This window comes from Rhodanobacter aciditrophus (assembly GCF_050026795.1).
Classification (GTDB): Bacteria; Pseudomonadota; Gammaproteobacteria; order Xanthomonadales; family Rhodanobacteraceae; genus Rhodanobacter_A.
On the sequence record NZ_JALBWP010000012.1, the window covers coordinates 55,742 to 113,412 of the forward strand.

A 57,671-nucleotide genomic window follows, 5' to 3' on the forward strand; every position below is an offset into this window, starting at 1 on the left:
CTTGGTGACGGCGAAACGCCCCTTGTCGCCGGGCGGGAGCACGTCCGCACCCGGGCGCTCGACGACACCGAACGGCGCATACGTGCCGCCACCCACGTTGATGCCGTTGTGGCAAGCGGCACATCCCTTGCCGATGAACAACGCGAGGCCGGCCTTCTGGTCGGCGTCGAGCGCGCGCTCGTCCCCCTTCAGGTAGCGGTCGAAGGGGGCATCCGGCGTGATCAACGTTGCCTCGAACACCGCGATGGCCTTGCGCACGTTGTCGAAGGTGACGGCGTCGCGCGTACCGGGAAATGCCTTGGCAAAATAGGAAGCGTAACCGGGGATGCCCTTGAGCTGCTCCACCACGTGTGTTTCGGTGGTGTCCATCTCGATCGGGTTGACCAGCGGCCCGCCCGCCTGTTGCTCCAGATCCTTGGCGCGCCCGTCCCAGAACTGGGCGACGTCGAACACCGCGTTGTAGACCGTGGGCGCGTTGCGGCCTCCGTGTTGCCAGCGGTGGCCGAGGGAGGTCTCCTGCAGATCGACACCGCCCATGCCGACGATGTGGCAGGAGTTGCAGCTGATCGCGTGGCTCTCGGACAGCCGCGGATCGAAATAGAGCATCTTGCCGAGTTCGACCTTGGCCGGCGTGGCCGGGTTGCCGGGCAACGAGGGAGGTGTGTCGGGCAGCGGCTTGAACAGCCCTTGCGCCTGCTTCATCAGGGCCGACTGCGACCAGGCCGGGAAACAGGCCAGATACACCAGCGCCGCGGGCAACAGCGTTTTCGCTCGACGAAACATGGGAAGACCTCCGTAATCTCTCCGCAGCAATGTCCCGCCGTATCCGTGCGGGCCGGCCGCATTCGGGCCATCGGGCGTCGCCCATGGTTTGCCGTCCAGAGGAGGCGTTGTTGATCTGCGTCAACAACCATCCAGTCATCGGACACGATGGGTTCCCGCGCCAGGGATGCAGCGGCGATCAGGATGCTTGATGGAGATCAAGATGGGCGCTTTTCGCTCGCCGACCATCGGGCAGTGGTCCATTGACACCAAACACACGCAGGAGGAAGTCGCCATGCGCACGCAACACGTATTCGCTCTGGGTCTTGGATTGGCGGTGATCGGCGCCATGCCGGCGTTGGCCTACCAGGGACGCGGCACCGGCGGGCAAGGGCAGCGCAGCCAGTCCATGCAGGGCGTCACCCAGCAGGATCGCCTGCGCGACCGCGACCAGGTCTACGGTTGGCAGCTGATGACGCCCGCGGAAAGGTCCGAGTACAGGATGAAGATGCGCAGCCTGAAGACGACCCAGGAGCGCGAGACCTTGCGCAGGCAGCACCACGAGGAGATGCAGAAGCGCGCCCAGCAGCGCGGCGTGACCTTGCCCGACATGCCGCGCCAAGGCCGTGGCGGTGCCGGCGTGCAGCAGCGCATGCAGCAGCGCACCGAGCAGCAGGAGCGCAACCAGAACCAGGAGCAGCAGATCCAACAGCAGCAGCGCACCCGGCAGCAGGAACAGCAGTCGCAAGGGCAGTAGCGTTCCCGCGCGCCGGCCTCCGGCAAGGCGGCCGGCGCAGGCGCGTCAACGCCCCGCACGGAATGGACATTCCGGCCGGCGGCACCCGGGTCGGCAGTACCCGGTGTCCACGTTGGGCAATCAGCGCAAACGGACGGTTTCAGCGCTGCGGCGCCGTGGTTTGTTCCAGCGGTTGCACGCGCAGTCCGTCGCGCATGCGGTCGTCGGGAAAGGCCACGACGCGGTCGCCCTCGGCGAGTCCACGGGTGATCTCGACGTCGGTGCCGCCGTGCATGCCGGGCACGACCTGCACCAGGCGCAGGCGCTCGCCTTGCACCCGGTAGACCGCCCAGCGCGCGCCATCGCGGAACAGCGCGCTGGCGGGCGCCTTCAGCACATCGGCCTTGCGCGCCACATCGAAGGCCACCTCCACCCGGTAGCCGTCGCCGAGGCGCGCCCACTGGGCGTGCGGCGCCACGATGTCCAGCCAGACCTGGGTGCGCTGTTCCTCCACGCCGAGCGCGGAGATCTTGGTGTAGCCGCCCGGCTCGATGCGCACCACGCGCGCGGGCAGCGCGCCCTCGCCGCCCCAGCGCAGCACCTGCGCGGGCGTGCCCGGATGCAGCAGGGTGGCCTGCTGTGACAAGGCCTGCACCATCACCTGCAGTTGGCCGAGGTCGCCCAGCTCCAGCAGCGGCTGGCCGGCCTGCACCGGCGTGGCGCTCTGCTGGTAGCGGTGCAGCACCACGCCGTCGATGGGCGACAGCACCGGCACCACCTGGCCACCGGCCAGGCCCTGGCCGGCGAGCAGCGCGGCCAAGGCGGCACGCTGCTGGTCGGCGGCGCGGTAGTCGGCCGCCGCCGCGGCTGTCGTGGCCTGCGCGCGCGACACCTGTGCCTCGGCGCTGTCCAGCGCCTGCACGCTGACCGCGCCGGTGGCGCCGAGCTTGCGCATGCGCACCACTTCGCGCGCCGCGAGGCCGGCGTCGGCCTGCGCTGCCGCCTGGCGCTGGCGCGCGGCCTGCATGGAGGCGCGCGCGGCCTGCTCCTCGGCCAGCAGGCGCGCGCGGTTGGCCGGGTCCAGCAACTGCGCGCGCGCCGGCTCGATCTGCGCCAGCGGCTGGCCCGCTTTCACCGTGTCGCCCTGCAGCAGGTCGATGCGGCGCAGGGTGCCCGCGATGGGTGCGGCCACCACCCAGCGGCGGGCCAGCTCGGTGCGCCCCTCTTCCTCGAAGCTCTGCACCAGCTCGCCGCGCTGCACGCGCACCACGTCCAGCGGGCGCAGCGCGGGCCGCAGCGCCCACCACGCCACCGCGGCGGCGGCGACGGCAATGGCGGCATAGGCGAGGCGGCGGCGCAGCTTCATGTCCGGATCACTCCCGCGTCTTCAGCACGGCGACAAGGTCCAGCCGCGCGATGCGCCGGTAGACCAGCAGCGCCGACACCGCGCTGGCGCCCAGCACGGTGAGGGCCGCGAAGGCGTAGGTGGCCGTGGTCAGCTGCACCGGCACGCGGAACAGCTCGGACTGGAAACCCAGCGCCATCAGCCAGCACAGCAGCCAACCGGCGGCCAGGCCGAACGGCAGCGACACCGCCACCAGCAGGCCGAGCTGGCCGAGCAGCAGCGCGCCCACCTCACCGCGCGTCATGCCCAGCACGCGCAGGCTGGCCAGTTCGCGCCCGCGCTCGGACAGGCTGATGCGCGCGGCGTTGTACACCACGCCGAAGTTGATCACCGCGCCCAGCAGCGCCGCCACCAGGGTGAACACCAGCAGGCTCTCGCCCATGGTGGCGTAGAAGCTGCGCACCGACGCCAGCCGCGAGGCGACGCCGGCCACCCAGGGCCGGCGGTCCAGGCGCGCGTAGACGTCCGGCGCGGCGCCCGGCTGCACGCCGAGCAGCGCACCGGAAACCACGTCGCCGTCGCCGAGCAGCCGGTCCAGCGCGTCCAGATCCATGTAGCCGCGCGCGCCGATGTATTCGTGCACGAAGCCGGCCACGGGCACCTCGCGCTGGCGGCGGTGACCTTCCAGCGCCTGCACTTCCACGCGGTCGCCGGGCTTCAGGTCCAGCATCTTCTGCAGGTAGTCGGTGAGCAGCACGCCATCGCCTTGCGGCTGCACCGGGCGCAGGCGCGCGTCGATCGGCCGGCGCAGGCGCGCCCCGGCCGGTACGCCCTCGATGCTGGTGCGGTAGGAGCGCAGGCCGTGCACCAGGCGCACCGGCACCGAGCGCAGCGGCTCGGCCTCGCGCACGCCGGGCAAGGCCGCCAGCTCGAACACCGCGCGCCGCGGCGCCGGCTCGACGAAGCTCACCTCGATGTCGTGGGTCTGCGCGATGCTCAACTGCACGTCCACCATGCGCTCCACCGAATCGCCCTGGAAGCGGCCCACCATCATCACCGCGCAGGCCATCGCCAGGCCTACCACGGTGAACAGCGCGCGGCCGGGGCGGCGCTCCAGGTCGCGCAGCGCGATGCGCGCGGCGGGAGACAGCCAGCGCTGGAAACCCAGTCGCTCCAGCAGGGTCGGTCCGAAGCGGGTCGGTGCGGGCGCGCGCATGGCTTCGGCCGGCGGCAGCGCGGCGGCGGCGCGCAGCGCCATCAGCGCGCCGCCGCTGGCGGCCGCCAGGCTCACTGCCAGTCCCAGCCCGACCGCGTGCGTGCTCAGCCGGTAGGCGAGGAACGGGAAGCGGTAGATCCCCTGGTACACGTGGGCCAGCCAGCGACCCAGTTCCGCGCCCAGCGCGATGCCCAGCAGCGCGCCGCCCAGCGCGATCCACGCGGCCATGCCGAGGTAGTGGCCCGCCAGCGTGCGGTTGCCGTAGCCGAAGGCCTTCAGCACGCCGACCTGCTCGCGCTGCGTGCCCAGCAGGCGCATCAACACCACGTGCATGAGGAAGGCGGCCACGCCCAGGAAGATCGCCGGGAACAGCGTGGCCATGGTGCGCAGCTGGCGCATTTCCTCCTCGAGGTAGCGCGCCGAGGTCTGCTCGTGGCGGCCGTAGGCACCCACGCCGCCGTAGCGCGCCAGCAGCGCGTCGACGTCGGCGGCGACCGCGGCCTGGCGCGCACCGGGCAGCAGGCGGAAGGCCAGGTTGTCGAAGGCGCCATCCATGTTCAGCGCCTTCTCCATCGCGTGGCGGTTCATCCACAGCACGGCATAGCGGCGGAAATCGGGGAACACCGCGCCGGGCGGGCTCTGGTAGACGTATTCGGGCGAGGTGCCGATGCCGACGATGCGCACCGTGCGCGCGTGCCCGCGCAGGATCATGTGCAGGCTGTCGCCGGGGCGCAGCCCATGGGCCTGGGCGAAGGCCTCGCCCAGCACGATCTCGCCCTCGGCATCCGGGTCGGGCAGGCGCCCGCTCGTCAGGTGCACGCGGTTGAGCAGCGGCTGGCCGCCGCGGATCGGCAGCGACACCACCTCGCTGCGCGCCGGCTCGCCGAAGCCCGGCACGTCCAGCGTGGCCGCCGCCAGCAGGCGCGGTTGCACCGCCTGCACGCCGGGGATCGCCTCCAGCTGCGGGAGCAGGGTGTCGGGCGCGCGCTTGAGCGGAGCCCACAGGTCGGCCAGCGCGCCTTCCTGGTAGAACAGCGCGCGGGTGGAATCCAGCGATTCCAGCGTGGACTGCGACATCACCAGGGTGGCCACGCCGCCGGCGATCACCCAGGCGATGGCCAGCGCCTGCGCCCGCATGTGCCACAGGTCGCGCAGCCCCTTGCGGGTGAGCGCGCTCACCAGCTCAGCTCCTTCGCGGGCACGCGCCGGGGCGGCCGCTCCTCGCGCACGATGCGGCCGTCGCCCAGGTACAGCACGCGGTGGGCCATCGCGGCGATGCCGGCGTTGTGGGTGATCACCACGGTGGTGGTGCCCAGCTGCGTGTTCACCTGCTCCAGCGCCTCCAGCACACGCACGCCGGTGACCGAGTCCAGCGCGCCGGTGGGTTCGTCGCACAGCAGCACCGCAGGGCGCTTGGCGATGGCGCGGGCGATCGCCACGCGCTGCTGCTCGCCGCCGGACATCTGCGCGGGGAAGTGGTCCATGCGGTCGTCCAGGCCGACCCGCGCCAGCGCTTCCTCCGGCGGCATCGGGTGCTCGGCCAGTTCGGTGACGATCGCCACGTTCTCGCGCGCGGTGAGGCTGGGGATCAGGTTGTAGAACTGGAACACGAAGCCCACGTGCTCGCGGCGGAAGCGGGTGAGCGCGCGGTCGTCGGCGCCGGTGAGGCGGTGGTCGACGTACCAGACGTCGCCGCCGCTGGGCGCATCCAGCCCGCCGAGGATGTTGAGCAGGGTGGACTTGCCGCTGCCGGAAGGGCCGAGCAGCACCACGAACTCGCCGGGGAACAGCTCCAGGTCCACCCCGCGCAACGCGTGCACTTCCACCTCGCCCATGCGATAGACCTTGGTCAGGCCCTGCGCCCGGAACACCGGTGCGGGCGAGGATGGCGATGGCGGCATGCGGGCGGCCTCGGTTCGGCCCGGGTGCCGTGGAAGCTCGTCCGCCTCCGGCCGTCCGGTTGACGCGGTGACCGTCACAGCATCCTTTTCAACGTGTTGTCCCGTCGCACGATGTGATGCCACAGGGCCGCGGCCACGTGCAGCGCGATGAGTCCATAGAGGACATTGCCCAGCACTTCGTGCAACTCCTCGGTGAGCTCCTTTGCCTGGGGATCCGGCTGGACCAGCGCGGGGAGTTGCCAGCCAAGCCAGGGGAGCATCAACGGCTCTCCGCCATAACTCAGCTGCAGCCAGCCCAGCAGCGGCACCGCAAGCAGGAACGCGTACAACGCCAGATGGACGAGTCGTGCGGTCAGCGCGGTGAACCTGTCGGGCGTCGGGATGATCGGCGGCACCTGCGCGCGGATTCTCAGCACGATGCGCGGTATCAGAAGCAGCAGCACGACCAGGCCAGCCACGTAATGCCACGGCATCGCCGAAACGCTCGACACGGCATTGCCCTCGTCTCCCTCGTGTTCTTCCGTGTCGGCCAGGATGGCGGCCGCCACCACGGCGACGACGGTGAGCCAATGAATGGCCCTGAGGCTCAGGGGGTAGCGCGTGCTGGGCATGGACATGGTGTACCTCCCGGGCGAACGAAGGTGCCGTCGGATGCGAAGCGCCACGTCGACCTCGATCCGACGGATCGTCTGGCGCGCGGGCCTTTCCGTCGGGCAAGGGCGGTGACGCCGTCAATGGTCGGGCTCCGGCGATCGGGGACGTTGATCCACATCAACAGCGCCCGGGGCTGCGCCCCGTGGGGCTTTGAGCCAGATCAAGCGCAGCCGGGCAGTGGGCACTAGCCTGATCCCCAGCCGGTGGAACGGCCCCGTCGGACAGGCACGAAGCGCTGGCCGCGAGCCGATGCCTGGTGTTCGCCGGACGACGGCGATGCGTGCGGACGGGAAACACCGATGAGCAAAACGCCCACCATGCAGGCCGCAACGCTGAATCGCCTCGGCCTCGGCCTGCTGGTGATGGCGGGCTGCTGGTTTGTCGTGCGTCCTTTCCTGCCAGCCATCCTGTATTCGGCGGCCATCGCGATGTCCACCTGGCCGCTCCACAGCTCGCTGACGAGGCGGCTGCACGACCGCCGCAGCGTCGCCAGCGCGATCAGCTGCCTGTTCGTTGCCCTGCTCGTCATTGTCCCGACAACCGCCTTGGTGGTGTCGCTCCGCGACGCCTCGATGTGGCTGCTGCAGTCCATCGAGGGTTGGCGGTCGTCGTCGGCGCAAGCGTCCGCCCCCGCGATGGACCGCGTCCCGGCGACCCTCGGATTGCTCAGGAATTGGCTGGTCGAGATGGTTTCCGCGCGCGGCGACCACCCGGGTGCGCCCAACCTGGTGTCGCTGGCCGACCCGGCAAGGCGACTCGCCGTGGCGGCTGCGCGATCGCTGGGCAACGGCGTGCTGCAGACGCTGCTCGCCGGGCTGCTGCTGTTCTTCTTCTATCGCGATGGCGAGCGCCTGGCGTTCGACGCGCGCCAGTTGGTGCGGCGCCTTGGCGGGGCCAGGGCGATGGATCTCCTGGATGCGGCGCACAAGGCGATGGTGGGCGTGATGATCGGCGTGATCGGCGCGGCGCTTGCCCAGTCCGCGGTTGCCGTCATCGGGTTCATGATCGTCGGCGCGCCACAGCCGCTGCTCCTTGGCTCCATCACCTTCGTCCTCTCGGTGATTCCGATCGGTCCGCCGCTGGTCTGGGGCGGGGTGGCGGTGTGGCTGCTGCAGCATGGCAACCCGGGATGGTCTGCATTCATGGTCGTCTATGGGCTGTTCGGCATCAGCATGGTCGACAACGTGATCAAGCCGCTCCTGATAAGCCGCTCCAGCCGTCTGCCGTTCGCCATGACCTTCATCGGTGTCGTTGGCGGCGTGCTTGCCTTTGGCGTCGAGGGGGTCTTCATCGGGCCGGTCTCGATGGCGGCGGCGGTGCGCCTGGCCGGGCAATATCGCCAGGCCGGGCATGCGGACGATCCACCCCGCAGGCAGGTCGCCGGGCCATGATCCATGGCCATCGAAGACCGGCAGGCGCGGACAGGCCGCGCGATCCGGCGGGCAGGCGTCCGCGGCGGCGCGCCCGGAAGCGTTGCCCGCCTCAGCGCACGACCAGCACCGGCACGCTCGAACCGGACAGCACCTTCAGCACCACCGAGCCGAGGAACAGGCTCTTCAGCGCGCCGCGGCCGTGCGAACCCATCACCACCAGGTCGTACCGGCCACGGTGCGCGAGCTGCACGATCTCCGCGCCCGGATCGCCGACCAGCATGCGCTCGTCGAACACATGGCCTGCCTTCGCCAGCACGCGTCGGGCCGGCTTGAGCGCGGCGGTGCCGTTGTCGAGGTGGAAGCGCGCGACGCTGTCGGCGTCCAGCCTCCCGGCGATCGACTCGCGCAGGGGAAGGTCCACGTTGAGCAGCGTCACGGCGGCGTCGGCGGGCCAGTGCCTGGTCAGGTAGCGGGCGGCACGCATGCTGCAGGTGCTCCCGTCCACGGGCAGCAGGATCTTCATGGGGGCCTCCTCCTCGCGGTCCGGCGCCATGGCGCCATCACAGCGGAGCGGCCGCGGCGCCGTGTTGACCTGCATCAACGCGGCGGTCAGCTCTCGGCAAGCGAAGGCCAGCGGCGGCACAGGACACGGCGCACGCTTTCCAGCCACGCGGCACAGGCCAGCACCAGCGGCAGCAGGAGTGCCAGCGCTTCGCCGCCCGGCTGGCTCAGGCCGATCGCCTCGCGCAGCGGCGCGATACCGGCCAATGCCGCTAGCAGGAGTATTCCTGCGCCAAGCATGCGAAGGAGCCAGGGGTTCTCCCGCCATGCGATGCGCCACAGGGGAAGCCCCGGCTGATGGTTGGCCAGCGTGAGCAGCAACACCGCCGCCACCAGGCCGAGAAAGGTGGCGCCGCGCGCCAGCTCGGCGGAATCGCCCACGATGAGCACCACGCCGTAGCACGCTGCCAGGATCGCGGCGAGGCCGGTTCCCTGCGCGATGCCATAGCCGAGGTTGACCATGCGGAACGGCGATTCGCCGATCGGGCGCGGCGGCCGGCGCATGACGCGGGGCGAGGCGGGCGCTGCCTCGAACACGATCGAGCAGGCCGGGTCGATCAGCAGTTCCAGCAGCACGATCTGCACCGGCATCAGCAGGATCGGCCAGTGCAGCAGGCTCGGCAGCAGTGCCAGCACCACCACCGGCACGTGCACGGCCACCACGAAGCGGGTGGCCTTGACGATGTTGTCGTAGATGCGCCGCCCCTGGCGGATCGCCGCCACCAGGCTGGCGAAGTCGTCGTCCAGCAGCACCAGCGCCGCCGCCTCGCGGGCCACGTCGGTACCGCGGCCGCCCATCGCCACGCCGGCGTCGGCGGCCTTCAGCGCCGGCGCATCGTTCACGCCGTCGCCGGTCATGCCGACCACCTCGCCGCGCTGCTGCAGGGCATGCACCAGACGCAGTTTCTGCGTGGGTTGCACGCGCGCACAGACGTCCACGTCGGCCAGGCGGGCGGCGAGCTGCTCGTCGCCGAGCGCGTCCACCTCGGCGCCCGAGATCACGCGCGGCGCGGCGCTCAGGCCGACCTGTTCGGCGATCGCCCGCGCGGTGACCTCGTGATCGCCCGTCATCATCAGCACCCGGATCCCGGCCGCATGGCATTCGGCGACGGCGGCCCGTGCGCCGTCGCGCGGCGGATCGATCAGGCCCAGCAGCCCCGCGAAACGGAAACGGAAGCCGCGTTGCGTGGCCGGCCACGACGGCCCGTGCCAGTCTGCCGTCGCCACCGCCAGCACGCGCAGGCCGCGCGCGGCCATGGCATGCACGCGGCGATCCCAGAGCCACTGCTCGGCCGGGTCGAGTCCGCACAGCTCCGTCACCGCCTCCGGAGCTCCCTTGGCGCCGATCACGAAGTATCCGTCCGGCAGCGGCGCCGCGCGGCTCATCGCCAGCAACCCTGGCGTCAGCGCGTACTCCCTGACCGCGCTGTCGGACAAGGCGAGGTCGCGTTCGCCGAGATGTTCCGCGCCGAACGCGCGGATGGCATGTTCCATCGGATCGGCCGAGCCGGCTGGCGTCGCCAGCAGTGCGAGCCTGGCCAGTTCGTGGAAGGCGGGCGGCAGCGACGCCCCCCCTGGCAAGAACACTTCGTTGCCCACGCACAGCTCCGCCACGGCCATGCGGTTCTGCGTCAGCGTGCCGGTCTTGTCCGCTGCCAGCACGGTGATGGCGCCCAGCGTCTCCACCGCGGCGATGCGGCGGGTCAGCACCTTGTGCCGCGCGATGCGCCACGCTCCCAGCGCAAGGAAGACGGTGAGGATCACCGGGAATTCCTCGGGCAGGATGGCGATCGCCAACGCAACGCCCGCCAGCAGACTGTCGAGCAGGCCGTGGCTGTCCCACAGCCAGTTGAGCAGGACGAGGCCGACGGCGCAGAGCAGCGCCGCGAGGCCGAAGCGGCGGATCAGTGTGCGCGAGGCCCGCTGCAGGGTGGAGGTCGTCTCCACTGTGGATGCCAGCGCCTGGCCGATCCGCCCGACCGCGGTGTCGGTGGCGATGCCGACCACGCGCGCAGTACCCCGGCCGCGGGTCACCAGCGTGCCGGCGAAGACTTCGGCACCGTTGCCGGACGGGCGCTTGGCCACCGGCACCGATTCGCCGGTGAGCAGCGACTCGTCCGCCTCCAGCAACCCATCCAGCATCACCGCGTCCGCGGCGATGCGGTCGCCCTCGCGCAGCACCAGCACGTCGTCCCTCACCACCTCGGTCGAGGGCACGCGTTGCTCGCGGCCGTCGCGGATCACGCGGGCCAGCGGCGCGGAGAGGTCGCGCAGCGCTTCCAGCGCGCGTTGCGTCTTGCGCTCCTGCACCAGCGTGATGCCGATGATCACCAGCACGGACGCCATCAGGAACACGGCGTCCGTGCGTTCGCCCAGGGCGAGGTAGACCGCGCCGGCGAACAACAGCATCAGGAACATCGGTTCCACCAGCACGCCGCGGGCGATCGCCCACAGCGACCGCGGCCGGTTGGCGGGCAGCGCGTTGGGTCCGGCCCGTTGCAGCCGTTCGCGCGCTTCGGCCTCGCTGAGCCCGCTGGCCGAAGGCGGCGCGGATGCCGCCCCGTTCACGCCTCCACCACCAGCAGTGGCATCTCGCTGTGCTGGAGCAGATGGCGCGTGACACCCCCGAGCAGCCACTCGTTCATGCGCGAGTGACCCCATGCCCCCATCACCAGCAGGTCGGCGTCGTGGCCGCGTGCTCGCTCGTGGATGGACTGGCCGTTGTCATCCTCTTCGTCGAGGACCTCCCAGCGCGCCTGCAGCGCGTGGCGCTCCAGCCAGCGGTCGAGCGCCAGCGGAATCCGCCGCGTGTTCGCGCGGATGCGCGATGCGCCATCCAGCACCACGATCTCGTCGGCACGCAGCAGCAGCGGGGCTGCCGCGCGCACCGCGCGCGCCGCCTCGGTGGAGCCGTTCCAGGCGATCGCCACCTTGCGCACGCCGCCCTTGCCCGCCCAGCGATCGGGCACGAGCAGCATCGGCGCCGCGTCGGTGGACAGTACGCGTCCAAGCGGATTCAGGCTGGATGCCAGGCGTGCGGCCTCGCGCGACAGGCGCCCAAGCACGAGATCGGCAAGACTGGCGCGCCGGGACAGCACCGCCTCATGGAAACCCCGGTACGCCTCCCAGCTGCCCTCGACGCCGTGGCCGCGGCACAGTTCGCGCCACCAGTCGCGGCGGCCTTGCGCCGCCTTTTCCTGTTCCTCCAGCACGAGCATGGCGTCCGGCATCACCATGGCCTCGGCGGGACTGAGCATCACCACCTGCAGGCCGGCGAGGCGCGCGCCGTGCTGGCGGGCCAGGGCGAAGGCGAAATGCAGCAGCGCGGCGTTGTCGCGTTCCGGATCGATGTCGACGATGAACTCGAGCATGAGGACTCCACGCGCGTCCGACGCAAACCACTCCAGTCGTGCGCCTTTCCGGGCCAGGATGCAACGATGCGCCGCTTCCGCTGCACGGAGATCTGTCTGCCGCGGCTAATGTTCGCAGTGCCAGTCTGTACGCCCGCATTACAGATCGGCCAATCGGAAAGTGGATTGACGTGGATCAACCGGGCCACGAGGCATGCAGCAGTCAGGCAAAGACTTGCTGCTCGCTAACCGCCAGGCGGACCGGTACAGGGAGTTCCGATGGAGGCCTGCGGATCGTGATCCGCGGCGGCGCGGAATCGCGCCTGCGCAACGGTCCGATAGGATCGTCGCGGGCGTAGCGCGGCTGCGCTTGCGGTACCGATTCCGTCAGGCGCTGTCGACAGCCCCGTCGCCGGTGATCTGGCGCTGCATGTGATCGAGGTAGCTGTCCAGCTCCTGCGCATTGGCGAAGACTTCGTGCAACGGCACCGCTTTCACGATGTCGAACACCTTGCGCACCTGCGGCTGGAGATTGAGCAGCAGGGTGTGGCCGCCGCGGGCGCGCATGCTCCGGCGGATCATCGCGATGCTGCGCAGGCCCGCACTGCTTATGTACTCCAGCGCGGACAGGTCCAGCACCACCGTGCCGCCCGCGGCGACGCGTGGCAGCACGTCCAGCATGGCGGAATCGAAGTCGTTGAAGGTCTGGGCATCGAGCCGGCCATGCAGGTGCAGAGTTGTCCGGTCGGGCGACTCGCTTTCAGTGTTCAGGTTGAACGTCATGGTCGTGCTCCGTACGTGTCGGGTGAAGGAAGCGCAGCAGCAGGTGATTGCCCTGGTCGTCGTGGCTGTAGCTGAGCTCGCTGGCCATGGCGCGCACCAGGTGGATCCCCAGGCCGCCGACCTCGTCGGCATCGGCGATGTCGCCCGTGAGCGTCGGCTCGGGCACCTGCAGCGGATCGAAGGGGTGGCCGTCGTGGTGCAGTTCGATCAGCACGGCATCGCCGCCGAGCCGCATGTGCAGGTCGATCGTGCGGTCCGCGTTGCCGGCGTGTCCGTGCTGCACCATGTTGACCATGAGTTCTTCCAGCACCAGGCGGATGTCTTCCCGCACGGCGGGCGACACGCCCTGGTCGCGCAGCGAGGTGTCGCAGCGCTCCAGCGTATCGAAGACGTCGTCCATCGATGCCTTGATGCTCAGGTCCAGCATGGGTGCGTTCCTGTCGACGAGCGCATGATGCCAGTTCAGCGCGAGGACGGTGATGTCGTCGGCCTGTCCCGCGCCGTCGGCGAAGCGGTCCACCTCGGCCAGCAATCCATCCGCAAGCTCGGCGGCGGCGCGCGAAGGGGAGCGCTCGAGGCAGGCGAGCAGGCGCTCGGTGCCGAACAGCTGCAGGGAGGCATCGGCGGCTTCGGTGATGCCGTCGGTGTAGAGCATCAGGGTCTGGCCGGGTTGCAGCCGCAGCGTGCGGACCGGGTAGCTGGCTTCCTCGTCCAGCCCGAGCGCGGCGCCGGTGTCCAGTTCGATCAGCTGCACGCCGTCCGCGTCGCAAAGCACGGGCGGTTCGTGCCCGGCGCTGGCCAACACCAGTTCACCGGTGGACGTGTCGAGCACGCCGCACAGCAGGCTCACGAACATGCAGCTGTCGTTGTTGCGGCACAGTTCGAGGTTGAGCATCGACAGCAGGTGCTGGGGCGAGCGCGCCTTGGGCGCCAGCGCCTTCGCGAGCGTGATGGTGCGTGCCATGAACAGGGCGGCGGGAATGCCCTTGTCGGACACGTCGCCGACCATCACGCAGAAGCGCCGCTCGTCGAGCATGAAGTAGCTGTAGAGATCGCCGCCCACCGCGCGCGCGGGTCGCAGCAGCGCGTGCAGCTCGAAGCTCTCGCAGTGCGCATCGAGGTAGTGCTCGCCGGGCAGCAGCGCCGTCTGGATCTGGTGCGCGATGTCCAGCTCGCTGGCCAGGCGTTGCTGCTCCTTCGCGTTGCGGGTCAGCTCCGCGATGTGCAGCGCCAGTTCCGTGCGCATGCGGTCGAAGGCGTGCGTCAGCTGGCCGACCTCGTCGGGAAACCGGGCAGGAGGCAGCTCGAAATCGAGTGCGCCGCGCGCCACCTGTTCGGCGCCCGAGGCAAGCGCGCCCAGCGGGGACAGGATGCGCCGCGTCACGGCCAGCGTGACCACGGCCAGCGCCAGCAGGGCGAGCAGCCCCGGCGCCAGCACGCGCGCGAATGCCTGCCGCACGCCGGCATAGATCATCGCCTCCGGCATGACGAGGCCGAAGCGCCAGCGCGTTCCTTCGATGGGGACGAAGTAGATCCACACCGGCTTGCCGTGGGCCTGCGGGTTCTGCGCCACGGCCAACCGGACGCGGGTGGCCTGGTACCGGGCCAGCGCCTGCAGCAGGTCGGGCTTGCCGCGCTGGCCGACCATGGCGGGGTTGTCGTGCGCGAGATAGACGCCGCTGTCATCCAGCACGAAGGCGTAGGAGCCCGCAGGCTTGCCCAGCTGCTTCAGGATGCGGCCGAGCCAGTCGAGGGAGACGTCGGCATTGATCAGGCCGACTGGATGGCCGTTCCTGCGGATCGCGACCGAGTAGTTGATCAGTTCGCGCTTGCGCGATTGCGAATAGAAGTGCCTTTGCCAGCAACCTTGCGAACAGCCCAGTCCTGCGAGGAACCAGGTTTTGTCCCAGTAGGGGTTGCTGTCCTTGCGCAGGTCGCGCGAGCGCAGCGAGCCGTCGTCCTCGCGGTTGACGAAAGGCGACTCGGGCGGGTTGCCCGCCGCGGGCAGGTAGGCCGCGGCGAGTCCGGAAAGATCGGCGTTCCGCGCGAGGGCGTCGCGCAGCATGAGCTCGGCGCCCTCGGGATGCGTCTGCATCACGGTGGCCAGGGTCTGCGTCGTGTCGGACACGCGCGCCAGCCGCTGCTCGATCCGGTTGCCGGCTTCATTGGCCAGTGCGGTGGCTTCGCCGTGCGCCTGTTCGAGGATCTGCGCGCTGACCCGATAGAACAGCACGCCAGCGGCCATGGCCAGGACCGCCACGGAGCCGGCAAGGACCCACAGCGACAGCCGCGAAGCGATGCTTCGGAACAGCATGACGGGTCCCCCTTGGCAGGCGCGACCATTCAGCCATGCATGTCCCGCTTCGGCAAGCGAGCCGGGCCGCTGTTTGTGCGCTGCGTCGCGGTTGTCGCGCCCGCGAGCGGCCGCCTCTCGCCGGGGGTGTCTGCGCCGTGCCGGCTATCCCGCGCCCGCTCCCCGTGGAGCAGTCGCCGCCGGCGTGCTTCGCGCGATGTCGGCGGCAAGCCAGATGCCGAGCTCGCGGCCAAGATAGGCTTGCCGGTACAGCGGCGTGGCCCGGTACCGGTAGTTCGCGTCGCCGCTGATGACCCACCCCGCGGGATGGGCGCGCGCCCATGCGGCAATGGCGGCATCGCCGGTGGCCTGGGGGATCGGTTGCCGCAGTCTGCCGGCGAAGGTGAACAGGCCGTACTGCGTGCCGGCGTACAGCAGGGGAATGCCGGCGTGCCGGGCCGAGGCGATGCGTGCGGCCGCCGCACGCATGTCGTATCGGGGTGCCAGGCTGACGGCGAACGCCAGCTTGCACAAGGTGAGCGATGCAAGGACGCCCATCGCGGCGAGGCTGGCCGGCAGCGCCGTGTCGTGACGCCACATGTACAGCAAGCCCAATGAGGCGATCAGCGCGCCGAGCAGGCCCGTCTCCAGGCGACTGCCCGGCGCCAGCCATCCCATGCCGATCGCCGTGGCCGCACCGATCGCCACCAGCACCATGCCCAGTCGCCAACCCGCCACGCGCCATTGCCCGGTGCCCAGGCGATCTCCCGAATACAGCGCCAGCGGCGGGAGTATGGGCAGCAGGTAGTGCGGCTGCTTGCCGCTGATCAGGCTGAAGACGACGAAGCTGGGGAGCGACGCCACCGCCGCGAAGCGGGCGACCGTCGCGCGATGTTCGACCACCCTGGTGCCGCGCGCGATGGCCAGCGGCCAGGGCAACAGCATGGCCGGCAGTACCGGCAGATACCACCACCAGGGGCGGGCGTGGGCGAAGCTGTGCACTACGCGCCCCATCGTCTGGCGCAGGAAGATGGCGTCCGCATAGGCAGGGCCACCGGCGCGGGCCGCCGGTACCGCCCAGGCGAGCGCGATCGCGACGGCCAGCACCAGCGCGCCAAGCAGCTGCAGGTAGAACATCGGCATCCGCGTGCGTGCCGGGGTCATCCATAGCGGTGCGAGCAAGGCCGGCATGCCGCCTACCAGCAGGGCGACCGGCCCCTTGACGAGGATGCCAGCCCCCAGCGCCGTCGCCAGCAGCAAGGCGCCGGCCAGCGGATGCCGGCCACCAAGCGCCAGGGTGGAGCGCCATGCCGCCAGCGTGCACAGCGTCAGCAGCATGTCGAACATGACGGCACCGGCGTACAGGGCCACCGCGGCGCAGCCCAGCCAAAGCCATGCGGCCGCCCGCACGCCCTCCTGGTCGACGCCGAGCCGTTGTCCCAGCGACGCGAGCAGTGGCAGGGTGCCCACGGCAATGAGCAGCTCCAGCAGGCGTGCCGCCCAGGCGTGCACCCCGGTGAGCGACCACGCCAGGTTGATCAGCCAGAACAGCAGCGGCGCCTTTTCCGAATAGGGCAGTCCGTCGAGGCGGGGCACCAGCCATTGCCCGGTGACGTGCATGTTCCATGCAGCCGCGAGGTAGCGGGTTTCGTCGACCGCGAGCGGATGCAGGAAGAACACCGGCGGCAGGAGCAGCAACAGGCCGACCAGCCATGACGCGCGCCAGGAAGCGATCGGTCGGGGGAGCGCGGCGAGCCGGGGAATCATGCCTGTCGACCGGTCTCGCCGTCGTGGTGAGGTGTCGTGGCCGTCCGCTTGAGCCAGTCGTCCGCGGCGGCGACGACCTCCGCCATGCTCTTGTCACGGGTGTCGATCGCCGCGTTGCCCCCTCCGTAGGGACCGTACTTCGCCGGACTGGAGGTCGAGAACAGTCCCAGGGTCGGCGTGCCGGTGGCCGCCGCCAGATGCATCACGCCGCAGTCGGCACTGATGAAAGCGTCCATGCAGGCGATCACCGCCGCGAGGCGGCGCGGGTCGCGCGTGTAATAGGAGGCGTGGCGTTCGTCGAGCTGGCACTCACCGTGTTCGGCGAGCAGGTTGACGATGCGCACGTGCGGCTGGCGCGCTTCCAGATCGCCGATGAATTGCCTCCACCAGTCGGAGCTGTAGCGCTTGGCGCCCGTGGCATTGGCGAATACGCCGACCACCATATGTGGGCACGTGGCCTGCTCATCGCCGCCGAGGATCGCCCTGAGCACTTCCCGCCCGTTGTGCTTCTCGGTCTCCTGCAGGTGCAGGTTGAGGGGAGGGCACGGCCTCGACACCTGTTGCGCATAGGCGGTGCGCAGCAGGAACACGCTGCGCTTCGCCAGGTGCTCCGGACGAGGCACGTCGCTCCATGCGGAAGCCATGGGGCCGCGTTCGTCCGGATAGCCCAGCTTGAAGCGCGCCTTCACGATCGCCAGCAGCAGCCGGCCCGACTGGGAGTCGATGCTGGCATCGATGGCGAGGTCGTAGGTGTCCCGCCGCAGTTGCCGCAGCAACTTCACCGTCGCCCACAGGTGGCGAGCCACTTTCCGCGGCAGGCTGTAGACCCGACGGACGTGGAAGCGCTCGACGAAGAGCTGTTCGCCGACATTGCCGCCGCTTACCACGTCGATCTCCGCGCCCGGGTAGAGCGTCTCGATCTCGGCCAGCAACGGAGTGATCAGTACCGTGTTGCCGAGGCGATGGTTGGGGCGGCACACCAGCACGCGATGGATGCCGCGAACCGGCAGGTGACCGGGCCTGCACAACTGCCGGTCGGTGACGTCGAGCAGCCGGCGGAAGCAGGCTGCCACGAGGCGACGGCGCAGCCGGTCCCATCGCCGTGACGGATTTGCGGTGGGCGCTTGCTGGTGTTGTGGAGCGGCTAGATGCATGGAGGCGATACCGGATCTGTAATCGAGAGTACGGGGGGCTGGCATCCTGCCGGGCTGCTTGCATCGACATTCCGCGTGCCGCGGTCCGCTTCCATCCCGGATTCCTGCCGCGCCATCGCGGCCGTGGCGACGGACCGTTGCGGCGCCGCCTGCGGCTTCCTGTCGCCTGTGATGCCGGCGCGCCACTCCAGCCATTCGCTGAGCACAAGCAGGATCCAGAGCGTGCGGGCGTGATCGGCCTTGCGCGCCCCGTGCTCCTCCAGCAGCTCCAGGGTGGCGCGGTTGCTCAGGCCGACTTCGGCCAGCGCGGAGCACGAGAGGCGCGACTGCGCCCAATCGCGCAAGGGGCCGTGCAGCCACGCGGACAGCGGTACCGAAAGCCCGCGCTTGCGCCGGTGCGTCACCGCGCGCGGCAGGTAGCGTCGTGCGTAGTCCTTGAGGAAGACCTTGGTGGTCAGCCCGCGCACGCGCGCCTGGCCGGGCAGGGTGGCCGCGAATTCGATCACCGGGGGATCCAGGTAGGGGGCGCGGATCTCGACGCCATGCAACATGCCGCCGCGGTCGGCCTTGGCCAGCAGCGCTTCGGGAAGGGCGTGGGCGAAATCATGATGCTGCACGGCATCGAGCAATGGCCGTGCGGCACCGTCTTCCTCCGCCCAGGTCGGCGGTTCGACACCCAGGCGACGCAGCCATTCCGGCGCGGTGTGCGCGCTCCACAGCCGGTGCCGCGCCAGTCCGTCCAGTCCCTGGCCCATGACGAAGCGCTTGAGCAGGAAGGACAGCGTCACCTTGCGGTCGCTGGGCGGCAGGCGTTCGATCACGCGCTGCAGGACGCCGCGCAGGCCTGCGGGCAGACGAGCGTAGCGCCCGGCCCATTGCACGCCGAGGTAGGCGGGGTAGCCGCCGAACAGCTCATCGGCACCTTCGCCGGCAAGCAGCACGCGCACGTCCCGGGCGGCCCGCTGCGCCACGTGCGCCAGCGGCAGCCAGGCCGGATCGGCCAGCGCTTCGCCGGTCGAGCGCACCAGTTGGCGCAACGTCGCAGGGATGTCGTCCGCCGCGACCGTCACCGGCACGAAGGGGCAGCCCAGGCGCCTGGCGATGCGTTCCGCGTCGCGCCCTTCGTCGAACGACGCCTCGGCGAAGCGGATGCAGTACGCCGGCAGCGTTACGCCGGGACGCAGGCTGCGCGCCACGGCGGCGATCAGCGCGGAGTCCAGCCCGCCGCTGAGCAGCACGCCGAAGGGCACGTCGACCTCGCTCTGCCGGTGCACTGCCTCGCGCAGCACATGGTCGAAGGAGCGCGGCGGCGGCGTGATCGCCGTGGCGGGGCGTTGCGGGAACTGCCAGTAGCGCCGGTGGCGGATTCCGCCCGGCTCGAACACGGCCATCTCGCCCGGGCACAGCTTGCGGTGGCCGGCGAGCAGGCTTTGCGGCGCAGGACAGTAGCCGGACTGCAGGAAATGCGCGAGCGCGGTGCGATCGAGCGGTGCGGCGCCTCCCGTGGCCTCCGTCAGCGCGGCGAGTTCCGAGGCGAACAGCACGGTGCGGCTGGTGGCGCGGTAGTACAGGTGCCGCTCGCCGGCGCGGTCGCGCGCGAGGACCAGTCGCTGCCTCGGTGCATCCCACAACGCGAGCGCGAACGCACCTTGCAGGTGTTCCACGAACGCCAGACCCTTCTCGAGGTACAGCGGCGCGATGACGGCGACATCGGTGCTGAACGGTACCTCGTGGCCGCACTGGGCGAGGAAGCGGCGCAGCTCGCGATGGTTGTCGATCTCGCCGTTGCAGGCGATCACGATGCCATTCGGGTGTTCGATCAACGGCGGCTGCGCCTCGTCCACGCCACGTATCGCCAGCCGGTTCGCCGCCATCGCCATGCCGGTGCACAGTGCGAGCGTGCTGCCGTCCGGACCGCGATGGGCCATGTGCCGCAGCATGCGGCGCGCCGTGCGCTCCAGCACGGGCGGCTCCGGCCTGGCGTCCCGGGTCACGATGCCGCAGATTCCGCACATGACTAAGCTCGCTTCCGGAGGGCGACGACGCGGTTCAAGCGCGCACCAGGATCAGCGCACCGCGACGCCACGTACCCAGTCGCGCGGCACTGCGGCGCCCGCATCCGGCGAGTGCGGATTCGACCGCTGCGGGCGGAATCGCCGGATCCAGCGCCAGCAGCACGGGTGTGTCCGCGGGCACCACGTTGCACAGCGCGGCAGTGGCGCCGGCCTGGCGCCAGGCGACGCCATAGACGGGCTTGCCCAGGTAGAGGCGCACGCCCCACGGCGTCTGCTCCTGGATGTCGTAGTCGCGGGCGGTGTTCTTGACGAAGACGATCGCGCCGTAGTCGTTGCCCGCGCTCTCCGCGGCGAGTTGTTGCGCGAAAAGGCGGTTGTCCGCGGCGGGATAGGTCATCCAGCCCGCACCGGCCTTGACCGCCAGCAGCGCGACGAGCCACAGGCCCAGCGCCAGCCATGCGGCGGTGCTGCCGGGAACGATGCTCCGGCGCAAGGCCAACGCCAGCAGCAGGGACAGCGGCAGGAACAGCGGCAGCACGTACAGGGGTAGCCGCGACTGCACCAGACAGAACACCAGCAGCGGCAACAACAGCCACAGCAGCAGGAATCGCCCGGGGCTGTGGCGGTGGCTCCTCGCCTCGCGCCAGCCCGCGGCGACTTCCGCGCGGGCATGGCGACCGAGCAGCAGCGGCCACCACGGCAGCGCGCCCACTACCAGCGTCGGCACATAGGCCACGATCCAGCCGAAGGGGCCCGGATGCCGCCGCAGCGCGGCGGTGAACATGCGGTCGTAGACCTCGCGGTGCATGAAGTAGTGCAGCAGCCAGGGATAGCGCAGCATCGCCAGCACGTACCAGCTGCCCCCGACCAGCAGGAACACGATCACGCCGGCCGGCGCGAACAGGCGGCCCAGCCCGCGCCAGCCGTCGCGGTGCAGCACGAACGGCAGGATCGCCAGCAACGGGATCAGGCCGGGCGGTCCCTTGGTCAGGAAGGCGAGACCGAAGCCCAGCCACATGAGCAGGATCCAGCGGCGCGCGAGCGTCGCGCCGGTGCCGAAGGCGGCGCGCAGAAAGCCGAACATCGCCAGCGCCTCGAACAGGCACAGGAACACGTCGGTGCTGATGATGTTCGCGGTGAGCAGCGTAAAGGGTGCGCACGCATAGACCAGCGCGGGCAGCCATGGCCGCTCCGGCACCAGTTCGCGGCCCATGCCGTACAACAGCAGCAGGGTCAACGTGAAGGCCAGCGCATAGGGCGCGCGCGCCGCCCAGGTGTTGCGGCCGAAGATCTTGAGCGAAGCGGCGATCACCCAATAGGTCAGCGGCGGCTTGGAGAAATTCAGCCGGTCCGGTCCGTAGGCCGGGGCCAGCAGATCGCCCGAGTCGAGCATCTGCACCGCGCCGTCGACATAACGGCCCTCGTCCGGACTCCACAGCCCGCGCGTGCCCTGGAAAGCGAACCCCAGCAGCAGTCCGAGCAGCAGGAGCACGAGCAGCGGCCGATGCGCCGCGATGGCGATGCCGCTGCGACCGTCCGCTGCGGGGTGTGGGTCATTGCCGGGCATGGTGGTCTCCTTGGCCATTCGTGGTTTCAGCGACGGCTGCCGCGGCGGGGCAGCAGCTGCAGGTTGCGCAGGAAGATCAGCAAGGTGGTCGCTTCGCCGGCGACGAAGACCGGCTCGCTTCGATGGATGGCGTAGCCGAGCAGGATCGCGCCGCCGATGGCGCTCAGGTACCAGAACACCGCCGGCACCAGGCTTCGTCCGCGCGCTTCGCTGTAGAGCCACTGCACCAGGAAGCGGGCGCCGAACAGCGCCTGGGCGAGGAAGCCCGCCCCGGTCCAGCACGCCTGGCTTTCGGCCGGGCTCAGCACGGGCCTTCTCCGGCGTCGCGCGTCTCGCGCCGGCGCAGTTGCAGGTTGCGCAGGTAGATCAGCATGCCGCCGGCCTGGCCGGCGACGAACACCTGGTCGCGCAGATGGATCGCGTAGCCGAGCAGCAGGGCGGCGCCGGCGAGGCTGGCGTACCAGAACGCCAGCGGGATCGCGCTGTATCCGCGTCGCTCGCTGTGCACCCACTGCAGCACGAAGCGTGAGGTGAACACGGCCTGGCCGGCCACGCCGACCGCCAGCCAGCCGTGGGAACGCAGCGCGAGCATGGCATCGGCGAGCCCCGTGTTCATGCCGAGCCGCAGCCGGTGCGGGCGGGCATCGGCCGCGTCCTGCACGGTGTATGGTCGGCCGCGCACGGACGCGCCGCACCGATCCGCACGAACGGGGCTGCGGGAAGAGCGGGGCAGGCTCCCGCATCGTCCCGCCAGGGCGCCGCCGGTACCGGGGTTTCCATGCGCAGCCCGGCCAGCACCGGCTGCTTGCCTGCGAGGGCACCGGCATCGGCAGGGCGGAGGACAGGCTGCATGGCATTTGCCCGGCTGGGAACTGCATCTGGCAGAGCGATATCCATGCCAAGCGGGCGGGCCAATGATTTACAAGGAAAAGCCATGCCGCAGGCAGGGAGGCAGCGGCCTGCGATCCTTGCAGTGCGCAAGAATCGTCTGCAGAAATGGTATGAACGCGGCCGTTTGCCGGATGGCGCCTCAGCGCCCGGGCGACTCGGGGCAGGCGTCGGCCGTCGCACCGCTGCCGGCCGGCAACGGCAGCCACAAGGCGACATGCACGCCGGGGGAGAGGAAACAGGGGGCGACGTAGCCTATCGCCCCGGGGGTGGAAGCCACGAAGCGCACCACCGCCTGCTGCGAGCCCAGCACGTAGGGCGGGCTGACACCCTGGAAGTACTGGCGGTTCCAGTAGTCCTGCAGGCGGCTCTCCGGCATGCGGATCAGCGTGCGCGTGAATGCCTCGCGCAGCGGCGATTCGGGCGGCAGGTTGACCGGGACCAGCCGGCGGCCGTCCTGGTCGACGAAGATCTTCTTGAGGTAGATGTCGCGCAGGGTGTCGCGGTTCATCGCGAGCCGGGGAGCGGGCGCGCCCACGATCACGGCGATGCGCGGCGGCGATGCGGCGGACGCACGACCGGCGGCGAGCGTGCCGAAAAGCCCGGTCAGCGCGAGCAGCAGGTAGCGGCGCAGCCGCGTCATGTCAGAACAGCACCGCGACCGAAGCCAGCCAGCCGGTGGGGGCCAGTTCCAGGTTGTGGTTGCCGTCACGGCGTTCCAGCTTGAGCACCACGCCGGGAACGGGCCGGTAGTTGAAGCCCACCGTGCGCACCGTGGCGGCCTGCGCCGTGCCGGAACTGCGGTAGCGCTCGAAGCGGCCGACCAGGTACAGGCGCCGCCGCACGGGCACCTCGACCTCCAGGAAGCCGCCATGCTCGGCCGGCTGGCCGGCGGGCCCGCCGCTGCGGCGGATGGCCTCGCCGGTCATCTCGAGGTGACGGCCGGACCAGCTGAAGTCGACGCCCGCGAGGTGGTATTGCTGCCGCGGCCGCTGCAGCTCGTAATCCAGCAGCGACAGGCCGATGGCCAGGCGGTCGTCGAGGAGGTGGTAGAGCGCCCTGCCGCCGACGGCATGGCGGAAGTTGTTGCGCAGGCTGCTGTCCGCGCCGAACGAATCGTAGGCGTGGTCCTGATCCTGGCCGATGTGCAAATGCGAACTGTCGTCGACGTAAAGCCAGTAGTCGAGGTCGTTGCCGGCCACCGGTGTAGTGCCGAACATCATCGCACCGGTGGCATGGCGGGCGAACGCCGCCGAGGTCGTCAACGGCCGCGATACGGTCCATGTCAGCGGATCGGCGTGCACCAGGTTCCATTCGCCGACCGGCGTGAGGAACTTGCCGTAGCGGAAATTGACCGCCTGGTCGACGTGGTAATCCAGGTACAGGCGTTCGACGCTGAGTTCGGAATCGTGCGAACTGGCATGCCTCCCCGACACGTCCAGCGCGTCGCCGAGATCCAGTTCGACGAATGCCTGCCAGCGCGGGCCAAGATCCTTCGTCACGAACAGGCTGACGTCCCGGAAGCTGTACGTGGGGTGATGCTCCTTGATGTCGTAGAAATGCAGATCGGCGTAGCCGCCCACGCGCAGCCCCTGCTGCGGAAAGTACAGGCCTTGCCCCAGCGTATACGGCGCCGGTTGCCAGCCGTCGTCCTGCGCGGCGCGGGCACGTGGCGTCATGCCCAGGCAGAGCAGTGCCGCCGCCAGCACGGTGCGCACGAAGCCGTGCGGTGGGCGACGACGGAGGGGCCTTCTCATCAGGAGTGCCTTGGACCGGGTGGGGGAGAGGGATGGCTGCAGTGACCGCCGCGGAGCCATGTCGGACGCGGGTCCGGTGACGGATCGCCGCGACAACGCGGCGGATTCTGCGCCAGGACGCCGCCGCAGCGCAAAGCGGCCGGCCCTTGCGCTTGCCGCGCCCATGCCGGCTCGGCCACACTCGTGCGGCAGACGGGCGCTGCGACCGCTGGCCGCCCCCGGGTCTTCCATGATCGAAATCCTCTCCATCGCCGGCAACGGGCTTGCGAAGTGACCATTCGTTCCGCCCTGTCGCGTCTGCTGTTCTGCATCCTGCTCGGCACCACGGTCGTGGTCGGCGCACTGTCGTTCTACGAGTTTCGCCGCGCGCTGCAATCGGAGATCGCGGCCAATCTGCAGTTCGGTGCCAGCGCAGTGATGCAGCGCATCGACACCTTCATGTTCTCGCACGTGGAAAACCTGCGCGTCTGGCGCGGGCTGGAGGTGATGCAGGACATCCGTGTCAACGACGTCGACAAGCGCCTCTCGCATTTCTTGTCCGATCTGCGCGCCGGGCAGGGAACGGTCTACCGGGCCCTGCTGTGTACCGGCGAAAGCGGGCGCATCGTGGCCGCGAGCGATCCCGCACTGATCGGGCGCATGGCGCCGGCGGCTTCGGCGTGGCGATCGATCCCCGGCGCCAATCTCGGCAATGTGGCGATCGCTCCGGTGTATGGACGGCGGGACGGCGTCGCCGTCCTGCGGACCCCGATCCCCAACGCGTTCGGCAAGGGCGACATCGGTTACCTCTACGCGCTGCTCGACTGGAACGCCATGCAGGCCCTGCTCGACGAGGCGGTCGGCAGCGGACCGCGCGGTCTGCTGTTGCTGAATCGCGACGGCCATGCGATCGCGGCTTCGCGCGCCCTGCGCGGCCGGCTCGACCTGCCGCGCCTGCGGCTGGAGAGCTGGGATCTGCCGCGCACCGGATCGACGTCGTACATCCACGACGGCCGCGCCCTGGGTTATCGCATGCTGCTGGTCGGCGCTGCCGTCTCCAGCGGCTACCAGCAGTTCCACGGCCTCGACTGGCGGATCGTGATGATCGAACCGACCTCGGTGTCGTTCGGCCCGATCTGGCGGCTGCTGTGGTCGATGCTGGCGGTGCTCGTGCTGACCCTGGGCGCCGGGATCTGGATCTCTTCGCGCCTGGCGGGCCGGATTGCCCAGCCGATCGTCGCGCTGACGGATTTCGCACGCCGGTTTCTCCAGGGCGACAGCACACTGCCGGACGTTCCGCCAAGCTCGATTTCGGAGGTGGAGGAGTTGCACCACGCCTACGTGGAGATGATCGAGGCGCTGGAACGTTCGCGCGAGCAGATCGTGCGGGCGGGCAAACTGGCGGTAGTGGGCGAGATGGCGGCGATCATGGCGCACGAGGTGCGCACGCCGATGGGCATCCTGCGCAGCTCGGCGCAGCTCCTGCAGCGCCAGCCGCACCTGGGCGGGAAGGAGCGCGAGCTGATCGGTTTCATCCTCAGCGAAACCGAGCGCCTGAACCGGCTGGTGACCATGCTGCTGGAGTGCGCGCGGCCGACTCCGCCGGATTTCCGGCCGCACGACCTGCACGCGATCATCGACGGCGTGATCGGCCTGCTCGGCTCGCGCGCGGAAAAGACCGACGTCGCGCTGACCAGGGAATTCCAGGACGAGGAGCTGGTTGTCGACTGCGACCGCGAGCAGATGATGCAGGTGCTGCTGAACCTGGTGCTCAACGCGCTGTCCTTCGTGCCGGCCGGCGGGCGTGTGGTGGTGAAGGCTGCGCGTGTGGCCGCGGGGCCGCGGATCGTCGTGGCCGACAGCGGCCCCGGCGTGCCGCTCGAGCTGCGCCAGCGCATCTTCGACCCGTTCTTCAGCCGGCGCGAGGGCGGCATCGGCCTGGGGCTGACCATCGTGCAGCAGATCGTCCACGTGCACGGCGGCGAGATCGAGGTGGACGAAAGCGAATGGGGCGGCGCGGCTTTCGTGCTGCGCTTCGGTGCGCGATAGGCAGCGGCGATGAACGCGAAACGTATCCTGGTGGTCGACAACGAAGCGAAGATGCGGCGCATCCTCGAGCTCGCCTTGCGCAACATGGGGCACGAGGTGGCCCAGGCCGGCGACGGCGAGGAAGCGCTGGCCCTGCTTGAGCGCGAATCCTGCGACCTGGTGCTGACCGACCTGCGCATGCCGCGGATGGACGGCATCGAGTTGCTCAATGCGTTGCGCGCGCGCGGCGACGAGGTGCCGGTGATCGTGCTGACTGCCTACGGCACGATCGAGACGGCGGTGGACGCGATGAAGCTCGGCGCCGCCGACTACATCATTCGCCCGTTCGAGATGGAGACCGTGGAGCTGGCGGTGACGCGGGCGCTGGCGATGCAGGCCGTGCAGCGCGAGAACCGTTTCCTGCGCGACGAACTCGCCAGGGGCTGGGGCGAATTCATCGGCGTCAGCGACTGCATGCAGGCGCTGTACCGCTTGCTCGAGCAGGTGGCTCCGACGCGCAGCAGCGTGTTCATCGTCGGCGAAACCGGCACCGGCAAGGAGCTGGTGGCGCGTGCGTTGCACCAGTCCTCCGGACGCAGCGGCCTGTTCGTGCCGATCAACTGCGCCGCGATACCGACCGACCTGCTGGAGAGCGAACTGTTCGGACATGCCAAGGGTGCCTTTACCGGCGCCCTGAGCGATCGCGTAGGCAAGTGCGAACTGTCCAGCGGGGGCACGCTGTTCCTGGACGAGATCACCGAGATGCCGCCGGCGCTGCAGGCCAAGCTGCTGCGCGTGCTGCAGGAGGGCAGCATCGAGCGGCTGGGCGCCAACACGCCCACCGCGGTCGACCTGCGCGTGGTCGCCGCCACCAACCGCGATCCGCTGCAGGCGGTGGAAGAGGGGAGATTGCGCCGCGACCTGTACTTTCGCCTCAACGTGGTGCGTGTCGACGTGCCGCTGTTGCGGGATCGCCATGGCGACATCCCGCTGCTCGCAGGGCATTTCCTGCGCCAATATGCGCGCGAACTCGGCCGTCCCGAGCCGCGGCTGTCGGCGACGGCCCTGCGGCGGCTGCAGAGCTACGCCTGGCCCGGCAACGTGCGCGAGCTGGAGAACCTGATCGAGCGGGCCATGGTGCTGTGCCACGGCGACGTGATCGGCCCGGAACATTTTCCCGCCGAGGTCGCGCACGCTTCTTCCACGACGGCGCCAGCCACGCCCGAGGCGATGCTCGAATCCCGGCCGATGGCCTCGCTGTCGATGAGGCCCCAGGTCGAGGCACTTGAGCGTCAGCTGATCGCCGCCGCGCTGGCACGCAGCGACGGCAACAAGGCTGCCGCCGCGAGGTTGCTGGAAATCAGCGAGCGTGCGCTCTGGTACAAGCTCAAGCGCTACGGGCTGTAGATCAGGGCGCGCCATCCGTCCGATGCCGTCGGCCTTCCGATCCCGGCTCGGCCGCGATCGCCAGCCTGGCCAAGCCAGCCTGGATGGAGTACAAATGTACCCATGCCCGAACTCAGCCCCCGCCGTACCGCCATCCTCACCTTCATCCGCGAGCGGGTGACGGGGCAGGGCCAGCCGCCGTCCCTGGCCGAGATCGCCGGGGCCTGCGGCCTGGCCTCGCGCGGGGCGGCGCGCAAGCACGTGCTGGCGCTGGCGGAGGCGGGGCTGGTCGAGGTGGCGTCCGGGCAGGCGCGCGGCATTCGTCCGGCCGGTTCGCGCACCGCGTTGCTGCAGGTGCCTGTACTGGGGCGGGTGGCGGCGGGGCCGCCGATCGGCGCCGATACCGGGCTGGTCGATACCCTGGCGCTGGACGCGCGGCTGTTCTCCCCTCGGCCGGACTACCTCCTGCGCGTGCAGGGCGACTCGATGATCGGGGACGGCATCCTCGACGGCGATCTGGTCGGCGTGCACCGCACGCCGGAAGCCCGCGATGGGCAGGTGGTGGTAGCCCGGCTCGAAGGCGAACTGACGATCAAGCGCCTGGCCCGCGGCCGGGGCGGGGTGCGGCTGCTGCCGCGCAACCCGGCCTATGCGCCGATCGAGGTGCGGCGCGGCCAGGACTTTGCCATCGAGGGCGTGTTCTGCGGCCTGGTCCGCCGGGGGTGACATGGGCGCGGTGGTGGCGATCGATGCACTGCTGCAGCCGCAGCGGGTCTGGCGCGGCCGGCCGGCGGTGCCGCCGGCGGGGATGCAGCCCACCGGTCATGCCGGCCTGGACGCGGTGCTGCCCAGCGGCGGTTGGCCCGAGGCGGCGCTGAGCGAGCTGCTGATCCCCGCCGACGGCGTGGGCGAACTGCAATTGCTGTGGCCGGCCCTGGCACGCCTGTCGCAGGCCGGCGAGCGCGTCGTGCTGGTCGCGCCGCCGTACCTGCCGTTCGCACCGGCGTGGCGGCAGGCCGGGGTGGACCTCGGCCGCTTGCAGGTCGTGCGGGCCGGCACTCCGCGCGATGCGTTGTGGGCGACCGAGCAATGCCTGCGCTCGGGCAGCTGCGGCGCCGTGCTGTGCTGGCCGCTGGATGCCGACGATCGCGCGCTGCGCCGCCTGCAGGTCGCGGCCGCGTCGGGGCGCACGCTGGCGTTCGCCACGCGGCCGCTGGCCGCGGCCGTCCATCCGTCGCCGGCGGCGCTGCGCATCGCCATCGACGCCGCGCCGGCGCAGTGGCGCGTGCTCAAGTGCCGCGGCGGAGCGGCACCGGCGCAGCCGATCCCGCGAACGGGGTGAGCCATGCGCTGGGCCTGCATCCTGCTGCCGCACCTCGCGCTTGACGGCGTGCTGCGCCGCTGCGCGGATCCGCACGCGCCCCGCGTGCTGGTCGGCGGCCCGGCGCAGCGGCGCATCCTGCATGCGGCCAATCCTGCGGCGCGCGCGCTGGGCCTGCGCCGGGGCATGGCGCTGACCGCGGCGCAGGCGCTGGCGCAGGGCTTCGCGACGGACACCTATCTCCCCGAGGACGAGGCGCGCTGGCAGCGCTTCCTCGCCGGCTGGGCCTATCGCTACAGCTCGCAGGTCAGCCTGCAGTTCCCGCACGCGCTGGTGCTGGAGATCCAGGGCAGCCTGGGCCTGTTCGGACCTTGGCCGCGCTTCGAGGCGCGCCTGCGCGAAGAGCTGGCGGCGCTCGGTTTCCGGCACCGCATCGTCGCCGCACCGAACCCGGTGGCTGCGCGCGTGCTGGCCAACGCGCACGACGGGCTGGCCATCGAGGGCGACGCGCCGATGCACCGCGCACTGGGACAGCTGCCGATCCAGCGCGCGGGCTTCGCACCGGAGGCGGCCACCGCCTTCGCACGCATGGGCCTGCGCGCGCTGCGCCAGGTCTGGGCACTGCCGCGCGATGGCCTGGCGCGGCGCTTCCCGCCCGAAGTGCTGCTTCACCTCGACGCGATGCTGGGCGAGCGCGAGCTGGCGCTGGCAAGCTACCGCCCGCCCGATCGCTTCGACCTGCGGATCGAGCTTGGCCATGAAGCCGAATCGTCCCAGGCGCTGCTGTTTCCGCTGAAGCGGCTGACCGCGGACCTCGCCGCCTTCCTCGCCGGGCGCGACGGCGGCGTGCAACGCTTCGACCTGCAGCTGGAGCACGAACGCGGCACCCGCACCCGGGTGCCGGTGGGCCTGCTTACGCCCGAGCGTGACGCGACGCTGCTGTTCGAACTCGCGCGCGGCCGGCTGGAGCAGGTGCAGCTGCCGGCGCCGGTCCGCGCGATTGCGCTCGGCGCCGACGAGCTGCCGCCCTTCGTGCCGGTGCATCGCGAACTGTTCGACCCGCGACCGCAGCAGGCGACGCCGTGGGAGCAGCTGCGCGAACGGCTGCGTGCACGCCTGGGCGAAGACGCCGTGCACGGCGTGCAGGCGCATGCCGACCATCGTCCCGAGTGCGCCACGTTCAGCCCGCTGGACGTGCCGGCACGGCGCGAGGCCTCGTCGACTGGCGTCGCACATGGCCCACGCCCAGGCTGGCTGCTGGCGAAACCGATCCCGCTGCGCGGATCGGCGCCGCATCTCCTCGCTGGCCCCGAGCGCATCGAGAGCGGCTGGTGGGACGGCAGCGACGTGCGCCGCGACTACTACGTGGTGCAATTGGCGAGCGGGCAGGGCGCCTGGGTGTTCCGGCCGGTCGGCGGCGACGGCTTCATGTTGCACGGCTGGTTCGCATGAGCTACGCCGAGCTGCATTGCCTGTCGAACTTCAGCTTCCAGCGCGGGGCCTCGAGCGCGCACGAATTGTTCGAGCGCGCGCAGCGGCATGGCTACGAAGCGCTGGCGATCACCGACGAATGCACGCTGGCCGGCATCGTGCGCGCGTGGCAAGCGGCGAAGGCGGTGGAGCTGCCGCTGGTCGTGGGCAGCGAGCTGCAAATCGACGGCGGCCCGAAGCTGGTGCTGCTGGTGGAAGCCATCGAGGGCTACCGCGTGCTGTGCCGGCTCATCACCGCCGCACGCCGACGTGCGCCGAAGGGCAGCTATCGCCTGTTGCGCGAGGACTTCCCGGACACCACCGACGGCCTGCTCGCGCTGTGGCTGCCGGACGATCCGCACGACGCGCGGGAAGGGGAGTGGCTGTGCGCGCGCTTCCCGCAGCGGCTGTGGATCGCGGCGGAACTGCACCGCGGCCCGGACGACGCGGCGCGGCTGGCGCAGCTGCAGGCGCTGGGCCGCTCGCTGCAGCTGCCGCTGGTCGCCGCCGGCGACGTGCACATGCATGCCCGCGGACGGCGCGCGCTGCAGGACGTGATGACCGCGATCCGTCACCACACCACCGTGGCCGAGGCCGGCGCGCGGCTGTTCCCCAACGGCGAGCGCCACCTGCGGCCGCTGTCCGCACTGGCCGAGCTGTATCCGCCGGAGCTGCTGGACGAGTCCGTGCGTATCGCCCGACGCTGCACGTTCGACCTCGGCCAGCTGCGCTACAAGTACCCGCACGAGCTGGTGCCCGCCGGCCACACGCCGGCTTCGTGGCTGCGCGAGCTGACCGGGCAGGGCCTGCGCTGGCGCTGGCCGGATGGCGTCCCGGCAAAGGCGCGCACCCTGGTCGAGAAGGAGCTGGCGCTGATCGGCGAGCTCGGCTACGAGAGCTACTTCCTCACCGTGCACGACATCGTGCGCCATGCCCGCAGCCGGGGCATCCTCTGCCAGGGGCGCGGCTCGGCGGCGAACTCGGTGGTCTGCTACGCGCTGGGCATCACCGAGATCGATCCCGACCGCATCGGCATGCTGTTCGAGCGCTTCGTCTCGAAGGAGCGCAACGAGCCGCCCGACATCGACGTCGACTTCGAGCACGAGCGGCGAGAGGAAGTGATCCAGTACGTGTTCGCGCGCTACGGCCGCCACCGTGCGGCGATCACCGCGGTGGCCAGCACCTACCACGGCGCCGGCGCGGTGCGCGACGTGGCCCGCGTGCTGGGGCTGCCGCCCGACCAGGTCGATGCGCTGGCGCGTTGCTTCGGCCACTGGAACGACGCGTTGCCGCCCGCCGCGCAGCTGCGCGAGCAGGGCTTCGACCCGGACAGCCCGCTGCTGCGCCGGGTGCTGGTGCTCACCGCCCAGCTGATCGGCTTCCCGCGCCATCTGTCGCAGCACCCCGGCGGCTTCGTGATCTCCGAGCAGCCGCTGCACGAGCTGGTGCCGGTGGAGAACGCCAGCATGGAAGGCCGCACCGTGGTGCAGTGGGACAAGGACGACCTCGACGCGGTGGGCCTGCTCAAGGTCGACATCCTGGCGCTGGGCATGCTGAGCGCCCTGCGCCGCTGCCTGGCCCTGGTCGAGTGCCATCACGCACGGGCGTTGACGCTGGCGACGATCCCGCCGGAGGACCCCGACACCTACGCGATGATCGGCAGGGCCGACACCATCGGCGTGTTCCAGATCGAGTCGCGAGCGCAGATAGCGATGCTGCCGCGGCTCAAGCCGCGCAATTTCTACGACCTGGTGATCGAGGTGGCGATCGTGCGGCCGGGGCCGATCCAGGGCGACATGGTGCATCCCTACCTGCGCCGGCGCACCGGCGAGGAGCCGGTGAGCTATCCCTCCGAGGCGCTGCGCAAGGTGTTCGAGCGCACGCTCGGCGTGCCGCTGTTCCAGGAGCAGGTGATGGAGCTGGCGGTGGTGGCGGCCGGCTACACACCGGGCGAATCGGACGACCTGCGCCGCTCGATGGCCGCATGGAAACGCCACGGCGGGCTGGAGCACCATCGCGACAAGCTGACCCGTGGCATGCTGGAGCGCGGCTACACGGCCGAGTTCGCCGCGCGCATCTTCGAGCAGATCAAGGGCTTCGGCAGCTACGGTTTCCCCGAGTCGCACGCGGCCAGCTTCGCGCTGCTCACCTACGCCAGCTGCTGGCTGAAGCGCCACTACCCGGCGGCCTTCGCCTGCGCGCTGATCAACAGCCAGCCGATGGGTTTCTACAGCCCCGACCAGCTGCTGCAGGACGTGCGTCGCCATGGCGTGGCGGTGCTGCCGGCGGATGTGCGCCACAGCGACTGGGACTGCACGCTGGAACTCGACCTTCACGGCGGCCATGCCTTGCGCATGGGGCTGCGCATGGTGCGCGGATTGGCCGAGGGCGACGCGCGGCGCATCGAGCGGGCGAGGGCGCTGCGGCCGTTCGCCGATGTCGCCGACCTGTGCGAGCGGGCCGCGCTCGAGCCGCGTGCGCGCGAGCGGCTGGCCGATGCCGGCACGCTGCGCGGGCTGGCCGGCCATCGGCACCGGGCGCGCTGGGCGGTGGCCGGCGTGGAGGAGCGGCGTCCCCTGCTCGGTGCCGCCACGCAGCCCCGGGAAGCGCAGGTGAGCCTGCCGCTGCCCGGCGTCGGCGAGGATCTGCAGGCGGACTACGCCACGCTCGGCACCACGCTGGGCCGGCATCCGCTGGCCCTGCTGCGCGCGCAACTGCGCGCACGGCGCTGCCGCAGCTCGAAGGAGCTGGCGGACATCCCACCCGGCCGCGCGATCCTCGCGGCCGGCCTGGTGGTCGGCCGCCAACGACCGCAGACCGCCAGCGGCGTCACCTTCGTCACGCTGGAGGACGAGCACGGCATGATCAACGTGGTGGTGTGGCGCCAGCTCGCCGAGCGGCAGCGCCGCCCCTTCCTGGAATCGCGCCTGCTGATGGTGGAAGGCAAGCTGGAAGCCGAGAGCGGCGTGCGCCACCTGATCGCCCGGCGCCTGCACGACCTGACGCCGCTGCTGAGCAGCCTGGATGTGCGAAGCCGGGACTTCCGGTGACGAGGTGCAACCGGGCCCTTGCGACCGTGCTTCCGCCTCGTCGTCGAGGTACGCGCGACGTACTGCCAGATGCCGTCGATGCCGGCGTGGGCGCAGCACGGCGTGGCGCATGATGCTGGAAACCATCGCGTCACCGGCTGCGCGTTCGTCGGTGCCGTCGACCTTCCGCGCGAAAGGGTTCCAGCCATTCCAGGCCCGCGGCATGTTCCGGCGGTGACGACCGCGGAGCGCAGCGGCAGCGGGTGCTGCCACGAACATGCGAAGCGACGGAGCGTGCGTGCGCTGCGGCTGCGGCGGCGCCGGTCTGCGCGCATTTCAGGCGAAGCAGCCCCGGCAACGCAACATGCTGCGGGCGCACATGGAGAAACGTTAGCCGCGGCTTTTGATTTCGCAATTGTACGACTTTAGCGCGTCGCGACAGCATCAATACACGCCAGCTTCACCGGGTGTGCAGAGGGGCCCGGAAACGCTGTGCAGGTCGCTGGGGAGAGCCGACGGACATTCGAACAGGTCGGCCATATCAATTCTTGGGGAGGGTTCAACATGCTGGGCAAGTTCACGATTGATGCAGGGCGTCGCCACTTGATGAACAGGCTGCCGATGGCGCGGTTGTCGGGCGCGATTGCGCTCGGCTTGCTGTGCTGCGGGGGATCCGGCCTGCATGCGCAGCCGGCAACCGCAGCGGCGCAGGGACAGGCGCAGGATCAGGATGCGGCGACGGCATCCGCCACCGGCGTGAACTCGCCGAGGAAAAAGGCCGCGAAGGCGGGCGACAAGCAGGTCAAGGACCTCTCCAGCGTCACGGTGACCGGCATCCGCGCATCCGTCGAGAAGGCACAGGACATCAAGTACGACGCCGACACCTTCGTCGATTCATTGTCCGCCACGGACATCGGTGCGCTGCCGGACCGCAGCGTCACCGAAACCCTGTCGCGCATTCCCGGCGTCACCATCGACCACTTCCTCTCGCAGGGTGATCCGGAGCATTTCTCTGCCGAAGGCAACGGCGTGCAGGTGCGTGGCCTCACCCAGGTACGTTCCGAACTGAATGGCCGCGACATCTTCTCCGCCAACGGCGGGCACGCCCTCAGCTTCCAGGACGTGCCGTCGGAATTGATGTCCGGCGTCGACGTCTACAAGAACCAGACGGCCGAAATGATCGAGGGCGGCCTGGGCGGCACGGTGAACCTGCGCACCTTCATGCCCTTCGACTTCCAGGGCCAGAAGATCGCCGCCTCGGCCAGCGAGAACTACGGCGATTTCAGCAAGAAGTACAAGCCGTCCGCCTCGGTGCTCTACAGCAATCGCTGGAACACCAGCCTCGGCGAGATGGGTTTCCTCGTCGACATCGCCGATTCCCGCTTGACGACGCGCACCGACGGCCTGTTCGTGCGTCCGTTCTTCAAGAACGCCGCAGGCACCTGGGTGCCGCGCGGTGCCGACTGGCGCACGCTGCAGTACAGCCGCAAGCGCGACGGCTACTACCTGGCCTACCAGTGGCGTCCCAGCGAGAATCTCGACCTTTTCGCCACCGCGTTCCAGAGCAAGTACCACGAGGTCTGGGACGAGGATGCGATCTTCGTGAGCAACGATCCGACGCAGGTGGTGGTGGATGCCAGCCAGCCGAGCCAGATCAATGGCGGGGTGTTCCAGTCCGGCCGTCTCACGCAGCCCGGCGGCGTGCCGATGGGCACCGACATCCGCGCATCGGACAGCCACTCCAAGACCACCGACTTCTCCACCGGCATGAAGTGGCGGCTGGGGGATTACACCGACCTCTCCAGCTCGTTGCAGTTCGTCAAGGCCACCACCAACAGCCTGGATTCCACCGTGGCCCTGGGCACCAACGTGCCCTACATCGACGTCGCCCTGAACGGTAGCAACCCGCCGCGCATCGGCGTCGATACCGGCTTTACCGGGGACCCCGCCAATTACTACTGGGGGTTCACCATGGACCACCAGAACCAGAATTACGCGAAGGAGCTGGCCTGGCGCGCCGACATCGACCACCGCTTCAGCAGCGGGTTCGTGCAGGGCGTGAAGACCGGCGTGCGCGTGACCAACCGCTATGCCGACAACATCGATACCGGCTACAACTGGATGCCCGTGTTCCAGCCCTGGATGCAGTATTGGGCGCTGCCCGGCGGCGTTCCGTTGCCCGGCCTGGATCTGAACGGCACGGTCAACAGGAGCCTGGTGCACCTGGACACGTTCAAGAACTTCTACAAGGGAGGCGCCGGGGTGCCGGGTGCGTTCTACGCGCCGGTGCTGTCGACCGCGCTGGGTTATCCGGGCAGCTACGCGGCCATCCACGATGCCGCCATTCCGTACTACTCCTGCTGCTATGCCAATCCGTACCAGCCCACGCTGCTCGATGCCGCACACACCAATGTCCAGCACGAGAAAACGTATGCGGTGTACGCCATGCTCGACTTCGGCGTGGACGATGCGAATCTGAGCGGCAACATCGGCGTGCGCGGGGTACGGACGAGGAATGCCGCCCAGGGTTTCCTGGTGTACCCCAACCAGGCGTTGGCGCCTTACCTGGGCGCAGGCCAGTCCACCCCTGTCAACGCCCGCAACGAGTACACCGACGTCCTGCCCAGCCTGAACCTGAAGTGGGAGTTCTCTCCAGGCTGGGTCACGCGTTTTGCCTTTTCCAAGGCGATCGCGCGGCCGGACTTCAGCCAGATGCAGGCCTACCAGATTCTCAATGCCGCGGTGGTGTCGGGCTATACGCCGCCGCCGGGCACCACCACGCTGCCGATCGACAAGCTGACCCTGACCGGCAGTTCCAACAGCAATCCCTACCTGACGCCGATGAAGGCCAACCAGTTCGATCTGTCGCTGGAGTGGTACTTCGACCAGGATCGCGGCGGCATGGCCTGGATCAACCTGTTCCACAAGGGCATCAGCGACTATTTCCGCAACGAGTCGCGGTTCGTGACCTATCCGGGTGTCGACGGCAACAACTATCAGTACCTGATCACTCGTCCGGTGAACGTCGGCAAGGCGACGATCGATGGCGCGGAAATCGGCTGGAACCAGTTCTTCGACTTCCTGCCGGTCAAGGGCTTCGGCATGTCGGCGAACTACACCTACATCCGCAGCAGGACCCATGTGCCGAACGACACCACGGCGGTGCCGATCGATACGGATGGCTCCACCTACGGCAACCTCCCGGCGGACGGGTTGTCGAGGGACTCGCTCAATGTCGCTGGCTTCTACGAGCACGGTCCGTGGCAGATCCGGCTGGCCTACAACTGGCGCAGCCAGTACCTGCTGTCGATCGGTCCGAATGGCTACAACGGCACCGACAACAACATTCCGTGGAAGCTGCCGGTGTTCGCCGATGCCTACGGGCAGCTGGACGGTTCGATCTTCTACGCGTTCAACGAGCACATGAAGCTCGGCCTGGAGATGAACAACCTCAACAACGCCGAACAGCGCACGATCATGTACCAGAACGCCTCCGGCAAGCACACCACCTCCTGGTACGTGAACGACACCCGTTATGCACTGACGCTGCGCGTGGCGTTCTGATCGTGCAGGGCCCGGGCAGCCGGTGACGGTTGCGGCATGAGGCGGGGCATCCGGCGTCGGATGCCTTGCCGGGTGCCTGGAAAGCCTCGCCGGCTCCGGCTCGGTCGGCACCTGGGCCGGGATGACGACAAGCTTGCAAAAGAGTTTCTTCGACATGTTCAGAAACATCGGCGTCATTGCCTGCTCGCTGTTCCTCGCGCTGGGTGTCCACGCCAGCCCGCCCGCCGCCATTCCGTACCGCTTCACCAACGTGCGCATCGGTGGCGGCGGCTATGTCTCCGGGCTGCTCTTTCACCCGTCGATGCGCGGCCTGTATTACGCGCGCACCGACGTGGGTGGCGCCTATCGCTGGGATCATGAACACGGACGCTGGCGGCCGCTGACCGACTGGATCGCGGCGAAGGACGAGAACCTGTTCGGCATCGACAGCTTCGCGGTGGATCCCTCCGATCCGCAGTGGCTGTACCTCGCCGCGGGCATGTACACCTCGCCACAGGCGGGCGATGCGGCGATCCTGCGCTCGCACGACCAGGGGCGCAGCTTCCAGCGCGTCGAGCTGCCGTTCAGGCTCGGCGGCAACGAGCTGGGGCGCGGCAACGGCGAACGGCTGGCGGTGGATCCGAACGACGGCCACGTGCTGTTCCTCGGTTCGCGCGACGCCGGCCTGTGGCGCAGTGACGACCATGGCGCGCACTGGACGCGGGTGACCGGCTTTCCGGCCGTGGCCACCTCGCCGTCGGCCAGTGCGAGCAACGCCTGGCGCACGCAGCCCATCGGCATCGTGTTCGTGGTGTTCGATCCGGCCAGCGGCCGGCGTGGCCAGCCGACGCCGGTGATCTATGCCGGTGTGTCGACCCGGCAGACCAGCCTGTTCCGTTCTTCCGACGGCGGACGCAGCTGGAGCGCCGTGCCAGGCCAGCCGGTGGGCCTGCGGCCCAGCCACATGCAGCGCGCCAGCGACGGCGACTACTACCTGAGCTACGGCGACGAGCCGGGTCCCGACACCATGAACGACGGCGCCCTCTGGCGCTGGCAGCCGGCCGGCAACCGCTGGACGGACATCACGCCGATACCCCGCCACGGCAAACCCCTGGGTTTCGGCTGGGGCGACGTCGCGGTCGCCCCCTCCGATCCGAGGGTACTGGTCGCCAGCACCCACCATCGTTACACGCCGCACGACCTGCTGTTCCGCAGCACCGACCGCGGCGCGCACTGGACCGAGGTGTTCGCGCATTCGGTGTTCGACCGGCGCGGCGTGCCCTGGACGGTCGAGCACACGCCGCACTGGATGACCAGCGTGGCGATCGACCCGTTCGATCCCGACCACGTGATCTTCGTCACCGGCTACGGCCTGTGGTCCACGCGCGACATGGGGCGGCTCGATGCGGGCGGCGAGGTGCACTGGACGTTCGCGGACCGCGGGCTGGAGGAAACCGTGCCGCTGGGCCTGATCAGTCCGCCGCAGGGCGCGCACCTGCTGAGCGCGCTGGGCGATCTGGACGGCTATCGCCACGACGATCTCGACGTGGCGACGCTGCAGTTCCAGGCACCGCCGCGTTACGCCAACAGCGAAGCCATCGACTACGCGGGGCTGCGGCCGGAGCGGATCGTGCGCAGCGGCTACCTGCGCGAGCCGTTCGGGCCGGCGGTGCGCGCGGCCTGGTCGGCCGACGGCGGCCGGCACTGGCAGGCCTTCGCCAGCGAACCGCCGGAGGGCGACGGTGCGGGCAGCATCGCGTGGACGGCCGACGGCGACGGCGTGCTGTGGGCGCCGCGGAACGCGAAACATGTCTACCTCACCCACGATTTCGGGCGCAACTGGCAGCCCGTGGCAGGTTTGCCCGGCGGCGTGAAGGTGCTGGGCGACCGCATCGATCCGCGCCGCTGCTATGCATTCGATCCGCGCACCGGTGCGCTGTACGCGAGCCGCGACGGCGGCGCGGGCTTCACGCCGCTGGCTGGCGAATTCGGTGCAGCCGCACGGGGACACGACCACGTGCAGCTGCAGGCCGCGCCCGGCGCGGCGGGCGTGCTCTACCTGGCCGCGCGCGACCTGCCGCTGACGCGCGGCGACGACACGGGCCGCGTGCGGCAGATGCTGCCCGGCATCGCCGGGGTCGACGCGTTCGGCTTCGGCAAGCCGGCGCCGGGGCGGCGCTCACCGGTGCTGTTCGTGGCAGGCCGGTACGGGCGGCAGCAAGGCCTGTTCCGCTCGCTGGACGGCGGCCGGCACTGGCAGCGCATCAACGACGCCGCCCACCAGTACGGCCGCATCAGCGCGCTCACCGGCGACCCGCGCGTGTTCGGCCGCGTGTACCTGGCCACCGGTGGGCGCGGCATCGTCTATGGCGAACCCGGGGAGTCCGCACCATGAAGTCCTGGCCTCTCGCCGCCGCACTCGTGTTCGCGCTCGGCATCCTCGCCGCACGACCCGCGGCCGCCGCACCGTTGCCGCGCGTGGTGAGCGACCACGGCCGCCACATGCTGCTGGTGGACGGTGAGCCCTGGCTGGTGCTGGGCGCGCAGGTGAACAACTCCAGCGCCTGGCCGGCGATGCTGCCCGAGGTGTGGCCGGCGATGGAGGCGTTGCACGCGAACACCGTGCAGGTGCCGATCGCCTGGGAGCAGATCGAACCGACCGAAGGACATTTCGACTTCAGCTTCCTCGACACGCTGGTCGCACAGGCGCGCGAGCATCACCTGCGCCTGGTGCTGCTGTGGTTCGCCACCTGGAAGAACAACGGGCCGGCCTACGCACCCGCCTGGGTGAAGCTGGACAACCGGCGCTTTCCGCGCGTGGTGAAGAAGGATGGCGACACGCTCGATTCGCTGTCGCCGTTCGCAGCGTCCACGCTGGACGCCGACCGCAGCGCCTTCACGACCCTGATGAAGCACCTGCACGCGATCGACGGCGAGCGCCACACGGTGATCATGGTGCAGGTGGAGAACGAAACGGGTACCTACGGCACCGACCGCGATTATTCCGCCGCCGGCAACAGGCTGCTGCAGTCGCCGGTGCCCGCGGCCGTTCTGGCGAAGACCCATCGTCACGCCGGCACCTGGGCCAGCGTGTTCGGCGGGGACGCGGCGGAGTTCTCCTATGCCTGGGCCATCGCGCACTACGTCGACCAGGTCGCCGCCGCGGGCAAGGCCGTCTACGACCTGCCGATGTACGCCAACGTCGCGCTGCGCGATCCCTTCCATCCCGGCCCGCCGGGCAGCTATTCCAGCGGCGGACCTACCGACAACGTGCTTGCCATCTGGCGTGCGGCAGCGCCGTCGCTGGACCTGATCGCACCGGACATCTACTTGCCGGAGTACGCGAAGTACACCGCCGTGCTGGACCGCTACCGCCGCGCCGACAATCCGCTTTTCGTCGCCGAAACCAGCAGCGCGGCCTCGTATGCGCGCTACCTGTTCGCCGCGCTGGGGCACGGCGCCATCGGCTTTTCGCCGTTCGGCATGGACTACACGGGCTACTCCAACTGGCCGCTGGGCGCGAAAAAGATCGACGCCGACACCCTCGAGCCGTTCGCGCTGGACTACGCGCTGCTTCGTCCGATCGCCTCGCTGGTCGCCAGGGCGAATGTCGAGGGCAGGGTGTGGGGCGCGTCCGAACCGGAGCAGACGCACACCCAGCAGCTCGACCTGGGCGACTGGACCGCGCAGGTCGGCTACGGCCTGCCGCTGTTCGGCAACCCAGAGGCGAAGGGCAATCCGACGCCGCAGGGCGGCGTGCTGATCGTGCAGCTCGGCCGCGACGAATACCTGGTGGCCGGCTACCACGCGCGGGTGAGTTTCCGGCCGGCCGGCCACAACGCCGGCAAGCATGCGCTGTACGAACGCGTGGAGGAGGGCCGCTACGTCGACGGCCGATGGCAGTTCCTGCGCGTGTGGAACGGCGACCAGACCGACTGGGGTCTCAATCTCACCAGCGAACCGCAGTGGCTGCGCGTCAAGCTGGCCACGTACTGAAGGATGCCAGCATGATCCGTTGGAAAACGCTTACCACCGCCTTGCTGCTCGCCGGCCTCGCCTTGCCGGCGCTGGCTGCCGGGCTGCAGCCCGATTCGCCCGCCGTCGAACATCGCGTCGACGGCATGCTCGCCAAGCTCACGCTGGAACAGAAGGTGGCGCTGATCGGCGGCACCGACGGCTTCGACATCCGCGCGGAGCCGTCGATCGGCCTGCCGGCGCTGGGCATGTCGGACGGACCCTATGGCGTGCGCGTGGGCGCCCCCTCCAACGCCTACGCCGGTGGCATCGCGCTGGCGGCGAGCTGGGACCCGGTGCTGGCCCGGCGCGTCGGCGTGGCGATGGGGCGCGATGCGCGCGCCCGCGGCATCAGCTTCCTGCTCGGCCCGGGCGTGAACATCTACCGTGCGCCGCAGAACGGCCGCAACATGGAGTACTACGGCGAGGATCCCTACCTCGCCGGCCGCACCGCCGTGGGCCTGATCGAAGGCGTCCAGAGCCAGGGCGTGGTGGCCACGATCAAGCACTTCGTCGCCAACAACTCCGAGTACGACCGCCGCCAGGTCGATTCGGTGATCGCGCCGCGGCCGCTGCACGAGATCTACCTGCGCGCATTCGAGATGGCGGTGAAGCAGGGCCACGTCGGCGCGGTGATGAGCAGCTACAACCAGCTCGACGGCCAGTACACCGCCGAGAAGCGCGATCTGGTGAGCGGCATCCTGAAGCACGACTGGGGCTTCGACGGCATCTTCATGTCCGACTGGGGTGCGGTGGACGACGGCCTCAAGGCGTTCAAGGCCGGCCTCGACCTGGAGATGCCCGCAGCCGACAAGATGCAGCCCGCGCTGCTGCTGCCCGCCTTGCGCGACGGCACGCTGTCGAAGACGGAACTGGACGACAAGGTACGGCGCATCCTGCGCACCGCGGTGCGCTTCGGCTTCCTCGACCGGCCGCAGCGGGACCTGGCGCAGCCGCTGTTCGACGCGGCCAACGACCAGGTGGCGCTGGACTCGGCGCGCGAGTCGCTGGTGCTGCTGAAGAACGCGCACCATCTGCTGCCGCTCGACGCGGGCGCGATCAAGACCATCGCGGTGATCGGCCCCGATGCATATCCTGGTTACGCCACCGCCGGCGGCAGCTCGCACATCGACACGTTCCGCACCGAGAGCATCCTCGACGGCGTCGTCGACTACCTCGGCCAGCGCGTGCGCGTGCTGTACGACCGTGGCCTGCCGTCGCCGGACGCGGTGTTCAAGCGCGACGGCTTCGTTACTGCCGGGGGCAAGCCCGGCCTGCAGCGCGAGACCTTCGACAATCCCGATTTCCGCGGCACGCCGGCGGCGACCGCGGTGGACGCCCACGTCGACCAGTGGAAGCCGGAGCTGTGGACCACGCCCGCCGTGCAGCGGCGCAGCATCCGCTGGAGCGGGCGCTACGTGGCGCCGCACGCGGGGCGCTACCTGTTCCTCACCGCGGCAGCGAGCGCCGACAGCTACACCCTGTACGTGGACGGCAAGCCGGTGATCGTGCAGCCCAAGCGCGAGGGCCAGGCGCCGCTGTACGCCGCGCTGGATCTCAAGGCGGGGCAGGCGGTGTCGGTGCGCCTCGACTACCTGCCCGACGTGGACTACAGCCGCATGGGCCTGGGCGTGGTGCCGGTGGACGCGCTGATCTCGCCGGCGGCGTTGAAGATGGCGGCGATGGCCGACGCCGCGGTGGTGGCGGTCGGCTTCGACCCGACCTCGGAGAGCGAGGCCTACGACCGCACGTTCGCGCTGCCGTGGGGCCAGGAGGCGCTGATCGAGGCGGTGGCCAGGGCGAATCCGAAGACGGTGGTGACGGTGACCTCGGGCGGCGGCTATGCCACGGCGGACTGGCTGGACCAGGTGCCGGCGCTGCTGCAGAACTGGTATCCGGGGCAGGAGGGCGGCCGCGCGGTCGCCGAGGTGCTGTTCGGCGCGCGTTCGCCGGAAGGCAAGCTGCCGATCAGCTTCGAACGCCGCTGGGAAGACAACCCCACCCACGACTACTACGATGCGCCGCCGCATCCGCCGGGCACGCATCCCACGGTGCACTACGGCGAAGGCCTGTTCGTCGGCTACCGCTGGTACACCAGCCATCCGGACAAGCCGCAGCCGCTGTTCCCGTTCGGCTACGGCCTGTCGTACACCACGTTCGCGTTCTCCAGGCTGGAGGTGAAGCCGGCCAAGGCGCACGACGGCGACACCGTGCAGGTGTCGTTCGAGGTGCGCAACACCGGCTCGCGCGCCGGCGCGGAAGTGGCGCAGCTCTACGTGAGTGACCCGTCGGCCGCGGTCGAGCGGCCGGAGCGCGAGCTCAAGGCATTCCAGAAGGTGAACCTGGCACCGGGACAGAGCCGGCGCGTCACCCTTACGCTCGACCGGCGCGCGTTCGCCTACTACAACCCCGATCACAACGACTGGAAGGTCGACCCGGGCCGCTTCGTGATCCGCGTGGGTGACGCCTCCGACCACACGCCGCTGGCCACGGACCTGACCATGGAGAAAGCGCGATGAGCGGCATGCGGCGGCGCCCATTGCGGGCGGATCTCGACCGTGTGCCTGACGCCGCGGTATTCGTTCAACGCCGGGGGAATGTCGTGCGGACTTCTGGAATTGCATCGCTGGGCCTGCTCCTGCTCCTGTCCTGCGCCACAGCGGTTGCCGCCACCGATGCCGCGCCGATGGCCACGCTCGACCGGCATGGCGCATGGGTCAGCGTCGAGGCCTATGGCCCGAACGTCGTCCACGTGACGATTGCCGCCGACAAGGCCCAGGTGCTGAAGGGGCCGGGCTACGGGATCATCGCCGACCACGCCGACAATTCGGCGTTCCACGAAACCCACGACCGCGGCGGCGATACCTTCGCGTCCCCGGCGCTGACCCTGCATGTGGACGCGCCACCGCCGCCGCACGTGCCGGGGGTCATGGAGCGCTATTTCGCGCCGGACCTGGCGCCGGTTCGCCTGCAGGTGAAGAACGCCAAGGGCGCAACGATCGTCGACATGACCGACTGGAACATGTCGCCGCACGAGGTGGCGGGCGAAGCCACCTACCAGGTGGGCGCCACGTTCGCGGCACCTGCCGACGAGCACTATTACGGCATGGGCCAGAATCAGGGCAGCCTGGGCCCGCTCGACCTGCGCGGCCGCGTCATCGACTGCAAGCAGTGGTACGACGCGCCGAGCGGCGAAACCGTCTGCGTGCCCTTCATGGTGTCGTCCAGGGGCTACGGCATCATCTGGGACAACCCCTCGGATACGCACTTCATCGCCGGCATCCGCGGCCACACCAGCTTCGAGTCGAAAGTCGGCGAGCGCGTCAGCTTCTTCGTGATCGTCGGCAACACGCCGCAAGCGATCTATTCGGCCTACGCGCGGGTGACCGGCAAGACGCCGATCCCGCCCAAGGCGGCGTTCGGCCTGATCCAGTCCAAGGCACGCTACGACAGCCAGGCCGAAGTGTTGCGCGTCGCGCATACCTATCGCGAAAAGCACTACCCGCTCGACGTGATGGTCATCGACTGGTTCTACTGGACGCACATGGGCCAGCTGGACATCAACCCGGCGGAATTCCCGGACCCGGACGGCATGAACCGGAAGCTGCATGCCATGGGCATGAAGTCGATCATATCGATCTGGCCGCGCTTCGAACGCTCCGGGCGCTACTACAAGGAACTCGACGCCAAGGGCTATTTCCTCAAGGACAGGAACGGCAAGACGGTCGACGGCCTGCCGTTCCGTTCGGATCGCGCCGGCGCCCTGATCGACTCGACCAACCCGGCGGCGCGCAAGTGGTACTGGGACCACGTGCGCGACAACATCCTCTCGCACGGCTTCGACTATCCGTGGCTGGACGAGACCGAACCGGACCTCGTGCCGGACGGTTTCTTCTTCTCGATCGGCTCCGGCGACCGCTACCACAACGTGTACCCGCTGTTGCACGTGGAAGGCGTCGCGCAGGGCATGCGCGCCTGGAAACCGGACGAACGCGTGCTGATCCTTGCCCGCGCGGCCTACCTCGGGTCACAGCGGACCGGCGCGCTGTTCTGGTCCTCGGATATCGACCCGACCTGGGAAGCCTTGCAACGCCAGATCCCCACCGGCCTCAACATGACCGCCTCGGGCATCGCCTACTGGGGCAACGACATCGGCGGCTGGCAGTGGTTGCCGCAGACGACCAACGCCACCAGGCCGCCGCTGCTCGACCCTTCCGATGCGCGCGACACGGTGGGCCAGAACAACGATTACCCGGAACTGCTCACGCGCTGGTTCGAATACGGCACCTTCCTGCCCACCCTGCGCCTGCATGGCATGCGCAAACACACGGAAATCTGGGCCTACGGCCATCAGGCCGAGGCGATCATGGCGAAGTACGACAAGCTCCGCTACCGCCTGATTCCCTACATCTACAGCCAGGCCAAGAAAACCTACGACACGGGCGCGCCCTTCATGCGGCCGTTGTGGATGGATTTCCCCAACGACCCCAACGTCGCCAACCTGGGCACGCAATACATGTTCGGCCCGGCCTTCCTGGTGGCGCCGGTCACCACGCAGGGCCAGACGGAAAAGGACGTCTATCTGCCCGCCGGCAGCGACTGGTACAACTTCTGGACCAACGAAAAGCTGGCCGGCGGGCGCTGGGTCAAGGTGGCGGCGCCGATCGACCAGATACCCGTCTTCGTCCGTGCCGGCTCGATCGTGCCGTTGGGTTCGGACATCCAGTCGACCGCATTCAAGCAGGCCATCGCCGAGATCCGCGTCTACCCGGGCAACGATGCCGACTTCGCGCTCTACGACGACGACGGCACCTCGTACGGCTACGAAGCGGGCAGGGGCACGACCACCCGACTGCACTGGAACAATGCCGCTGGCGTCCTGAGCGCCACCGGCGGCGACGCAGCGTTCGACGGGAAGGTTGCCGGGCTGGCCAAGGTGATGGGCAAACCGGGGAAGTGACGCCCCCGATGTGCCGGTCATACGACAAAAACAACACGGGAGGAACGACATGCTGCATCGGATAGTGAAGTGGGCGTTCGCCGGAGCGGTCTGCGTGGCTGCGGCCTGCGCCATGGCCGCCGAGGGCGACGGGCATCGCGCCTGGGCGGATGCATGGTCGGCCGCGCCGGACACCACCGGCCCGGTACTGAACGCCCAGACGGTGCGCCAGGTCGTGCGCACCAGCATCGGCGGCTCGCAGCTGCGCGTACGCCTTTCCAACCTGCTCGGCAACGTGCCGGTCACCCTGGGCCCGGTGCACGTGGCGCTGAGCGCCGGCGCGGCGGACACGGTGCCCGGCAGCGACCATGTGCTGCTGTTCAACGGCAAGCCCACCGTCACCATCGCCAAGGGCGAAAGCGTGCTCAGCGATCCGCTGAAGATGGACGTGAAGCCGATGCAGCCGCTGGCGGTGAGCATCTACGTGCCGGCCGACACGCATAACCACCCGGCCACCATCCACAACGCCGGGATCGCCACCGCGTACATCACCGAGCATGGCGACGCCACAGCGGCCGTGCGCTTCCCGCGCGAGGAAACCAGCGGCAGCCGCTTCTACCTCACGGACGTGGAAGTGGCCGGACCGGCCCCACGCTACACGCTCGTCGCGTTCGGCGATTCCATCACCGACGGCGTGGGTTCCAAGCAGGACGCGAACGAACGCTGGCCGGACTACCTGGCCGCGCGCCTGCAGGCCGACCCACGCCTGTCGTCGATCGCGGTGGCGGACGCCGGCATCGGCGGCAACCGCATCCTGCACGACAGCTACGGGCCCAGCGCGCTGGCGCGCTTCGACCGCGACGCGTTGGACAAGCCCGGCGTGCGCTGGGTGATATTGCTCGAAGGCATCAACGACATCGGCGGCTCGGGCTACGCCTGGGAGGCCAAGGACAAGATCGGCGCGCAGCAGCTGATCGACGGCATGAAGACGCTGATCGCGCGCGCGCACGCCAGGCACGTGAAGATCTATGGCGCCACCCTGACGCCCTACGGCGGCAGCGGCTGGCCTTACCACTCCGCAGCGGGCGAAAAGACCCGCGAGCAGGTGAATGCGTGGATCCGCCATTCTGGCGCGTTCGACGGCGTGGTGGATTTCGACAAGGCGGTGCGCGACCCCGCCGCGCCGAAGAAAATGCGTGCTGCCTACGATAGCGGCGACCACCTGCATCCGAACGGCGCGGGCTACCGGACGATGGCCGCTGCCGTGGACCTGAAGCTGTTCTCCGGCAAGCCGTGAGGGGGCGAAGCACCGCGCGCGAGCTGTCCGCAACCTTCACCCGGTCCGTGTCGCCATGACGACGCGGACGGGTGGGGTCGCGTAACGCCGGCCCGGCCGGGCAAGGCCGCGCACCTGCCGTGTGGCGAGGTGGCGGCCAACGCACGGCGGCTCCGCGGAGCGGGGCCATGCGAGCGCCTTTCCGCGCCCCGGACCCGTGGCGGGCGGACGTCCGCTCCCGCATTCTTCCCCGGCCGCTGCACCGGCGCTTGCCGCCGCGCACCCCGTGGAGATTCCGGGCGGGCTCCGCGGCATCACGCCAGCGGATTGCCACCGATCGCGCGGTAGCGGAAATCGCTTAGCCGCACCGCTCCCTCGCCCGTGGCGTAGATGCCCGGTTTCAGGCTCAGGAAGTCGCCGAACACGTTGTGGTGGATGCCGGACACTTCCATGCGCAAGGTGTGCAATTGCCAGCTATGCCCATCGTCGTGCGAGTACTCGACGGTGACGACGTTGTGGTCGTTGGTCAGACGCACCCGCACCCGACGGTTTGCCCGCGTGATGCGGGCCAACGTCAGCTCCTGCGCGTATTCGAAGGTCTTGATCGTGTCCGGCGTGAAGCCGACACCGACGAACGCCTTGTGGTTGTAGAACAGCAGCAGCCCCGCCTCCGCGCCGGCGGACGGTTCCAGCGTGAGCTCCACCACGTAGGCGCGGTCGCCCGCGCTGCAGACCATGGGCGCGCTGTTCGCCGGCGAGCTGCCCGCACCGGCCAGCAGCATGCCGTGGCCGTCGCGGCTGACCCGCTGCATCTCAGTGGGCCGTGGCTCGTGGAACGACCACTGCACGCCGAACCGGTCGCTGGAGAAGTCATCCGACAGCGGGAAACCGGACGGCCCCGGCTTGCCGCGCGCCGGCTTGCGCAGCGGCGTTGAAAGATCGCCGCCGGTGGCCACCGGCCAGCCGTCCGCCGTCCATGCCATCGGCGGTGATCACGAAGATCGACCAGTTGCCGCCGGACTGCTGCGCCGGCAGGTAGATGTAGTAGCGGTCCCCGTGCTTGCACAGGTTGACCGCGAAGACGTTGCCCATCGGCTTGTGCAGGGCGGTCGCGACCGGCGTCCAGTTGACCAGGTCGGTCGAATGCCAGATCGCCAGCCCCGGCGTGGTGGCGAACGGCGTGCGGCGCACCGCTGAGCGGGATCGGCCTTTGCCATCCGGGACAGCGGCATGGCGGCGGCGCCCGTCGCCACGGCCTTGAAGAGATGGCGCCGTGCCAGGTCCGATGCAGTCTCGGTAGCCGTGGACGCGTCGCCGGTTGCCGCGTCGTAGCGACCGGTGCGCTTCGTCATGGGCTGTCCGTTGCGGTCCGGATGGCAAAGACGAAGGCGGCGGGGCCGGCGGGTCGCGGGCCGGGATGGAGCACCAATCCCTGTGCGGTGCTTTGCCAGCGCACCGGCGCGGACGAACCCAGCAGGTGCACGTCCTGCACGCGGTCGGCGGGCTTGATGCTGCGGACGACCACCGTGCCGTCGTCAGGCCAGGCCAGTTCGATCGCGTACAACATGTCCTTGTTGCGGGTGAAGCGGAAATCGCCGGCGGTGTAGGACGCGGCCAGTTGTTCCTTGAAGGCGCCGGTGGCCAGCGCGGTGGGGCCTTCGCCGGACACGCGCCACGGACGGCTGCCGTAGATCGCTGCGCCGTTGGTCGCCAGCCAGCGGCCGATCTCCAGCAGCACGGCCTGTTGCTGCGGCGCGATGCTGCCGTCCGGCCGCGGGCCGACATCCAGCAGCAGGTTGCCGTTCTTGCTCACCACGTCGGCCAGCAGCTGGATGATCGAGGTGGCGGAGCGGTAGCTGTCGTGCGCCACGTAGCCCCAGGAGTCGTTGCTGATGGTGGTGTCGGTCTGCCATGGCGCGGCCTGGATGCCGCCGAGCTGGCCGCGCTCCACGTCCAGCACGCCGCCGCCGTGGGGCAGGGTATGCAGCTTGTAGTTGAGCACCACGCCGCCGCGCCGCGCGCCACGGTTGTAGTAGTAGGCGAGGAGTTCGGCGAGCGCATCGCGGAACGCGGGGTGGCCCACCCACCAGTCGAGGTAGATCAGGTCGGGCCGGTAATAGGCTTCCAGTTCCGCCGTGCGTGCCAGCCAGTCGTCCACGTAGGCGGGCGAGACGTAGGTCCAGTCCTGCTCCAGGTCCTGGTCGCCGTCCTGCAGGAAGTGCGGCACCGCGGGACCGTAGAGATCGGCGTAGGCAGGATCGTTCACGTCGGAGGTGAGCTCGCGGCCGTGGTCGAAGAACCAGTCGTGTTCGGCGCGGTGCGAGGACAGGCCGAAGCGCAGGCCTTCGGCACGCACGGCCCGCTCCAGCGCGGCCACCACGTCGCGTTTCGGCCCCATCTTCGCGGCGGTCCAGCGCGACAGCCGCGAGTCGTACATGGCGAAGCCGTCCGAATGCTCGGCCACCTGGACGACATAGCGCGCGCCGGCCTGCCTGAACAGTCGCGCCCAGGCCGCGGGGTCCCAGTGCTGCGCCTTGAAGCCGGCGACGAAATCCTTGTAGCCGCGCTGCGCGAGCGGGCCGTAGGTATCGAGCTGGTGGGCGTGTTCGCGCGCCGTGCCGTCGTACATGTTGCGCGGATACCACTCGTTCGCGAACGCCGGCACGGCATAGACGCCCCAGTGGATGAAGATGCCGAACTTCGCGGCGCCGAACCAGGCCGGCGCGCGGTAGCGCGCCAGGGAGATCCAGTCGGGGCGGAACGGGCCCATCGCGTCTCCCTGCGCGACTTTGGCCAGCAGTGCCTTGCGCTCGGGCTCGTAGCGTGCGGTGGCGCGTTGCCAGGCCTGATCCATCTGCGCAGGGCTGAGTGCCTCGGCAGTAGGGGCGTCGGGATGGCCGGGAAGCGGTGCGGCCAATGCCGACAGGCTGGTCAAGGCGAATGCGGCCAGCAAGCATCCGCGGGACACGGCGCGGCGGGGTTCGCACGGGCACATGGCATGCCGGAACAGGGACATGGGAGCTCCTGGCGAAGAGACCTCTGCACGCTAGCAGCAAGCCTGCGTCCGCATCGCCGCTTGTGCGACTGCATACGAAGAAACGTTAGCGCCGGGGGGCGATTTCGCAATTGTCGCGACGACGACGCCATTTCACGATCCGTCCAGGCGAAGGGAAGCCTCCCGGTGGCTGCTGTGGTCGGCCCGATGAGGCATGCCGGCGTTTCCATCGGACCGTGCGTCCTCCCCGCGCACACCGGTTCCATCGGCATATGCGCTCCCCCGCACATGCCGATGTTTTTTTGTGCCTGTCGCACGGAGTCGAATGCGGGCATGGCGCGTCGCGCCGGCCGGATGCCCGGACAGTGCGCCGCTACCGTGCCGCGCGATCCGGCGCGGCCAGCGCTTCCGGGCTGCCGGAAGCGCCCTCGCCGGCCTGCACCGCTTCGGCGTACTGGCGCGGCGTGCAACCGAGCTCGCGGCGGAACACCGCATACATGTACTGGAGCGAGGTGAACCCGCTGCGCACGGCCACGTCGGCCAGCGGCACGGCGGCATCGGCGAGCATCTGCCGCGCGGTCTGCAGCTTGTGCTGCAGGATGGCCTGGTGGACGGTCAGCTTGAGCTCGCGCTTGAAATGCTCCTCCAGCAGGGTGCGCGACACGCCCACGTAATCGGCGACCTGGTCCGTCTTGATGCCCAGGCACGCGTACTGGCGGATGTGGTGCAGTGCGCGCATGACGTGCGGGTTGTTCATCGGCACGTGCCGGCTGCTGGCCTGCACGTTGATGCCCTTGGGCGGCACGATGATCCGCTGCTGGGTGAGGCGCCCGCCGTGCAGCATCTGGTGCAGCAGGCGCGCGGCGGTGTGGCCCATTTCCTCGGCGCCCTGGATCACCGAGGTCAGCGGGATGCGGCTGAGCAGTTGTGCCATCGGGTCGTTGTCGATGCCCACCACCGCGATCTCGGCAGGCACCGGGACGTCGGCCACGATGCAGGCCTGCAGCAGGTGACGCGCGCGCGCATCGGTGACCGCGATGATGCCGATGGGCTTGGGCAGCGCACGCACCCAGTCCGCGATCGCCTCCTGGGCGACGCCCCAGCCGCCCGCGCTGGTGGGCGAGCCGCGAAACACCAGGCCTTCGAGGCGATCCGCGCGGGTCATGTCGAGGAACGCCTGTTCGCGTTCCATCGCCCAGCGGTTGCCCGGCATGGGCGGCAGGCCGTAGAACGCGAAGCGCTGCAGGCCTTGATCGATGAGGTGGTCGTAGGCCAGCCGCACCAGCCTGGCGTTGTCCGTGGCCACGTAGGGAATCCCCGCCGGGTAGTTCGCGGGATCGGCATAGGAGCCGCCCACCGCGACCACGGGCAACGACATGCCGCACAGCGTCTCGCCGACGACCGGATCGTCGAAGTCCGCGATGATGCCGTCGCCGCGCCAGTGGTGGATGCCGACGGTGCGGCTGCGGAAATCCTCCTCCATGAACAGGTCCCACTCGACGCGCGTGGACGTCAGGTATTGCCCGATACCGGTGAGCACGTGGCGGTCGTAGACCTTGTTCGCATTGAAGAGCAGGGCGATGCGGTGCGGTGATGGCATGCGATACCACTGATCTGCCGTGACGGCGTCTGCTGGATGCCGTCGACGATACCTGCTGGGGTGGCCCGGCACATGCGGCATTGCCGCACGGAAAATGACGTGCCGCAATGACGGATTTCGCAATTGCGGCGCTGGTGCACCGGACGCAGCATCGACGGGGCAACGGGGCTGCGCGCCGCCGTGGGCGGCGCGGCGGCGGCCGGCCCGTATCCGGACTCATGAAAGGATGAGGTGTCTTGAAGGTTCCGAAGAGGAGTGCGGCACCGATGGACGGCGCAGGCGTCCGCAGGCGGATCGCGACATGAGCGTCGTCGCCGGCCTGGACATCGGTACCCAGAGCGTCAAGCTGCTCGTCCACGACACCGATCGCCGCCGCACGCTCGCGATTCGCGGGCGGCCGCTGGCGCTGGTCGAAGGCGCCGACGGCAGCCGCGAGCAGCATCCCGAATGGTGGATCGCCGCAGCGGCGCAATGTTTCGCCGACCTCGATGCCGGACTGCGTGCCCGCATCGTGGCCATCGGGGTTTCCGGCCAGCAGCACGGTTTCGTTCCGCTGGACGCGGCGGGCGAGGTGCTCGCCCCGGCGAAGCTGTGGTGCGACACCAGCAGCTGGCGCGAGTGCGACGAGATCATGGCTGCGGCGGGCGGCTACCGGCAGTGCATTGCGCTGGCGGGCAACCCGATCCTGGCGGGCTACACCGCGTCCAAGCTGCCGTGGACGCGCAAGCATCGCCCGGACGTCTATCGCCGGCTGGCGACCATCCTGCTGCCGCACGACTACGTCAATTTCTGGCTCACCGGCGAACGCTGGATGGAATGCGGCGACGCTTCGGGCACGGGCTGGCTGGACGTGCGCAAGCGCAGCTGGTCGGCCGCGATGCTCGCGGCCACCGACGCGGATCGCGACCTGTCACGCTGCCTCCCGCCGCTGGTCGATGCGCATTTCAGCGCGCCGATCGCGTCCGCCACCGCCGACGCGCTGGGCCTGTCGCGCGAGGTGCGGGTATCGGCCGGCGGCGGCGACAACATGATGGCGGCAATCGGCACCGGCAACGTGGCGCCCGGGACCCTCAGCGTGAGCCTGGGCACCTCGGGCACGCTGTTCGCCTGCGCGGATCGTCCGCTGGTAGACGAAGACGGCCTGTGGGCGGCGTTCTGTTCGTCCACCGGCGACTGGTTGCCGCTGGTCTGCACGATGAACTGCACGGTGGCCACCCGTTGCGTCGCCGATGCCTTCGGCTTCGAGGCGGGCGAGGGGGATCTGCTGGTCGAGCGCACCGCGCCGGGCGCAGACGGCCTGCTGATGCTGCCGTTCTTCAACGGCGAACGCACGCCCGACCTGCCCTCGGCACGCGCCAGCCTGCACGGGATGAACCCGGGCAACTTCACGCGTGCCAACGTCTATCGCGCAGCGATGGAGGGCGCGACCTACGCGTTGCGCCATGGCCTGGACGCCTTGCGCCGCGCCGGCCTGGAGTTCGAGGCGATCCGGCTGACCGGTGGCGGGGCGAACAGCGCGCCGTGGCGACAGCTGGTGGCCGACGTGTTCGATCTGCCGGTGGAGATGCCCGCGGAAACCGAGGGTGCCGCGTTCGGCGCCGCCCTGCAGGCGCTGTGGGCGTGGCGGCATCACGCCGGCGATGCCGCCGGCATCGCCGGGATCGCGCGCGAGCACGTGGCGCTGGACGAGGCGCGTGCCGCGCGGCCCGACGCCGGGCGCGTGCAGTCGTATCGCGAACCTTACCGGCAGTTTCTCGGACAACTGGCCGCCCTGCAGCAGGCCCATGCGGCCACGGCCTGATCCGTACCAGCAATGCACCAGCACAGGAAACGCATTCCATGAACACTCCCTTCGTCGGCAGGCGCGAATACTTCGGCGGCATCGGCCGCATCCCCTACGAGGGTGTCGCATCCGACAACCCGCTGGCGTTCAAGCACTACGACGCGAACAGGAGGATCGGCGACAGGACCATGGCCGAGCACCTGCGCTTCGCGGTGTGCTACTGGCACAGCTTCTGCAACACCGGACACGATCCGTTCGGCCCCGGCACCCGCGCGTATCCGTGGGATGCGGACGGCGCGCCGCTGGCGCGCGCCGAGGCGAAGATGGACGCGGCGTTCGAGTTCTTCACCAAGCTCGGCGTGCCGTACTACTGCTTCCACGACATCGACATGGCGCCCGACGCCGAAGACGTGGCCGTGTACGAAAGTAACCTCCGGCACATGGTGGCATTGGCCAAGGAGCGCCAGCAGGCCACCGGGATGAAGCTGCTGTGGGGCACGGCGAACCTGTTCAGCCACCCGCGCTACATGAACGGCGCGGCCACCAATCCCGACTTCGACGTCGTCGCGCGCGCCGGCGTGCAGATCAAGGCCGCGCTGGAGGCCACGGTGGAGCTGGGTGGCGGCAACTACGTGTTCTGGGGTGGCCGCGAGGGCTACGCCTCGCTGCACAATACGCAGATGAAGCGCGAGCTGGATCACTTCGCGCGCTTCCTGACGATGGCGCGCGACTACGGCCGCAGCATCGGCTTCAAGGGCACCTTCCTCATCGAGCCCAAGCCGATGGAGCCGATGAAGCACCAGTACGACTTCGATTCGTCGACGGTGGCAGGCTTCCTGAAGGAGCACGGCCTGGAGCGGGACTTCAAGCTCAACATCGAGGCGAACCACGCCACGCTGGCGGGCCACACCTTCGAGCATGACCTGCAGGTAGCCTCCGACCACGGCCTGCTCGGCAGCATCGACGCCAACCGCGGCAATGCGCAGAACGGCTGGGATACCGACCAGTTCCCCAGCGACCTCTACGACACGGTGGGCGCGATGCTGGTGGTGTTGCGCCAGGGCGGGCTGGCGCCGGGCGGCCTCAACTTCGACGCCAAGGTGCGGCGCGAATCGACCGACGCCGAAGATCTCTTCATCGCCCACATCGGCGGCATGGACGCGTTCGCCCGCGGCCTCGAAGTGGCGCATGCGCTGCTCACGCAGTCGCCGCTGGAGCAGTGGCGCGCTGAGCGCTACGCCAGCTTCGACGCCGGCAACGGTCGCGCGTTTGCGGAAGGCAGGCTGAGCATGGATGATCTGCGCTCGCATGCGATCGCGCGCGGCGAGCCCGCACAGCGCAGCGGCAAGCAGGAGCGCTACGAGAACCTCGTCAACCAGTACCTGGTGCGGGTGTAGGCGATTCGACGCTGCGACGGGACATGCGAGAGGGGATCCAATCGTGGAAATGTACAGTGCGACATTCGATGCCGACGGTTCGCTGGAGCGGGCGGAAAACACGCGGCTGATCGTGCAGATCAGTTGCGTGGCCACCCTGGGCGGCTTCCTGTTCGGCTTCGACAGCGGCGTCATCAACGGCACGGTGGACGGGCTGAAGCAGGCCTTCCACTCCACCGCCGCCGGCATCGGCTTCGAGGTGGCCTCGATGCTGCTGGGGTGCGCAGTGGGCGCGTTCTTCGCGGGGCGCGCGGCCGATTACCAGGGGCGGCGCACGGTGCTGATCGCCGCGGCGACGCTGTTCCTGCTGTCGGCGCTGGGTGCCGGCGCCGCGCCCGGCGTGGCGTTCTTTGTCGCGGCGCGCCTCGCCGGCGGCTTCGCGGTGGGGGCGGCCAGCGTGATCGCGCCGGCCTACATCGCCGAAGTGGCGCCGGCGCGCTATCGCGGGCGACTCGCCACCATGCAGCAGGTGGCCATCATCAGTGGCCTGTTCTGCGCATTCCTCAGCAATTACCTGCTGGCCCGGGCGGCGGGTGCGTCCACCGCAGCGCTGTGGCTGGGGCAGGACGCGTGGCGCTGGATGTTCTGGATGCAGGTGCTGCCCGCCACGTTGTTCCTGGTCTCGCTGACGTTCATCCCGGAGAGCCCGCGTTTCCTGGTGATGCGCAAGCGCGAGGCGGAGGCGCGCGCCGTGCTGGTGCGCCTGTACGGCGAGGACATTGCACGCACGAAGCTGGGCGAGATCGGCAGCTCGCTGGCGCAGGATCGCCATCGCCCCAGGCTTTCCGACCTCGTGGACAAGGCCACGCACCGCATACGCCCGATCGTGTGGGTGGGCATCGGGCTGGCGGTGCTGCAACAGCTGGTGGGCATCAACGTGGTGTTCTATTACGGCGCCGTGCTGTGGCAGGCGGTGGGGTTCTCCGAGAGCGACGCGCTGCTCATCAACGTGGTGTCCGGGGCGTTGAGCATCGCGGCCTGCCTGGTGACCGTGGCGCTGGTGGATCGCATCGGCCGCAAGCCGCTGCTGTGGATCGGTTCGCTGGGCATGGCGGTCTCGCTGGCGCTGGTGGTGTGGGCGTTCGCGCAGGCGCACATCGACGCGGCGGGGAAGCTCGCATTGCCGCCGCCGGCGGGAACGCTGGCGCTGGTGGCGGCCAACGTCTACGTCGTGTTCTTCAACATGTCGTGGGGGCCGGTGATGTGGGTGATGCTGGGCGAGATGTTCCCGAACCAGATCCGCGGTTCCAGCCTGGCCGTGTCCGGCGCCGCGCAGTGGATCGCCAACTTCGCCATCACCATCAGTTTCCCGCTGCTGCTGGTGGGCATCGGCCTCGCCCCCACCTACGCCATCTACGCACTGGCAGCCGCGCTGTCCACGGTGTTCGTGCTCTGCTGTGTCAGGGAGACCCGGGGCAAGGAATTGGAACAGATGTAGAGGTCGGCCCGCGTTTCGCAGCGCAAAGTCCTTCCGGCCCGATGCGGAGTGCGGGAGATCCGAGGCGGAGCTTCGGTCGCCCGCGATGACGGGTCTGTGCGCCGAACGCGACGGCGATGCGCGCAACCTTTTCCTGCCGCGGCTGCACTCATGGACACCTGCCACGAGCCGCGCGCGACGAGGATGGCCTTGACGATCACCCACGGCATCCATGACGCGGATGCCGACCCTTTCCGCGAGCGCGGCGATCCCGCGTTCTCCGTGCGCAGGGAGATCCTGGGCGGCGACTTCCGGTTTGTCAGCGCCAGCGCGGCGCTGCTGCAGGTGGTGGAGACGGCCTATGCCGGGCTGCCGCCGCACTGCCTGCCGCCGGCCGCGCCGGAGTTCCATATCGAGCTGCGATTGCTGCCGCGCCGTGCCTTGCCACCGCGCGCCGAGCCGCCGCCCGTGCAGACGCAGTCCGGCGCGGACCTGCTGTGCGGCATGATGGACGCGTCGAACTACGTGGTGCTGGCACCCGCGCAGCGGCGGGCGCTGGTGGTGGCTTCCGGGGACATGCTCGACCGGCCCTACCACCTGCGCTACGAGCTGCTGGAATTCGCGGTGTTCACCCTCGCGACACGCGGGCTGGGCCTGGTGCCGCTGCATGGCGCCTGCGTCGGCCGGCAGGGGCGTGGCGTGCTGCTGCTGGGCGCGAGCGGCGCGGGCAAGTCGACGCTGGCCCTGCACGGCTTGCTGCATGGCCTGGACTTCCTCGCCGAGGATGCGGTCTTCGTGCAGCCGGAAAGCCTGCTCGCCACAGGCGTTGCCAACTACCTGCACGTGCAGGCCGACACGCTGCGCCAGGTGGACGACCGCGTCGCCCGGCACTGGCTCGAGCGCTCGCCGCGCATCCGCCGGCGCAGCGGCGTGGAGAAGGTCGAGGCCGACCTGCGGCTGGGCCCCGGCCGGCTCGCGGCGGCCCCCCTGGATCTGGCCGGAGCGGTGTTCGTGTCCGCCGAGGCGGCCGACGATGCGGATGCGCTGCTGAGCCGGGTCTGCGGCAGCGAGGCGACGGCCCGGCTGCGCGCCTGCCAGTCATACGCGGCGACCCAGCCGGGCTGGGGCCGGTTCGAGCAACTGCTGGTCGAGCGCGGTGTCCATGAGTTGCGTCGCGGGCGCCATCCACGCGACGCCGTCGCCGTGCTGCACCGGCTGCTCGAAGCGCCGCAGGCCGGGCGCCCGGCGACGGCCGGGGACATTCTTGCCGTCCACGACGGACACTGACGTCCTTGTCGATGGGAGAGGTAACCTCGGCGGCGGGTCCGACGAA

At 69.7% G+C, this 57,671-nt stretch carries 38 protein-coding genes and 1 pseudogene (1 of these 39 cut by a window edge); 18 read left to right on the forward strand and 21 right to left on the reverse strand.

What is annotated here, in order from left to right:
• Positions 1-759, reverse strand: the 5' portion of a protein-coding gene (locus ACQGNW_RS13425; RefSeq protein WP_426663713.1) for a cytochrome-c peroxidase. 261 nt of this gene lie to the left of the window's left edge; the window shows 759 of its 1,020 coding nt (coding positions 1-759); its start codon is at positions 757-759; its stop codon lies off the left edge, out of view.
• Positions 760-1,057: 298 nt separating this feature from the next.
• On the opposite strand from ACQGNW_RS13425, the gene ACQGNW_RS13430 reads away from it, so the two are divergent.
• Positions 1,058-1,519: a hypothetical protein gene (locus ACQGNW_RS13430; RefSeq protein ID WP_426663714.1), complete on the forward strand. Its 462-nt coding sequence runs from the start codon at positions 1,058-1,060 to the stop codon at positions 1,517-1,519.
• Between the two features lie 139 nt (positions 1,520-1,658).
• Here the strand turns inward: ACQGNW_RS13430 and ACQGNW_RS13435 are convergent, their stop codons facing one another.
• From ACQGNW_RS13435 to ACQGNW_RS13450, 4 genes are all read right to left on the reverse strand, one after another.
• On the reverse strand, positions 1,659-2,864 hold the full coding sequence (locus ACQGNW_RS13435; protein ID WP_426663715.1) for an efflux RND transporter periplasmic adaptor subunit: 1,206 nt from the start codon (positions 2,862-2,864) through the stop codon (positions 1,659-1,661).
• Between the two features lie 7 nt (positions 2,865-2,871).
• The gene (locus tag ACQGNW_RS13440; RefSeq protein WP_426663716.1) at positions 2,872-5,238 is read right to left on the reverse strand and encodes an ABC transporter permease; all 2,367 of its coding nucleotides are present in this window, start codon (positions 5,236-5,238) and stop codon (positions 2,872-2,874) included.
• Positions 5,235-5,960 (reverse strand): ABC transporter ATP-binding protein, encoded by a 726-nt coding sequence (locus ACQGNW_RS13445; RefSeq protein WP_426663717.1) that lies wholly within the window; start codon positions 5,958-5,960, stop codon positions 5,235-5,237. Before ACQGNW_RS13445 ends, ACQGNW_RS13440 begins: the two co-directional genes overlap by 4 nt.
• A gap of 74 nt (positions 5,961-6,034) precedes the next feature.
• Positions 6,035-6,577, reverse strand: a complete 543-nt coding sequence (locus ACQGNW_RS13450) for a cytochrome b (RefSeq protein ID WP_426663718.1) — start codon at positions 6,575-6,577, stop codon at positions 6,035-6,037.
• A gap of 336 nt (positions 6,578-6,913) precedes the next feature.
• On the opposite strand from ACQGNW_RS13450, the gene ACQGNW_RS13455 reads away from it, so the two are divergent.
• Positions 6,914-8,005 carry an AI-2E family transporter gene (locus tag ACQGNW_RS13455; protein WP_426663719.1) on the forward strand — a complete coding sequence of 364 codons (1,092 nt, stop codon included), beginning with the start codon at positions 6,914-6,916 and terminating at the stop codon, positions 8,003-8,005.
• A gap of 91 nt (positions 8,006-8,096) precedes the next feature.
• Here the strand turns inward: ACQGNW_RS13455 and ACQGNW_RS13460 are convergent, their stop codons facing one another.
• From ACQGNW_RS13460 to ACQGNW_RS13520, 13 genes are all read right to left on the reverse strand, one after another.
• Positions 8,097-8,510, reverse strand: a complete 414-nt coding sequence (locus ACQGNW_RS13460; protein ID WP_426663720.1) for a universal stress protein — start codon at positions 8,508-8,510, stop codon at positions 8,097-8,099.
• An 86-nt stretch (positions 8,511-8,596) separates the two neighbouring features.
• Positions 8,597-11,116, reverse strand: a complete 2,520-nt coding sequence (locus ACQGNW_RS13465; RefSeq protein ID WP_426663721.1) for a cation-translocating P-type ATPase — start codon at positions 11,114-11,116, stop codon at positions 8,597-8,599.
• The gene (locus tag ACQGNW_RS13470) at positions 11,113-11,919 is read right to left on the reverse strand and encodes a universal stress protein (RefSeq protein ID WP_426663722.1); all 807 of its coding nucleotides are present in this window, start codon (positions 11,917-11,919) and stop codon (positions 11,113-11,115) included. Before ACQGNW_RS13470 ends, ACQGNW_RS13465 begins: the two co-directional genes overlap by 4 nt.
• A gap of 366 nt (positions 11,920-12,285) precedes the next feature.
• Positions 12,286-12,681: an STAS domain-containing protein gene (locus tag ACQGNW_RS13475; RefSeq protein ID WP_426663723.1), complete on the reverse strand. Its 396-nt coding sequence runs from the start codon at positions 12,679-12,681 to the stop codon at positions 12,286-12,288.
• The gene (locus ACQGNW_RS13480) at positions 12,659-14,995 is read right to left on the reverse strand and encodes a SpoIIE family protein phosphatase (protein ID WP_426663724.1); all 2,337 of its coding nucleotides are present in this window, start codon (positions 14,993-14,995) and stop codon (positions 12,659-12,661) included. The genes ACQGNW_RS13475 and ACQGNW_RS13480 overlap by 23 nt, the downstream gene beginning before the upstream one ends.
• A 144-nt stretch (positions 14,996-15,139) precedes the next feature.
• Positions 15,140-16,741, reverse strand: a complete 1,602-nt coding sequence (locus ACQGNW_RS13485) for an ArnT family glycosyltransferase (RefSeq protein ID WP_426663725.1) — start codon at positions 16,739-16,741, stop codon at positions 15,140-15,142.
• Positions 16,738-17,895: a glycosyltransferase family 9 protein gene (locus tag ACQGNW_RS13490; protein ID WP_426663726.1), complete on the reverse strand. Its 1,158-nt coding sequence runs from the start codon at positions 17,893-17,895 to the stop codon at positions 16,738-16,740. The genes ACQGNW_RS13485 and ACQGNW_RS13490 overlap by 4 nt, the downstream gene beginning before the upstream one ends.
• On the reverse strand, positions 17,886-19,910 hold the full coding sequence (asnB, locus tag ACQGNW_RS13495) for an asparagine synthase (glutamine-hydrolyzing) (protein WP_426663728.1): 2,025 nt from the start codon (positions 19,908-19,910) through the stop codon (positions 17,886-17,888). The genes ACQGNW_RS13490 and asnB overlap by 10 nt, the downstream gene beginning before the upstream one ends.
• A 34-nt stretch (positions 19,911-19,944) precedes the next feature.
• Complete coding sequence (locus ACQGNW_RS13500) at positions 19,945-21,477, reverse strand: ArnT family glycosyltransferase (RefSeq protein WP_426663729.1); 1,533 nt, start codon at positions 21,475-21,477, stop codon at positions 19,945-19,947.
• Between the two features lie 26 nt (positions 21,478-21,503).
• Positions 21,504-21,785, reverse strand: a complete 282-nt coding sequence (locus ACQGNW_RS13505; RefSeq protein ID WP_426663730.1) for a lipid-A-disaccharide synthase N-terminal domain-containing protein — start codon at positions 21,783-21,785, stop codon at positions 21,504-21,506.
• Positions 21,779-22,159 (reverse strand): lipid-A-disaccharide synthase N-terminal domain-containing protein, encoded by a 381-nt coding sequence (locus tag ACQGNW_RS13510; RefSeq protein ID WP_426663731.1) that lies wholly within the window; start codon positions 22,157-22,159, stop codon positions 21,779-21,781. The genes ACQGNW_RS13505 and ACQGNW_RS13510 overlap by 7 nt, the downstream gene beginning before the upstream one ends.
• A 348-nt stretch (positions 22,160-22,507) precedes the next feature.
• Positions 22,508-23,008 (reverse strand): hypothetical protein, encoded by a 501-nt coding sequence (locus ACQGNW_RS13515; RefSeq protein WP_426663732.1) that lies wholly within the window; start codon positions 23,006-23,008, stop codon positions 22,508-22,510.
• Between the two features lies 1 nt (position 23,009).
• Positions 23,010-24,122, reverse strand: coding sequence for a porin (locus ACQGNW_RS13520; RefSeq protein ID WP_426663734.1), 1,113 nt, complete (start codon positions 24,120-24,122; stop codon positions 23,010-23,012).
• A 270-nt stretch (positions 24,123-24,392) separates the two neighbouring features.
• On the opposite strand from ACQGNW_RS13520, the gene ACQGNW_RS13525 reads away from it, so the two are divergent.
• The 12 genes from ACQGNW_RS13525 to ACQGNW_RS13580 all read left to right on the forward strand — a co-directional run bounded on the left by ACQGNW_RS13525 (position 24,393) and on the right by ACQGNW_RS13580 (position 47,128).
• Positions 24,393-26,150, forward strand: coding sequence for a sensor histidine kinase (locus tag ACQGNW_RS13525; protein WP_426663735.1), 1,758 nt, complete (start codon positions 24,393-24,395; stop codon positions 26,148-26,150).
• Between the two features lie 9 nt (positions 26,151-26,159).
• Positions 26,160-27,536 (forward strand): sigma-54-dependent transcriptional regulator, encoded by a 1,377-nt coding sequence (locus ACQGNW_RS13530; protein WP_426663736.1) that lies wholly within the window; start codon positions 26,160-26,162, stop codon positions 27,534-27,536.
• A 102-nt stretch (positions 27,537-27,638) separates the two neighbouring features.
• Positions 27,639-28,241 (forward strand): transcriptional repressor LexA, encoded by a 603-nt coding sequence (lexA, locus tag ACQGNW_RS13535; RefSeq protein WP_426663737.1) that lies wholly within the window; start codon positions 27,639-27,641, stop codon positions 28,239-28,241.
• Position 28,242: 1 nt separating this feature from the next.
• Positions 28,243-28,857 (forward strand): translesion DNA synthesis-associated protein ImuA, encoded by a 615-nt coding sequence (gene imuA, locus ACQGNW_RS13540; RefSeq protein ID WP_426663738.1) that lies wholly within the window; start codon positions 28,243-28,245, stop codon positions 28,855-28,857.
• Between the two features lie 3 nt (positions 28,858-28,860).
• Complete coding sequence (locus ACQGNW_RS13545) at positions 28,861-30,288, forward strand: Y-family DNA polymerase (protein ID WP_426663739.1); 1,428 nt, start codon at positions 28,861-28,863, stop codon at positions 30,286-30,288.
• A complete protein-coding gene (locus ACQGNW_RS13550) occupies positions 30,285-33,356 on the forward strand; it encodes an error-prone DNA polymerase (protein ID WP_426663740.1) in 3,072 nt (1,023 codons plus the stop codon). Before ACQGNW_RS13545 ends, ACQGNW_RS13550 begins: the two co-directional genes overlap by 4 nt.
• Before the next feature lie 585 nt (positions 33,357-33,941).
• Positions 33,942-36,899 (forward strand): TonB-dependent receptor, encoded by a 2,958-nt coding sequence (locus ACQGNW_RS13555; RefSeq protein ID WP_426663741.1) that lies wholly within the window; start codon positions 33,942-33,944, stop codon positions 36,897-36,899.
• Positions 36,900-37,053: 154 nt separating this feature from the next.
• Positions 37,054-39,273, forward strand: a complete 2,220-nt coding sequence (locus ACQGNW_RS13560) for a WD40/YVTN/BNR-like repeat-containing protein (RefSeq protein ID WP_426663743.1) — start codon at positions 37,054-37,056, stop codon at positions 39,271-39,273.
• Positions 39,270-40,874 (forward strand): GH35 family beta-galactosidase, encoded by a 1,605-nt coding sequence (locus ACQGNW_RS13565; protein ID WP_426663744.1) that lies wholly within the window; start codon positions 39,270-39,272, stop codon positions 40,872-40,874. The genes ACQGNW_RS13560 and ACQGNW_RS13565 overlap by 4 nt, the downstream gene beginning before the upstream one ends.
• An 11-nt stretch (positions 40,875-40,885) precedes the next feature.
• A complete protein-coding gene (locus ACQGNW_RS13570) occupies positions 40,886-43,411 on the forward strand; it encodes a glycoside hydrolase family 3 C-terminal domain-containing protein (RefSeq protein ID WP_426663746.1) in 2,526 nt (841 codons plus the stop codon).
• Positions 43,412-43,578: 167 nt separating this feature from the next.
• On the forward strand, positions 43,579-45,852 hold the full coding sequence (locus tag ACQGNW_RS13575; RefSeq protein ID WP_426663747.1) for a glycoside hydrolase family 31 protein: 2,274 nt from the start codon (positions 43,579-43,581) through the stop codon (positions 45,850-45,852).
• Between the two features lie 49 nt (positions 45,853-45,901).
• Positions 45,902-47,128, forward strand: coding sequence for an SGNH/GDSL hydrolase family protein (locus ACQGNW_RS13580; RefSeq protein WP_426663748.1), 1,227 nt, complete (start codon positions 45,902-45,904; stop codon positions 47,126-47,128).
• Between the two features lie 293 nt (positions 47,129-47,421).
• Here the strand turns inward: ACQGNW_RS13580 and ACQGNW_RS13585 are convergent.
• From ACQGNW_RS13585 to ACQGNW_RS13595, 3 genes and pseudogenes are all read right to left on the reverse strand, one after another.
• Positions 47,422-48,339 (reverse strand): annotated as a pseudogene (locus ACQGNW_RS13585) (family 43 glycosylhydrolase).
• A gap of 116 nt (positions 48,340-48,455) precedes the next feature.
• Positions 48,456-50,102, reverse strand: a complete 1,647-nt coding sequence (locus ACQGNW_RS13590) for an alpha-L-fucosidase (RefSeq protein ID WP_426664768.1) — start codon at positions 50,100-50,102, stop codon at positions 48,456-48,458.
• Between the two features lie 373 nt (positions 50,103-50,475).
• On the reverse strand, positions 50,476-51,702 hold the full coding sequence (locus ACQGNW_RS13595) for a XylR family transcriptional regulator (protein ID WP_426663749.1): 1,227 nt from the start codon (positions 51,700-51,702) through the stop codon (positions 50,476-50,478).
• Between the two features lie 301 nt (positions 51,703-52,003).
• Here ACQGNW_RS13595 and xylB point away from each other — a divergent pair, with 301 nt between their 5' ends.
• The 4 genes from xylB (at position 52,004) to ACQGNW_RS13615 (ending at position 57,625) form a co-directional block, all read left to right on the forward strand.
• Complete coding sequence (gene xylB / locus ACQGNW_RS13600; protein WP_426663750.1) at positions 52,004-53,503, forward strand: xylulokinase; 1,500 nt, start codon at positions 52,004-52,006, stop codon at positions 53,501-53,503.
• A gap of 38 nt (positions 53,504-53,541) precedes the next feature.
• Complete coding sequence (xylA, locus tag ACQGNW_RS13605) at positions 53,542-54,882, forward strand: xylose isomerase (protein ID WP_426663752.1); 1,341 nt, start codon at positions 53,542-53,544, stop codon at positions 54,880-54,882.
• Between the two features lie 49 nt (positions 54,883-54,931).
• Positions 54,932-56,359: a sugar porter family MFS transporter gene (locus tag ACQGNW_RS13610; protein ID WP_426664769.1), complete on the forward strand. Its 1,428-nt coding sequence runs from the start codon at positions 54,932-54,934 to the stop codon at positions 56,357-56,359.
• 183 nt (positions 56,360-56,542) lie between these two features.
• Entirely contained in the window at positions 56,543-57,625 is a 1,083-nt protein-coding gene (locus ACQGNW_RS13615) for a phosphoenolpyruvate carboxykinase (ATP) (RefSeq protein WP_426664770.1), read from the forward strand.
• Positions 57,626-57,671: the final 46 nt, after the last annotated feature.

Coding starts and splice junctions, on each gene's coding strand:
- ACQGNW_RS13570 (WP_426663746.1), top strand. CDS start 40,886: ATGATCCGTTGGAAAACGCTTACCACCGCCTTGCTGCTCGCCGGCCTC.
- ACQGNW_RS13430 (WP_426663714.1), top strand. CDS start 1,058: ATGCGCACGCAACACGTATTCGCTCTGGGTCTTGGATTGGCGGTGATC.
- lexA (WP_426663737.1), top strand. CDS start 27,639: ATGCCCGAACTCAGCCCCCGCCGTACCGCCATCCTCACCTTCATCCGC.
- ACQGNW_RS13550 (WP_426663740.1), top strand. CDS start 30,285: ATGAGCTACGCCGAGCTGCATTGCCTGTCGAACTTCAGCTTCCAGCGC.
- ACQGNW_RS13610 (WP_426664769.1), top strand. CDS start 54,932: ATGTACAGTGCGACATTCGATGCCGACGGTTCGCTGGAGCGGGCGGAA.
- ACQGNW_RS13480 (WP_426663724.1), bottom strand. CDS start 14,995: ATGCTGTTCCGAAGCATCGCTTCGCGGCTGTCGCTGTGGGTCCTTGCC.
- ACQGNW_RS13515 (WP_426663732.1), bottom strand. CDS start 23,008: ATGACGCGGCTGCGCCGCTACCTGCTGCTCGCGCTGACCGGGCTTTTC.
- ACQGNW_RS13470 (WP_426663722.1), bottom strand. CDS start 11,919: ATGCTCGAGTTCATCGTCGACATCGATCCGGAACGCGACAACGCCGCG.
- ACQGNW_RS13460 (WP_426663720.1), bottom strand. CDS start 8,510: ATGAAGATCCTGCTGCCCGTGGACGGGAGCACCTGCAGCATGCGTGCC.
- ACQGNW_RS13580 (WP_426663748.1), top strand. CDS start 45,902: ATGCTGCATCGGATAGTGAAGTGGGCGTTCGCCGGAGCGGTCTGCGTG.
- ACQGNW_RS13555 (WP_426663741.1), top strand. CDS start 33,942: ATGAACAGGCTGCCGATGGCGCGGTTGTCGGGCGCGATTGCGCTCGGC.
- ACQGNW_RS13595 (WP_426663749.1), bottom strand. CDS start 51,702: ATGCCATCACCGCACCGCATCGCCCTGCTCTTCAATGCGAACAAGGTC.
- xylA (WP_426663752.1), top strand. CDS start 53,542: ATGAACACTCCCTTCGTCGGCAGGCGCGAATACTTCGGCGGCATCGGC.
- xylB (WP_426663750.1), top strand. CDS start 52,004: ATGAGCGTCGTCGCCGGCCTGGACATCGGTACCCAGAGCGTCAAGCTG.
- asnB (WP_426663728.1), bottom strand. CDS start 19,910: ATGTGCGGAATCTGCGGCATCGTGACCCGGGACGCCAGGCCGGAGCCG.
- ACQGNW_RS13530 (WP_426663736.1), top strand. CDS start 26,160: ATGAACGCGAAACGTATCCTGGTGGTCGACAACGAAGCGAAGATGCGG.
- ACQGNW_RS13455 (WP_426663719.1), top strand. CDS start 6,914: ATGAGCAAAACGCCCACCATGCAGGCCGCAACGCTGAATCGCCTCGGC.
- ACQGNW_RS13450 (WP_426663718.1), bottom strand. CDS start 6,577: ATGTCCATGCCCAGCACGCGCTACCCCCTGAGCCTCAGGGCCATTCAT.
- ACQGNW_RS13490 (WP_426663726.1), bottom strand. CDS start 17,895: ATGCATCTAGCCGCTCCACAACACCAGCAAGCGCCCACCGCAAATCCG.
- ACQGNW_RS13565 (WP_426663744.1), top strand. CDS start 39,270: ATGAAGTCCTGGCCTCTCGCCGCCGCACTCGTGTTCGCGCTCGGCATC.
- ACQGNW_RS13615 (WP_426664770.1), top strand. CDS start 56,543: ATGGCCTTGACGATCACCCACGGCATCCATGACGCGGATGCCGACCCT.
- ACQGNW_RS13500 (WP_426663729.1), bottom strand. CDS start 21,477: ATGCCCGGCAATGACCCACACCCCGCAGCGGACGGTCGCAGCGGCATC.
- imuA (WP_426663738.1), top strand. CDS start 28,243: ATGGGCGCGGTGGTGGCGATCGATGCACTGCTGCAGCCGCAGCGGGTC.
- ACQGNW_RS13475 (WP_426663723.1), bottom strand. CDS start 12,681: ATGACGTTCAACCTGAACACTGAAAGCGAGTCGCCCGACCGGACAACT.
- ACQGNW_RS13445 (WP_426663717.1), bottom strand. CDS start 5,960: ATGCCGCCATCGCCATCCTCGCCCGCACCGGTGTTCCGGGCGCAGGGC.
- ACQGNW_RS13575 (WP_426663747.1), top strand. CDS start 43,579: ATGGCCACGCTCGACCGGCATGGCGCATGGGTCAGCGTCGAGGCCTAT.
- ACQGNW_RS13485 (WP_426663725.1), bottom strand. CDS start 16,741: ATGATTCCCCGGCTCGCCGCGCTCCCCCGACCGATCGCTTCCTGGCGC.
- ACQGNW_RS13560 (WP_426663743.1), top strand. CDS start 37,054: ATGTTCAGAAACATCGGCGTCATTGCCTGCTCGCTGTTCCTCGCGCTG.
- ACQGNW_RS13435 (WP_426663715.1), bottom strand. CDS start 2,864: ATGAAGCTGCGCCGCCGCCTCGCCTATGCCGCCATTGCCGTCGCCGCC.
- ACQGNW_RS13545 (WP_426663739.1), top strand. CDS start 28,861: ATGCGCTGGGCCTGCATCCTGCTGCCGCACCTCGCGCTTGACGGCGTG.
- ACQGNW_RS13520 (WP_426663734.1), bottom strand. CDS start 24,122: ATGAGAAGGCCCCTCCGTCGTCGCCCACCGCACGGCTTCGTGCGCACC.
- ACQGNW_RS13590 (WP_426664768.1), bottom strand. CDS start 50,102: ATGTGCCCGTGCGAACCCCGCCGCGCCGTGTCCCGCGGATGCTTGCTG.